This window comes from Aeromonas sp. ASNIH4 (assembly GCF_002934425.1).
Lineage (GTDB): Bacteria > Pseudomonadota > Gammaproteobacteria > Enterobacterales > Aeromonadaceae > Aeromonas > Aeromonas hydrophila.
Map to the genome: position 1 here is coordinate 3,749,447 of NZ_CP026217.1, position 56,795 is coordinate 3,806,241.

The 56,795-nt window shown below is 62.1% G+C and carries 50 protein-coding genes (2 of these 50 running past the window's edge); 17 read left to right on the forward strand and 33 right to left on the reverse strand.

Going from position 1 to position 56,795, the window contains the following annotated elements; all coding sequences use genetic code 11:
* From C2U40_RS17275 to C2U40_RS17285, 3 genes are all read left to right on the forward strand, one after another.
* Positions 1–2,849, forward strand: the 3' portion of a protein-coding gene (locus tag C2U40_RS17275) for an HD domain-containing phosphohydrolase (protein ID WP_103828923.1). The gene continues 124 nt to the left of window position 1, outside the view; 2,849 of the gene's 2,973 nt are visible here — the last part of the coding sequence; its start codon lies off the left edge, out of view; its stop codon occupies positions 2,847–2,849.
* 132 nt (positions 2,850–2,981) lie between these two features.
* A complete protein-coding gene (locus tag C2U40_RS17280; protein WP_043162439.1) occupies positions 2,982–3,332 on the forward strand; it encodes a hypothetical protein in 351 nt (116 codons plus the stop codon).
* A 76-nt stretch (positions 3,333–3,408) separates the two neighbouring features.
* Entirely contained in the window at positions 3,409–3,762 is a 354-nt protein-coding gene (locus C2U40_RS17285; RefSeq protein ID WP_043162438.1) for a hypothetical protein, read from the forward strand.
* Between the two features lie 41 nt (positions 3,763–3,803).
* On the opposite strand, the gene C2U40_RS17290 is transcribed toward C2U40_RS17285, so the two are convergent.
* The 5 genes from C2U40_RS17290 to rplU all read right to left on the reverse strand — a co-directional run bounded on the left by C2U40_RS17290 (position 3,804) and on the right by rplU (position 9,412).
* The gene (locus C2U40_RS17290) at positions 3,804–5,498 is read right to left on the reverse strand and encodes an AMP-binding protein (protein WP_103828924.1); all 1,695 of its coding nucleotides are present in this window, start codon (positions 5,496–5,498) and stop codon (positions 3,804–3,806) included.
* A 170-nt stretch (positions 5,499–5,668) separates the two neighbouring features.
* Entirely contained in the window at positions 5,669–7,039 is a 1,371-nt protein-coding gene (locus C2U40_RS17295; RefSeq protein WP_016349611.1) for a YjiH family protein, read from the reverse strand.
* Between the two features lie 393 nt (positions 7,040–7,432).
* Complete coding sequence (gene cgtA, locus C2U40_RS17300) at positions 7,433–8,635, reverse strand: Obg family GTPase CgtA (protein ID WP_011704870.1); 1,203 nt, start codon at positions 8,633–8,635, stop codon at positions 7,433–7,435.
* Between the two features lie 190 nt (positions 8,636–8,825).
* On the reverse strand, positions 8,826–9,083 hold the full coding sequence (gene rpmA, locus C2U40_RS17305) for a 50S ribosomal protein L27 (RefSeq protein ID WP_005339028.1): 258 nt from the start codon (positions 9,081–9,083) through the stop codon (positions 8,826–8,828).
* A 17-nt stretch (positions 9,084–9,100) separates the two neighbouring features.
* On the reverse strand, positions 9,101–9,412 hold the full coding sequence (gene rplU / locus C2U40_RS17310) for a 50S ribosomal protein L21 (RefSeq protein WP_005304210.1): 312 nt from the start codon (positions 9,410–9,412) through the stop codon (positions 9,101–9,103).
* Positions 9,413–9,654: 242 nt separating this feature from the next.
* On the opposite strand from rplU, the gene ispB reads away from it, so the two are divergent.
* A complete protein-coding gene (gene ispB, locus C2U40_RS17315; RefSeq protein ID WP_024944331.1) occupies positions 9,655–10,626 on the forward strand; it encodes an octaprenyl diphosphate synthase in 972 nt (323 codons plus the stop codon).
* A gap of 87 nt (positions 10,627–10,713) precedes the next feature.
* On the opposite strand, the gene C2U40_RS17320 is transcribed toward ispB, so the two are convergent.
* The 10 genes from C2U40_RS17320 to C2U40_RS17365 all read right to left on the reverse strand — a co-directional run bounded on the left by C2U40_RS17320 (position 10,714) and on the right by C2U40_RS17365 (position 21,475).
* Entirely contained in the window at positions 10,714–10,902 is a 189-nt protein-coding gene (locus C2U40_RS17320; RefSeq protein ID WP_011704868.1) for a DUF2065 domain-containing protein, read from the reverse strand.
* 111 nt (positions 10,903–11,013) lie between these two features.
* Positions 11,014–11,898, reverse strand: a complete 885-nt coding sequence (hflC, locus tag C2U40_RS17325) for a protease modulator HflC (RefSeq protein WP_011704867.1) — start codon at positions 11,896–11,898, stop codon at positions 11,014–11,016.
* Between the two features lie 3 nt (positions 11,899–11,901).
* Positions 11,902–13,053 (reverse strand): FtsH protease activity modulator HflK, encoded by a 1,152-nt coding sequence (gene hflK / locus C2U40_RS17330; RefSeq protein ID WP_005304223.1) that lies wholly within the window; start codon positions 13,051–13,053, stop codon positions 11,902–11,904.
* 91 nt (positions 13,054–13,144) lie between these two features.
* Positions 13,145–14,431: a ribosome rescue GTPase HflX gene (gene hflX, locus C2U40_RS17335; protein ID WP_011704865.1), complete on the reverse strand. Its 1,287-nt coding sequence runs from the start codon at positions 14,429–14,431 to the stop codon at positions 13,145–13,147.
* Between the two features lie 63 nt (positions 14,432–14,494).
* Entirely contained in the window at positions 14,495–14,758 is a 264-nt protein-coding gene (hfq, locus tag C2U40_RS17340) for an RNA chaperone Hfq (RefSeq protein ID WP_011704864.1), read from the reverse strand.
* A gap of 70 nt (positions 14,759–14,828) precedes the next feature.
* Positions 14,829–15,746 (reverse strand): tRNA (adenosine(37)-N6)-dimethylallyltransferase MiaA, encoded by a 918-nt coding sequence (miaA, locus tag C2U40_RS17345; RefSeq protein ID WP_103828932.1) that lies wholly within the window; start codon positions 15,744–15,746, stop codon positions 14,829–14,831.
* A gap of 92 nt (positions 15,747–15,838) precedes the next feature.
* Complete coding sequence (mutL, locus tag C2U40_RS17350) at positions 15,839–17,695, reverse strand: DNA mismatch repair endonuclease MutL (RefSeq protein WP_103828925.1); 1,857 nt, start codon at positions 17,693–17,695, stop codon at positions 15,839–15,841.
* 230 nt (positions 17,696–17,925) lie between these two features.
* Positions 17,926–19,491, reverse strand: coding sequence for an N-acetylmuramoyl-L-alanine amidase (locus C2U40_RS17355; RefSeq protein ID WP_103828926.1), 1,566 nt, complete (start codon positions 19,489–19,491; stop codon positions 17,926–17,928).
* On the reverse strand, positions 19,482–19,955 hold the full coding sequence (tsaE, locus tag C2U40_RS17360) for a tRNA (adenosine(37)-N6)-threonylcarbamoyltransferase complex ATPase subunit type 1 TsaE (protein WP_017410299.1): 474 nt from the start codon (positions 19,953–19,955) through the stop codon (positions 19,482–19,484). Before tsaE ends, C2U40_RS17355 begins: the two co-directional genes overlap by 10 nt.
* An 8-nt stretch (positions 19,956–19,963) precedes the next feature.
* Positions 19,964–21,475, reverse strand: coding sequence for an NAD(P)H-hydrate dehydratase (locus tag C2U40_RS17365; protein ID WP_103828927.1), 1,512 nt, complete (start codon positions 21,473–21,475; stop codon positions 19,964–19,966).
* Between the two features lie 174 nt (positions 21,476–21,649).
* Between C2U40_RS17365 and queG the strand changes: the two genes are divergently transcribed.
* Together queG and ppgK are read left to right on the forward strand one after the other, a co-directional pair.
* Positions 21,650–22,777, forward strand: coding sequence for a tRNA epoxyqueuosine(34) reductase QueG (gene queG / locus C2U40_RS17370; RefSeq protein ID WP_039214857.1), 1,128 nt, complete (start codon positions 21,650–21,652; stop codon positions 22,775–22,777).
* Positions 22,778–22,860: 83 nt separating this feature from the next.
* Entirely contained in the window at positions 22,861–23,619 is a 759-nt protein-coding gene (gene ppgK / locus C2U40_RS17375) for a polyphosphate--glucose phosphotransferase (RefSeq protein ID WP_103828929.1), read from the forward strand.
* A 94-nt stretch (positions 23,620–23,713) separates the two neighbouring features.
* Here ppgK and C2U40_RS26560 read toward each other — a convergent pair whose 3' ends face one another.
* Together C2U40_RS26560 and C2U40_RS26565 are read right to left on the reverse strand one after the other, a co-directional pair.
* Positions 23,714–24,169, reverse strand: coding sequence for a hypothetical protein (locus C2U40_RS26560; protein WP_166463266.1), 456 nt, complete (start codon positions 24,167–24,169; stop codon positions 23,714–23,716).
* Complete coding sequence (locus tag C2U40_RS26565) at positions 24,169–24,408, reverse strand: hypothetical protein (RefSeq protein WP_181014939.1); 240 nt, start codon at positions 24,406–24,408, stop codon at positions 24,169–24,171. The genes C2U40_RS26560 and C2U40_RS26565 overlap by 1 nt, the downstream gene beginning before the upstream one ends.
* A gap of 232 nt (positions 24,409–24,640) precedes the next feature.
* Here C2U40_RS26565 and metN point away from each other — a divergent pair, with 232 nt between their 5' ends.
* The 4 genes from metN (at position 24,641) to rfaH (ending at position 27,741) form a co-directional block, all read left to right on the forward strand.
* The gene (gene metN / locus C2U40_RS17385) at positions 24,641–25,684 is read left to right on the forward strand and encodes a methionine ABC transporter ATP-binding protein MetN (RefSeq protein WP_011704855.1); all 1,044 of its coding nucleotides are present in this window, start codon (positions 24,641–24,643) and stop codon (positions 25,682–25,684) included.
* Positions 25,665–26,318, forward strand: a complete 654-nt coding sequence (locus C2U40_RS17390; RefSeq protein WP_103828931.1) for a methionine ABC transporter permease — start codon at positions 25,665–25,667, stop codon at positions 26,316–26,318. The genes metN and C2U40_RS17390 overlap by 20 nt, the downstream gene beginning before the upstream one ends.
* A 25-nt stretch (positions 26,319–26,343) precedes the next feature.
* Positions 26,344–27,144 (forward strand): methionine ABC transporter substrate-binding lipoprotein MetQ, encoded by an 801-nt coding sequence (gene metQ, locus C2U40_RS17395; RefSeq protein ID WP_011704853.1) that lies wholly within the window; start codon positions 26,344–26,346, stop codon positions 27,142–27,144.
* 96 nt (positions 27,145–27,240) lie between these two features.
* Entirely contained in the window at positions 27,241–27,741 is a 501-nt protein-coding gene (gene rfaH, locus C2U40_RS17400) for a transcription/translation regulatory transformer protein RfaH (RefSeq protein ID WP_016349600.1), read from the forward strand.
* Positions 27,742–27,852: 111 nt separating this feature from the next.
* On the opposite strand, the gene C2U40_RS17405 is transcribed toward rfaH, so the two are convergent.
* The 6 genes from C2U40_RS17405 to arcB all read right to left on the reverse strand — a co-directional run bounded on the left by C2U40_RS17405 (position 27,853) and on the right by arcB (position 39,707).
* Positions 27,853–29,829, reverse strand: coding sequence for a HAMP domain-containing methyl-accepting chemotaxis protein (locus C2U40_RS17405; protein ID WP_104467494.1), 1,977 nt, complete (start codon positions 29,827–29,829; stop codon positions 27,853–27,855).
* A gap of 38 nt (positions 29,830–29,867) precedes the next feature.
* Positions 29,868–31,079 carry an EAL domain-containing response regulator gene (locus C2U40_RS17410; protein WP_181014904.1) on the reverse strand — a complete coding sequence of 404 codons (1,212 nt, stop codon included), beginning with the start codon at positions 31,077–31,079 and terminating at the stop codon, positions 29,868–29,870.
* Positions 31,060–35,337: an ATP-binding protein gene (locus C2U40_RS17415; protein WP_103828609.1), complete on the reverse strand. Its 4,278-nt coding sequence runs from the start codon at positions 35,335–35,337 to the stop codon at positions 31,060–31,062. Before C2U40_RS17415 ends, C2U40_RS17410 begins: the two co-directional genes overlap by 20 nt.
* Before the next feature lie 148 nt (positions 35,338–35,485).
* Entirely contained in the window at positions 35,486–35,689 is a 204-nt protein-coding gene (locus C2U40_RS17420; protein WP_011704847.1) for a hypothetical protein, read from the reverse strand.
* A gap of 321 nt (positions 35,690–36,010) precedes the next feature.
* A complete protein-coding gene (gene dgt, locus C2U40_RS17425; protein WP_103828610.1) occupies positions 36,011–37,366 on the reverse strand; it encodes a dGTPase in 1,356 nt (451 codons plus the stop codon).
* 28 nt (positions 37,367–37,394) lie between these two features.
* Entirely contained in the window at positions 37,395–39,707 is a 2,313-nt protein-coding gene (gene arcB, locus C2U40_RS17430; protein ID WP_016349595.1) for an aerobic respiration two-component sensor histidine kinase ArcB, read from the reverse strand.
* Positions 39,708–39,914: 207 nt separating this feature from the next.
* Here arcB and C2U40_RS17435 point away from each other — a divergent pair, with 207 nt between their 5' ends.
* Positions 39,915–40,913, forward strand: coding sequence for a DUF2860 family protein (locus tag C2U40_RS17435; RefSeq protein ID WP_103828611.1), 999 nt, complete (start codon positions 39,915–39,917; stop codon positions 40,911–40,913).
* 68 nt (positions 40,914–40,981) lie between these two features.
* Here the strand turns inward: C2U40_RS17435 and C2U40_RS17440 are convergent, their stop codons facing one another.
* The 4 genes from C2U40_RS17440 to C2U40_RS17455 all read right to left on the reverse strand — a co-directional run bounded on the left by C2U40_RS17440 (position 40,982) and on the right by C2U40_RS17455 (position 43,902).
* On the reverse strand, positions 40,982–41,680 hold the full coding sequence (locus tag C2U40_RS17440) for a DUF3334 family protein (RefSeq protein ID WP_016349593.1): 699 nt from the start codon (positions 41,678–41,680) through the stop codon (positions 40,982–40,984).
* Between the two features lie 98 nt (positions 41,681–41,778).
* Positions 41,779–42,216, reverse strand: coding sequence for an HIT domain-containing protein (locus tag C2U40_RS17445; protein ID WP_103828612.1), 438 nt, complete (start codon positions 42,214–42,216; stop codon positions 41,779–41,781).
* Between the two features lie 72 nt (positions 42,217–42,288).
* Positions 42,289–42,930 (reverse strand): DUF2057 domain-containing protein, encoded by a 642-nt coding sequence (locus C2U40_RS17450; RefSeq protein WP_181014905.1) that lies wholly within the window; start codon positions 42,928–42,930, stop codon positions 42,289–42,291.
* Positions 42,931–43,002: 72 nt separating this feature from the next.
* Positions 43,003–43,902: a LysR family transcriptional regulator gene (locus tag C2U40_RS17455; RefSeq protein ID WP_103828613.1), complete on the reverse strand. Its 900-nt coding sequence runs from the start codon at positions 43,900–43,902 to the stop codon at positions 43,003–43,005.
* Between the two features lie 98 nt (positions 43,903–44,000).
* Between C2U40_RS17455 and C2U40_RS17460 the strand changes: the two genes are divergently transcribed.
* A complete protein-coding gene (locus tag C2U40_RS17460; RefSeq protein ID WP_103828614.1) occupies positions 44,001–44,603 on the forward strand; it encodes a short chain dehydrogenase in 603 nt (200 codons plus the stop codon).
* Between the two features lie 142 nt (positions 44,604–44,745).
* On the opposite strand, the gene C2U40_RS17465 is transcribed toward C2U40_RS17460, so the two are convergent.
* From C2U40_RS17465 to dapA, 3 genes are all read right to left on the reverse strand, one after another.
* Positions 44,746–45,849 carry a phosphoribosylaminoimidazolesuccinocarboxamide synthase gene (locus C2U40_RS17465; RefSeq protein WP_024944314.1) on the reverse strand — a complete coding sequence of 368 codons (1,104 nt, stop codon included), beginning with the start codon at positions 45,847–45,849 and terminating at the stop codon, positions 44,746–44,748.
* Between the two features lie 65 nt (positions 45,850–45,914).
* The gene (bamC, locus tag C2U40_RS17470; RefSeq protein ID WP_103828615.1) at positions 45,915–47,039 is read right to left on the reverse strand and encodes an outer membrane protein assembly factor BamC; all 1,125 of its coding nucleotides are present in this window, start codon (positions 47,037–47,039) and stop codon (positions 45,915–45,917) included.
* Positions 47,032–47,919, reverse strand: a complete 888-nt coding sequence (gene dapA, locus C2U40_RS17475; RefSeq protein WP_103828616.1) for a 4-hydroxy-tetrahydrodipicolinate synthase — start codon at positions 47,917–47,919, stop codon at positions 47,032–47,034. Before dapA ends, bamC begins: the two co-directional genes overlap by 8 nt.
* 283 nt (positions 47,920–48,202) lie before the next feature.
* Here dapA and C2U40_RS17480 point away from each other — a divergent pair, with 283 nt between their 5' ends.
* From C2U40_RS17480 to C2U40_RS17490, 3 genes are all read left to right on the forward strand, one after another.
* Positions 48,203–48,736 (forward strand): glycine cleavage system protein R, encoded by a 534-nt coding sequence (locus C2U40_RS17480; RefSeq protein WP_146054394.1) that lies wholly within the window; start codon positions 48,203–48,205, stop codon positions 48,734–48,736.
* A 21-nt stretch (positions 48,737–48,757) separates the two neighbouring features.
* Positions 48,758–49,222 (forward strand): thioredoxin-dependent thiol peroxidase, encoded by a 465-nt coding sequence (bcp, locus tag C2U40_RS17485; RefSeq protein WP_103828618.1) that lies wholly within the window; start codon positions 48,758–48,760, stop codon positions 49,220–49,222.
* Positions 49,223–49,630: 408 nt separating this feature from the next.
* On the forward strand, positions 49,631–50,131 hold the full coding sequence (locus tag C2U40_RS17490; RefSeq protein WP_011704833.1) for a YfbU family protein: 501 nt from the start codon (positions 49,631–49,633) through the stop codon (positions 50,129–50,131).
* Between the two features lie 55 nt (positions 50,132–50,186).
* On the opposite strand, the gene yfbV is transcribed toward C2U40_RS17490, so the two are convergent.
* A complete protein-coding gene (gene yfbV / locus C2U40_RS17495; protein ID WP_011704832.1) occupies positions 50,187–50,627 on the reverse strand; it encodes a terminus macrodomain insulation protein YfbV in 441 nt (146 codons plus the stop codon).
* Between the two features lie 302 nt (positions 50,628–50,929).
* Here yfbV and C2U40_RS17500 point away from each other — a divergent pair, with 302 nt between their 5' ends.
* On the forward strand, positions 50,930–52,132 hold the full coding sequence (locus tag C2U40_RS17500) for an acetate kinase (RefSeq protein WP_011704831.1): 1,203 nt from the start codon (positions 50,930–50,932) through the stop codon (positions 52,130–52,132).
* A gap of 51 nt (positions 52,133–52,183) precedes the next feature.
* A complete protein-coding gene (gene pta, locus C2U40_RS17505; RefSeq protein ID WP_017410280.1) occupies positions 52,184–54,355 on the forward strand; it encodes a phosphate acetyltransferase in 2,172 nt (723 codons plus the stop codon).
* 404 nt (positions 54,356–54,759) lie between these two features.
* Here the strand turns inward: pta and ilvN are convergent, their stop codons facing one another.
* Together ilvN and C2U40_RS17520 are read right to left on the reverse strand one after the other, a co-directional pair.
* The gene (gene ilvN / locus C2U40_RS17510; protein ID WP_011704829.1) at positions 54,760–55,254 is read right to left on the reverse strand and encodes an acetolactate synthase small subunit; all 495 of its coding nucleotides are present in this window, start codon (positions 55,252–55,254) and stop codon (positions 54,760–54,762) included.
* 91 nt (positions 55,255–55,345) lie between these two features.
* Positions 55,346–56,795 carry the 3' portion of an acetolactate synthase 3 large subunit gene (locus C2U40_RS17520; RefSeq protein WP_029301736.1) on the reverse strand. The gene runs 269 nt beyond the window's last position, so the window shows 1,450 of its 1,719 coding nt (coding positions 270–1,719); the start codon falls outside the window, past its right edge; it ends in the stop codon at positions 55,346–55,348.

Sequence of the window (56,795 nt, forward strand, 5' to 3'; positions counted from 1 at the left end):
ATATCGCCACCCTCTTCATCCTGCTGTTCACCCTGCTCGGCAGCGCCCTCATCGCCTTGCAGTTCCAGCAAGGGGCGCGCCAGGGACTGGAGCACGAGCGACAGAACTTCCTGCAGTATCGCCAGCAGCTGGCCCTCGCCCTGCAACTGAACGAGCGGCCGGCCCGCATGTCCCTCAGCCTGTTGCGCAGCGGCCAGCTGGCCGCCATGACCACGTTGACCGAACGCCTGGCCTACCTGCCACAACTGGCGGAGGTGCTGGCCAACAGCCCCAGCTATGGGGCCGTCTACGCTGGCTACGAGGATGGCGACTTCTTTCTGGTGCGCAAGCTGACCGAGCGGGCCAGAGCCCAGCTGGGGGGCGTCCCGGCTACCAGTACCCTGCTGGTGCAGAGCCTCAGCCAGGGCAAGGGGGAATTTCTCTATTTCGATCAACGGCTGACCCTGCTCGATCGCCGCCCCATGCCGAACTACCGCTACGATCCCCGCAGCCGCGACTGGTACAAACAGGCCCGCTGGCGCGCGGGGATCGCCACCACCAGTCCCTATCTGTTCTTCACCACCAAGGAGCCGGGCATGACGCTGGCGGTGGAGAGCGACGACCGGCGCGCCGTGATCGGGCTCGACACCAGCGTCGAGGGGCTGTCGGCCCTGATCGGCAAGCTGCAGCTGCCCGCCCAGAGCCAGGTGATCCTGTTCGATGAGTACGCCACCCTGCTGGCCGCCGACCCCAGACACCTGCCCAGCTTCGAGCAGCTGAGCCAGCTGCCCATGCTGGCGACCCTGCCCCACCCGGCCCTGCCGGATCTGCAGCAGCGGATCATCAGCCAGCCCACCCTGCTGAGCGAGCCGGCGGAGCTCAACCTGACCGCCACCGATGGCAGTGACTGGCTGGTCAACCTCGCTCCCCTCGGGACCGACTCCCCCTTCCACATCGCCCTGCTGGTCTCGGCCGACCTGCTCTATCAGCAGGCCCGAGACGAAGCCCTGGTCAACCTGGGCTGGGCACTGGCGGGCCTGCTGTTGCTGCTGCCGGTGATCTGGCTGGTCTCGCGGCGCACCGCCACCCCGCTGCTGGCGCTCACCCAGGAGGCGGAGCGGATCCAGCACTTCGATTTCGGCGAGAGCCGGGTCCCCGAGTCGGCCATCCGCGAGATCGACGATCTGGCCCGCACCATGTCCGGCATGCGGCTGACCCTCGGCAACTTCATGAACATGGGGCGGGCGCTGGCGGCCGAACACCGCTTCGACTCCCTGCTCAGCCGCATTCTGCACGAGACCATCGCCGCGGTGCAGGCCGAAGGAGGCTGCCTCTACCTGGCCCAGGAGCGGGGCATGGTGGCGGTACAGGCGCTGTGGCGCCAAGCGCCGCTGCCGGCCGGACAGATCCGCTGGCAGCAGACCCTGTTTGGCGAGCTGGCCCGGGGCGAGCGGCTCAGCCTCGCCATCGACCAGAGTGGCTGGCAGCAGTATCTGGCCGACTGGGGCCCCTTCCCCGGCCCCTGCCAGCTGGTGGCCGAGCCGCTGCGCAACCATCGCCAGGAGCTGAGCGGCTGCCTGCTGCTGATCCTGCCTGACTGCCCGGCCCGCGAGCTGGCCTCGCGCATCAGCCTGATCGAAGCGCTGGCGGGCACTTCGGCCTCCGCCATCGAGAACCAGCGCCTGCTGGAGGAGCAAAAACAGCTGCTGGAATCCTTCATCGAGCTGATGGCCGGCGCCATCGACGCCAAGAGCCCCTATACCGGCGGCCACTGCCAGCGGGTGCCGGAGCTGACCCGGATGCTGACCGAGGCCGCCTGCGCCCAGCAGCAGGGGCCGTTCGCCGAGTTTCGGCTCAACGAGGAGGAGTGGGAGGCCATCCATATCGCCAGCTGGCTGCACGACTGTGGCAAGGTGACCACCCCCGAGTTCGTGGTGGACAAGGCCACCAAGCTGGAGACCCTCTACGACCGGATCCACGAGATCCGCACCCGCTTCGAGGTGCTCAAGCGCGACGGCTACATCGAAGCGCTGGCGGCCCGTCTGTCGGCATCGGAGCGGGAAGCGGCCAGGAGCGAGGTGGCTCCGCTCTGGAGCACCCTGGATCAGGAGTTCGCCTTCGTCGCCGAGTGCAACCTCGGCGGTGAGTGGATGGCGCCGGAGAAGCTGGCCAGGCTGGATGCCATCGCCAGCCGCACCTGGCTGCGCACCCTGGACGATCGGCTCGGCGTCAGCCGGGAGGAGCTCAAGCTGCGCCAGAACGAGCCGGCCGCGCCGCTGCCCTGCGTCGAACCCCTGCTGGCGGACAAGGCCGCCCACCTCATCCCCCGCCCCGTTCACGATCAGCTGGACGAGCGCAACCCCTGGGGCTTCAAGGTGCGAGTGCCCACTCACCTCTACAACCGCGGCGAGCGTTACAACCTCGCCATCGGCCGCGGCACCCTCACCGAGGAGGAGCGCTACAAGATCAACGAGCACATCATCCAGACCATCCGCATGCTCGAGCGCCTCCCCTTCCCCCGCCATCTGCGCAGCGTGCCCGAGATTGCCGGCGGCCATCACGAGCGGATGGATGGCAAGGGCTACCCACGCCAGCTGCTGGGCAGCCAGATGAGCATCCCCGCCCGCATCATGGCCATCGCCGACATTTTCGAGGCGCTGACCGCCAGCGATCGCCCCTACAAATCGGGCAAAACGGTCTCCCAGTCGCTGGCCATCATGCAGAGCATGGTGCGCGAGCAACACATCGATCCCGCCCTGTTTGCCCTGTTTGTCAGCAGCGGCATCTGGCGCGACTATGCCGAGCGCTTCCTCGCCCCCGAGCAGCTGGATCTGGTGGATGAAACCGCCCTGCTGGCCGCACTGGCCTAGGGCGGGTCATATTTTCTTACATTTGCGGGCTGGCCTGAGCGCCCCCGGCTGGTTATAACGGTGCCCCTATAGCGAAGGGGGAGCAATAGACTCCCCCTCACTCTTTATCACACCACACTGTTCAGGTTATCTATGTCAAAACATCTCATTGTGCTGGGCGCGCTGACGCTGTCCGGCTGCTCCCTGCTGTCTCCCCCCGCCCCCACCGTCACCCCGGTGCACCTGGCCGATGCCAGCCAGCGCGGCTTCTACATCGAGTGCAGCAGCATGACGGCCTGCTTCCAGCAGGCCAACCAGACCTGCCCGCAGGGCTACAAGGAGACCGATCGTCGCCAGCAGACGCTCTACAGCACCCAGTATCTGGGGGGCAGCTACGACGACGACAAGAAGGTCTACAAGGCAGCCAAGCCCTATCGGGTCGCCAACACGGTCCACTCCCTGACCATCCAGTGTCCGGTCGATATGGGCATCACGCCACGCTGATCCGCGCCTCACGGCCGGCACGGGAAACCCGAATCCTGGCCGGCCCTTCTCTTGTCTCACCAAGGACGAGTTTCTTATGTCACCCAGAATATGGCTGCTGGGCAGCATCTTGCTGTCCGGCTGCGCCCTGCTGCCGGCACCCGCCACCGTCAGCGAACTTCCCTCCGCCAATCCCGCCCAGCAACGCTTCCAGATCGAGTGCGGCGCGCCAGAGGAGTACCAGCAACAGGCGCTCTTGAGTTGCCCCCACGGCTATCAGCAAATCGATCGAAGCAAGCGCACCATCACCACTCACCAGATGAGCATGGGGGTCGCCGATCCGGTGACGGGATTTAGCCCAGGCTTCCCCCAGACCAGCACCTTCACCACCCACATTCTGCTGGTACAGTGCCCCCGCACACCAGCACTGCCCCACCCGCTTGGACGCTGACGAAAAAGGGCCCGCAGGCCCTTTTCCATTGTCACCGCCCCTCAGCCCGTCGCCTCGGCGTGCTGGCGGGCCAGCTCGTCACTCATCAGCTCCCGCATCCTGAATTTTTGCAGCTTGCCGGTCACCGTCATGGGGTACTCCTCCACGAACCGGATGTATCTGGGCACCTTGAAATAGGCGATGCGGGCCGCCAGAAACTGTTTCAACTCCTCCTCGCTGGCCTCCTGGCGGGGTCTGAGCTTGACCCAGGCGCACACCTCTTCGCCATAGCGCTCGCTGTCGACCCCGAACACCGCCGCATCCAGCACCGCCGGATGATCGTAAAGACGCTCTTCGATCTCGCGCGGATAGATGTTCTCGCCGCCGCGGATGATCAGCTCCTTGCTGCGTCCGACGATCCGCACATAGCCCTCTTCATCCATGATGCCGATGTCCCCCGAGTGCAGCCACCCCTCCTGGTCGATGGTCTCCGCCGTCTTGACCGGATCCTGCCAGTACCCCTGCATCACCCCGTTGCTGCGACAGCAGATCTCGCCCCGCTCGCCGATGGCGACTATCTCTCCGCTGGGGTCGACCAGCTTGATCTCGGTGTGACCGATGGCGCGGCCCACCGTGGTGACCCGTTTGTCCAGCGGCGCATCGATGGCGGTCATGTGATTGATGGGGCTGCACTCGGTCTGGCCGTAGGCGATGGTCACCTCGGTCATGTGCATCAGGGTCTGCACCTTGCGCATCAAGGGCTCGGGGCAGATGGCACCGGCCATGATGCCGGTGCGCAGGGAGGAGAGATCGAACTGGTCAAACTCCGCCAGCTCCAGCTCGGCGATGAACATGGTCGGCACCCCGTGCAGGGCGGTGCAGCGCTCCTCGCTCACCATCCGCAAGGTGGCCGCCGGATCGAAGGCTTCGGCCGGAAACAGGGCGCAGGCCCCCACGCTGATGCTGGCCAGGTTGCCGAGCACCATGCCGAAACAGTGGTAGAGCGGCACCGGGATGCAGAGCCGGTCCTGCTCGCTGAACGCCATGCCTTGCGCCACCTGGCGGCCGTTGTTGAGGATGTTGCTGTGGCTGAGGGTGGCTCCCTTGGGGTTGCCCGTGGTGCCAGAGGTGAACTGGATGTTGATGGCGTCATCGGGTTTGAGGGTGGCCGCCACCCGGGCCAGCCAGGCCGGGTTCTGCTGGTCGCCCAGTGCCAGCACCTCGGGGAAGTTGAGCATGCCGGCGCTTTGTTCCTCCCCGAGCCGGATCACCATCTCCAGGCTCGGCAGCCGGGATGATACGAGACGGCCTGGTGGGCAGTTCGCCAGCTCGGGGGCCAGTTCGCCCAGCATGGTGAGATAATCGCAGCCCTTGAACGCACTGGCACAGATGAGGGCCCGACAACCCACGTTGTTGATGGCAAAGGCCAGCTCGTAGCTGCGGTAGGCGGGATTGATGCAGACCATGATGGCCCCGATGCGGGCCGTGGCAAATTGCACCAGGCACCACTCGATGTTGTTCGGCGACCAGATACCGACCCGATCCCCCGGCCGGATCCCGAGCGCCAGCAGGCCCAGCGCCAACCTGTCTATCTGGGTCAGGTATTCACGGTAGTTCCAGCGGATCTGCTGGTGGCGCACCACCACTGCGGGCCGGTCGGGGAAACGTCCCGCGATCTGTTGCAGATAGGCGCCTATGGTCTGGTGAAGCAGCGGCTGATCGCAGGGACCGGCCCGGTAGCTGAGCAGTGAGGTCATGGGGTGACTCCTGGCAAGATAGGTTGGAAGTGCCTACTGCTCGGCTGGCATGTTTTTGCAGACTGTTACATTAATGTAAAAACAAGACCTGTAAAAGACTCACTTTGGTCTAATGCCGGCCATAAAAAACGGCCAACCGAAGTTGACCGTGTGACAAGGCGCGAGCCGGATCAGAACAGCAGGTGGGCCACCCCGGCGATGACCGGCAGGGTGATCAGGGTACGCAGCAGGAAGATCACGAACAGCTCCCACAACTTGACCGGGATCTTGCTGCCCAGCAGCAGGGCGCCCACTTCCGACATGTAGATGAGCTGGGTCACCGACATGGCGGCGATCACGAAGCGGGTGATGTCGCTCTCGATGGTGGAAGCCAGCACCGCCGGGATGAACATGTCGGCGAAGCCGACCATGATGGTCTTGGAGGCCGCTTCCGCCTCCGGCAGTTGCAGCAGCTCCAGCAAGGGCACGAAGGGGGCCCCCAGCCAGTTGAAGATAGAGGTGTGCTCCGCCAGCATCAGGGCGCAGGTGCCGATGGCCATCACCACCGGCAGCACGCCGAAGATCATGTCCAGCGCGTTCTTCACCCCTTCCCGTGCCACTGCCCCCATGTCGGTCATGCCCTCGGCCTTGGTCAGGGCCCGCTCATAGCCGTAGCTCAGCACGCTGTGCTGGTGCGGCACCGACTCCTGCTTGCGACACAGGGGAGTACCGTCGCTGTAGACATCCTTCTTCCAGCAAAGTGGCGGCAGGCGCGGCACCACGATGGCAGCCACCACACCGGCCAGGCAGACGGTCAGGTAGAAGGGCACGAACATGTGCTCCAACCGAACCTGGGAGATCACCACCAGGCAGAAGGTGATGGAGACGGCAGAGAAGGTGGTGCCGATGACGGCCGCTTCCCGCTGGGTGTAGAACTTGCCTTCGTACTGTTTGCTGGTCAGCAGGATGCCGACACTGCCATCCCCCAGCCAGGAGGCGAAACAATCCACCGCAGAGCGACCGGGCAGACGGAACACCGGGCGCATGATGCGGGTCATCATGGTGCCGACAAACTCCAGCAGACCGAAATCGAGCAGCAAGGGTAGCAGCAGGCCGGCGAAGATGAAGACGGAGAACAGCACCGGCAGCAGATCATGCAGCACCAGGCCGCCGGTCGCATCGGAGCGCAGGGCCGCCGGGCCCGCCTCGAAGAAGGTCAGCAGCACGAAGATGCCGCCCAGTACCCGTACGCAGGCCCAGAAGGGGGAGACGTTGAACAGGCTGTTGAGGAAGGGGCGTCTGACCAGGATCGCCGGCTTGAACAGCCAGGCTACCAGCGTCATCAGCATGGTGGTGGTGATGATGGCGCTGACCATGGCCACCAGATAATCGGCAAACACCGTCTGTACCAGCTTCGCCAGCACGGCCACGGGGATGGTGACGTTTCCGTCATAGATGACGGGGGTCATGAACAGCAGGATCCCGATGAGTGACGGGACCAGGAACATCAGCACGTTGCGGCGGGTATTGAGCGCAGGTGCTTGCAGAGTCTTTTCCAGCATGGTCTACAGCCTTAATGTTACTTTTCCTTAGCCAGGCAAACCTGCATATCCATGCTCTCGCCCGGCAAAACGGGCGCAAGAATACCCCAATAAAATGCACAAACAAGCTTTTAATGGATCATTTAAAGCATAAATATTTATATAGGTAAACCTTCCATAAGAATGCACGCAAGCAGATACGCATATCAATTCATTGCAATTGGTTAGCATATTGTTTCAGCAAGGTTACATTCAGGTGCGCAGTATAATCAGTTGCGGTTGGCAGGCAATAAGTGACATAAGAAATATATCTATATGGTGATCCGGTCGATCCCCATAAAAAAACCGGAGCCTGGGAAGGCTCCGGTTTCTCAGCACCGGGTGGCGGTATCACGACCGCGCACGGGATCTGGGTCAGTCACGCACGTAGATGACTTCCACGCCATCATCGTCTTCGTCGTCCCACTCGTCGTCGTCCAGCGATTCATCAAACGCCTTGGAGGCGGCCAGCGCATCGGCTTCAGCCTTGGCCAGCTGGTTCTTGTGGTAGTCGTCCCACTTGAACTCCACCTTCTCGATGGCGTCTTTGGCATCTTCCGCCAGCTGACGGGGCATGGTGTCCAGCAGGTCCAGGATGTCGTAGCAGACCTTCTTGGTCCCTTCCTTGCTGATGGCGGTGATGGCGTAGACAGGGCCTTCATGATTGAGGGCGGTCTTGACGCGATCCATCACTTCCTGCGCCTCTTCTTCCAGGATCAGGTCCATCTTGTTGAACACCAGCCAGCGCGGCTTGCTCGCCAGCTCAGGGCTGTATTTTTCCAGCTCCCGGACGATGGTCACCGCATTTTCGGCCGGATCAGAACCATCGACCGGGCAGATGTCCACCAGATGGATCAGCACGCGGCAGCGCTCGAGGTGCTTGAGGAAGCGGATACCGAGGCCAGCGCCTTCGGCGGCACCTTCTATCAGACCGGGAATGTCGGCGATGACGAAGGAGCGGGAGTTCTCCCCACGCACCACGCCCAGGTTCGGTACCAGGGTGGTAAAGGGGTAATCGGCCACTTTCGGACGGGCCGCGGAGACGGCGCGGATGAAGGTGGACTTGCCGGCGTTGGGCAGGCCCAGCATGCCGACGTCGGCCAGCAGCAACAGCTCCAGCTTAAGGGTGCGCACTTCACCCGGGGTACCGTTGCTCTTCTGGCGCGGCGCCCGGTTGACGGAGCTCTTGAAACGGGTGTTGCCCAGACCGTGGAAGCCGCCCTTGGCGACCAGCAGCTTCTGCTCGTGGTGGGTCAGGTCACCCAGCAGTTCGCCGGTGTCTTCATCGCTGGCGCGGGTGCCGACCGGTACGCGCAGGATCCTGTCCTTGCCGCGACGGCCGGTACAGTTGGCGCTCTGGCCATTCTCGCCACGTTCGGCGGCGTGAAAACGCTCGAAACGGTAGTCGATCAGGGTATTCAGGTTTTCATCGGCAACCAGATACACGTCGCCACCGTCACCGCCGTCACCGCCGTCCGGGCCGCCGTTCGGAATGTACTTCTCACGGCGAAAGCTCACACAACCGTTACCACCGTCACCGGCATCGACTCGAATCTGGACTTCATCAACAAACTTCATAGGTAACCGTCACCTTAATTCGAAAAACCGATACGCAATTATAGTGGTACAGACCCCTGCGGGCGATACGCATCTTGCCAAGCATGCCCTTTCAGAGCCAGGGTCAGCTGCGTGCCGTTTTTTCGTAAACTGCTGCAGAAAAACAAAAGCCCCGCCTGTTGGCGGGGCTTCGGATCCTTGCGGTCCGTAATTACTCAGCAACGATGCTAACGTACTTACGGTTCAGCGGACCTTTAACTTCGAACAGGATTTTACCAGTCGCAGTAGCGAACAGGGTGTGATCCTTGCCCAGACCAACGTTGGTACCGGCGTGGAACTTGGTGCCACGCTGACGAACGATGATGCTGCCAGCCAGAACTGTTTCGCCGCCGAAACGCTTCACGCCCAGGCGTTTAGCTTCTGAATCACGGCCGTTGCGGGATGAACCGCCAGCTTTTTTGTGTGCCATCTATCGTACTCCTCTAATTAAGCGCTGATGCCAGTGATTTTGACTTCAGTGAACCACTGACGGTGGCCCGCTTGCTTACGGTGGTGCTTACGACGACGGAACTTGACGATAGTCACTTTCTCGCCACGGCCGTGAGCCACAACTTCAGCTACAACCTTGCCACCTTCAACGAAAGGAGCACCTACTTTAAAAGTGTCGCCTGCAGCAACCATCAGCACTTCGTTGAAGTCGATGGTAGCGCCAGTCTCAACGTTCAGCTTTTCCAGACGAACGATTTGACCTTCGGCCACACGGTGTTGTTTTCCGCCGCTTTGGAATACCGCGTACATTTGATTAACTCCGTAAAGGCGTGTCTTTTGCTCAAGGCCAGACACGCGCAAAAACCTATAACAATGGGCCGGCATTCTACGCAAATCGATTTGCTCAGGCAAGGCCAATTTAGCAAAAAGTTTATTTTGTGCGCATATCTGCCGCCGTGAACAAACGCTTAACTGTAACCCATTGTGAAATCGTGTAGAATCCCCGCCATTGCTAAAATCGCAGTCATCACTGCCGTCACGTTACGAGACTTATGGACCAACAGACTATCCGTGCGCTCTGTGCCGCCGACATGACGGCGGTCAATGAACTGATCCTGGCGAGACTCCAGTCCGATGTCAGCCTGATCAACCAGCTGGGTTTCTATATTGTCAGTGCAGGCGGGAAACGGATGCGTCCCATGCTGACCGTCATGGCCGCCCGCGCACTGGGATACGAAGGTGAAGATCACCTGAAACTGGCTGCCATCATCGAATTCATTCATACCTCCACCCTGCTGCACGACGACGTGGTCGACGAATCCGACCTGCGCCGCGGCCGGGAAACCGCCAATGCCCTGTTCGGCAATGCCGCCAGCGTGCTGGTCGGTGACTATCTCTACAGCCGCTCCTTCCAGATGATGAGCGAGCTCTCCAACCTGCGGGTGATGGAGATCCTCTCCGATGCCACCAACACCATCGCCGAAGGGGAAGTGTTGCAGCTGATGAACTGCAACGACCCGGATACCACCGAAGAGAGCTACATGACGGTCATCTACTGCAAGACCGCCAAGCTGTTCGAGGCGGCCACCCGCCTCGCCGCCGTGCTGACCCATCAGCCCGCCCCCGTCGAGCAGGCGATGACCGACTACGGCAAGTATCTGGGCACCGCCTTCCAGATCATCGACGATGTGATGGACTACTGCTCCCAGAGCGACGAGATGGGCAAGAACGTCGGCGACGATCTGGCCGAAGGCAAACCAACCCTGCCGCTGCTGCGAGCCATGGAAGTGGGTAGCCCGGAAGAGCGCCAGCTGGTGCGCGATGCCATCGAGCACCGCAACGGCATGGAGCACCTCGACCGGATCCTGGCCATTCTCGACCGTACCGGCGCCCTGGAATACTCCCGCATGCGGGCTCGGGAAGAGGCCGACAAGGCCATCGCGGCCCTCGCCATCCTGCCGGACTCCCAGCACAAACAGGCATTGGCAACCTTGGCTCACATGGCAGTGCAGCGCAGCGCCTGATGCCAGTCGCCGGACAATAAAAAAGAGGCCAAAGGGCCTCTTTTTTATTGTCCGGCAAACACAGTCTGGCTCACTCAGTGCCATTCTCTAACGCGCCAGCGCCCACAGAATGACGGCCCCGGCCACCACCAGACAGCCGCCGATGCGGCGCAGCTGCTCGGTGGGTTGCTCGCTCAGCAGCCGCAGCATCTGTTGCCAGGCGCGCGGCATCAGCAGCGGTCCCAGCCCCTCGAACAGCAACAGCAAGCCCAGCCCCATCAAGATGGATGTCAGCATCACCTCTCCTTTCAACCACTACGTCCACAAGCTGCCGGGACACTGGCAAGCCCCTGACCGCCAAACAAAAGGGCCTGAATAATCAGGCCCTTGGGTATCATTGCGACTCACTTACTGCTTGCTGCCGTGCGGCGACTTGAGGTAGCGGAAGAACTCGCTGTCCGGCTTGAGGACCATCAGGTCATTGCCACCGGCGAAGCTCTTGCGATAGGCCTCCATACTGCGCACGAAGCTGAAAAACTCGGGGTCTTTCTTGTAGCTGTCGGCATAGATCTTGGCGGCCTCGGCATCCCCTTCACCACGCAGCTGACGGGCGTTACTCTCGGCGTCGGCGATCATCACGGTCACCTTGCGGTCGATGTCGGCACGCAGGATCTCGGCCTGCTCGCGGCCCTGGGAGCGATGCTCACGGGCTACCGCAGTCCGCTCGGCACGCATCCGCTGATAGATGGAGCTGGAGACTTCCACCGGCAGGTTGATCTGCTTGATGCGCACATCCACCACCTTGATGCCGAGCTCGGAGGAGCGCGCCATCTTCATCAGGGCATCTTCCATCACGGTACTGCGCTCACCGGAGACGATGTCCTTGATGGTGCGGTTACCGATCTCGGAACGCAGACCGTTGTTGATCTTGCGCTTGAGCAGGTCTTCGGCCTGGATCTTGTTGCCACCACCGGTCGCCAGGTAGTACTTGGAGAAGTCCTCGATCTTCCACTTCACGTAGGAGTCGATGATGAGGTCCTTCTTCTCGGATGTAACGAAGCGATCCGCCTGGCCTTCAAGGGTCTGGATGCGGGCATCCATCTTGCGAACCTGGTCGATGAGCGGCACCTTGAAGTGCAGGCCCGGCTCGTACAGGCGCGGTTCACCGGAGTCGACCCGCTTCACCTTGCCGAACTGCACGACGATGCCCTTCTGACCTTCATCGACGATGAAGACCGACGAGAAGCAGACCATGGCGGCCACAGCGATGACACCAATAGCTATCTTTTTCATCTATTAGTTTCTCCCTGAGCTGAAACGGTCGCCGCTACGCAGCGGAGTCGGAGTGGAGTTGGCCCCTTCGTTGGACGGCGGGGTCTGTTCCACCACCGGCGCACCTGCCGGACGGGCGGGTTGCACTGCGTTCGCCTTGCCGGAAAGCTTGTCGAGCGGCAGATAGATCATGCTGTTGTTGCCAGCCGGCATGTCGACCACCACCTTGTTGGCCTGCTGATACAGCTCTTCCATGGTCTCCAGGTAGATACGATCGCGGGTCAGCTCGGGCGCAGCCTGATACTGGGGCAGCAACTCGTTGAAGCGAGCGACTTCACCCTTGGCCTTCAGCACGATCTGGGACTTGTAGGCTTCGGCCTCCTGCTCCAGACGCTTGACCTGGCCACGGGCCTTCGGTTCCACTTCACGGGCATAGGCTTCGGCTTCACGAATGAAGCGCTGTTCATCTTCCTGAGCGGAGATGGCGTCATCGAAGGCGTCTTTCACCTCTTCCGGCGGACGTGCCGGCAGGAAGTTGACGTCGACGATCTGCAGACCCATGTGATAAGGCTCGATGATGCTGTCGATCACCTGCCAGGTCTCCTGGCGCACCTTCTCACGACCTGTGGTCAGCACGTCATCCATCCGGGTGTGGCCCACCACGTAACGCAGGGCGCTGTCGGTGGCCTGGCTCAAGCTCTCGTCGGCGTTGGTGACGCTGAACAGATACTGCTCCGGGTCGACCACGCGATACTGCACGTCCATCTCGACCCGCACCACGTTCTCGTCCTGGGTCAGCATGAAGCCGGAAGCCGGCAGGGAGCGGACCGATTCCACGTCCACCGGGATCACCCGGTCGATGAAGGTCGGCTTCCAGCGCAGGCCGGGATCCACGTTGTGGGAGTATTCGCCAAAGCGCAGCACCACGCCCCGCTCGGCTTCACGAATGGTATAGAAGCCGCTGACGACCCACACCACTACCGCCACCACCAGGGCGATGGAGAGGCCAAACTTGCCTACATCGCCACCACCAGACTTGCCGCCACCGAGCAGACCACCAAAACGGCGGCTCACCTTGCGCAGCATCTCGTCCAAATCAGGGGGTCCCTGATTCTTGCCGTTGTTCCCCCAGGGGTCACGGTCTTTGCCGTTGTTACCAGGCTCATTCCAAGCCATCAGCGTCTCCATTAATACATGCGGATGGATATCATCTCTATCGGGCCATCAACCGTTGATGAAGCCAGCAAACATTCATCTCATCGACGAATCAATGCCTGATAAAGCGTTGTAAACTCTCACCTTCTTGTTTCATGAGGCGGTTCCAGTCAGCCAGTTGCAGGCGGACTTCCAACACAAAATCCCCCTCCTCGCTGAAACCTTCCTGCTCGATGCCCTTGAGGCGATAGAGCGCACTGCGCAATCTGGCGGCCGAAGGCGGCAACTGCAGGGTGTGGTGCACCATGGATCCGGCCAGCAATTCAGTCAGGGCCGTAAACAGGTCTGCACACCCTTCCCCGGTCTGGGCTGACAGCCAGACCCGCACCGGGCGCCCCTCTTCGTCACGCTCCAGCCCGACCGGATGTTCACCCAGCTTGTCGATCTTGTTGCAGATCATCAGCTGGGGTCGGTCATCGGCTTCGATCTCGGCCAGCACCTGCTGCACCGACTCGATATTTTCCTGCATCTGCTCATCGGCACAGTCCACCACGTGCAGCAGCAAGTCCGCTTCGCGGGTCTCCTGCAGCGTCGCCTTGAAGGCCGCGACCAGATCATGGGGCAAGTGTCGAATAAATCCAACTGTATCCGCCAGAATTACATCACCCACATCCTGGATCACCAATTTGCGCAGGGTCGGATCCAAGGTTGCGAACAATTGGTCGGCAGCATACACGCTGGCAGCTGTAAGTTGGTTGAACAAAGTGGACTTTCCGGCGTTGGTGTAACCCACCAGGGAAACGGTCGGCACCTCGTTGCGGTTGCGGGCACGACGCCCCTGCTCCCGCTGTTTGGCCACCTTGTCGAGCCGACGCAAAATCGCCTTGATGCGCTCACGCAACAGACGACGGTCGGTTTCCAGCTGAGTTTCACCCGGGCCGCGCAGGCCGATCCCGCCCTTCTGACGTTCAAGGTGGGTCCAGCCTCGCACCAGGCGAGTAGAAAGATGGCGTAACTGGGCCAGTTCGACCTGCAACTTGCCTTCGTGGGTACGGGCGCGCTGGGCAAAGATATCGAGGATCAGGCCGGTCCTGTCCACTACCCGGCACTGGAACAGACGCTCCAGGTTGCGCTCCTGGGCAGGGGTCAGGGCATGGTTGAAGATGACGACGTCGGCATCCAGCATCTGGACCTGGGACGCTATCTCTTCAGCCTTGCCGCTGCCGACAAAAAATTTGGCGCTGGGCGCACTGCGGCTGGTGGTGATCACCCCCAGCGCATTGACCCCGGCCGAGCTCACCAGCATCTTGAGCTCTTCCAGATCCTCCCGCTCACCCTCATCACTGAAGTTGACATGTACCAGAACGGCCTGTTCGCCGGCTTCATAACGGTCAAACAAGCGCTTGCTCCTTGACAGGAATCATGATGAATCTGGGTTGACGAGTCGCCTCGTCCCGGGATATCACGCCTCGGCTTCACCCTGCTCTTCGCCAGCTGCGCCCGGCGCATGCTGGTGGTGGTTGACGGCACGGGCCGGCACCACGGTGGAGATGGCGTGCTTGTAGACCATCTGGCTCACGGTGTTCTTCAGCAAAATGACAAACTGGTCAAACGATTCGATCTGACCCTGCAGTTTGATGCCGTTCACCAAATAGATAGAAACAGGAATCCGCTCACGGCGCAGCGCATTCAAAAACGGGTCTTGGAGAGATTGCCCCTTAGCCATCTTCTTTTCCTTATAGTTTGTTGTTTTTAAACACCGGATATCAATATAACAACCTGATTATACAGGAGTGTCAAGCCACTCCGGCACGGGCGACGACCCTTGCCAAATTGCCAGACTCACCAGATTCCAACCAGGTCACATCAGACCAACCGCGCAACCAGGTCATTTGACGCTTGGCCAACTGGCGGGTGGCAACAATTCCGCGATAGCGCATCTCATCATACTCCACTTCCCCCGCCAGGTAGTCCCACATTTGGCGGTATCCCACGCAGCGGATGGAAGGAAGATCCGGGGTGAGATCGCCCCGTTGGTAGAGCGCCCTGACTTCCTGTTCAAAGCCGCCCTGCAGCATCTTGTCAAAGCGCAGCTCGATGCGCTGGTGCAACACGGCGCGATCGCTTGGTGCGATGGCAAACTGCAACACCCGATAGGGCAACCCCTCCCCCTGCACCTGGATCAGCTCGGTGAGCGTCTTGCCGCTGATGCGGTAGACCTCGAGCGCCCGGCTGAGCCGCTGTGGATCATTGGGATGGATGCGGGCACCAGCCACCGGGTCGATGCGCACCAGTTCATCGTGCAGTGCCTGCCAGCCAAGACGGGCCGCCTCTTCCTCGATGCCGGCCCGAATGACGGGGTCGGCGGAAGGCAGCGGAGAGAGCCCCTCCAGCAGCGCCTTGAAATAGAGCATGGTGCCGCCCACCAGCAGCGGAATGCGGCCGCGCTCAGCAATCTCTTTCATCTCCCGCAGCGCATCGCGGCAAAAATCGGCCGCCGAATAGCTCACGGCGGGATCCAGGATGTCGATCAGCCGGTGCGGTGCCAGCGCCAGCTCAGCAGCACTCGGTTTGGCGGTGCCGATATCCATGCCGCGATAGATGAGCGCGGAATCCACGCTGATGATGTCGCAGGGCAGCGCCTGGCACAGTTCGATGGCGAGATCCGTCTTGCCGGAGGCCGTCGGCCCCATCAGAAAAATTGCAGTCGGCAAGTCAGCCACGTGAAAAACTCCCCTTGCATGGTCGCCAGCCGTGCGGCGCACCTGCAAAAAACTGGTTTATGGGTTCAAGAGGGGCATTCCCCTCAATGGCCATCGGCGAACTCGGCCAGCACGCTCGCCAGCGCCAGCGGGCGCACCATGCGAACGTCTGCCAGTTGGTCACTGAAATCGGCAACAAGTTCCGTCAGCAGGCGGTTGGCCGTGGCAAAATCGTATACTTTTTCGCGACTTATCCCCTGCTCCACCAGCCATTGGCATAGTACTTCAGCCTGCTGGCCGGCATCACTGTCAGATCCGCTCTCGATCAGTTGCAGCAATTCGGGTAATAAGCGCACCAGATCGGTCTGGCGCAGCAACGCCGGCACCCGAGTCAGGATCATGGTGTCGCGCCCGCCGCTTTTCAACTCCAGCCCCATCCGTTTGAGCAAACGATCCTGCTGCTCGACCAGCGCGACCAGGTTTTTCGGCAGCTTGAAGGAGACCGGCAACAGCAGCGGCTGGGCCGCCAGCCCCTGACCCCAGGTTTCCAGCAGCCAGTGGCGCAGCAGCAGGCGCTCAGCCCGCACCAGCGACAGCAGGGCCAGCCGGTTGTCTCGCTCCAGCAGCAGATAGGCCTGTTCCACCAGGGTCAATGCCCGCCACGTTCCCGCTTTGGCGGGCACGGCAGCGGCAACAGGCGCGGTTTCAGCCTCTGCCTGCACCGCCGGCAGGGTAGTGAGCAGCGATCCCATGCCGCGCATCGCCTCCCGGCTGGGGGGCTCGGGCGGCTGGTAGTTGCCGGCCCGCCCGGTACTACTGCCTTCCCGCACTTCCCTAGCCAGCGCCCGGTAGTTGTGCTCGGCGCCATACCACTCGGCTCTGGGAGCCTGACCCGGATACTCGATGGGGGCACTGACCGGCAGCTCGACCAGGGTCTCGGCCAGGGGCTCGTCGCTGGCCGCTCCTTGCTGGCGCAGGGCAGTAAACAGCGCCTGGAAGATGAAGTCGTGAATGAGGCGGGCCTGATGAAAGCGCACCTCGTGCTTGGCCGGATGAACGTTGACGTCCACCTGGCGCGGATCCAGCTCGATGTAGAGCACGTAGGCCGCGAACCGGTCGGCGGGCAGCAGCTCGTCATAGGCCTGGCGAATGGCATGATTGATGAGCTTGTCGCGCATCATGCGGCCGTTGACATAGGTGTATTGCAGATCGTTCTGCGGCCTGGCGCCCTCGGGGGTCGCCAGCCAGCCCCACAGCCGCACGTCGCTGTGCTCGCTCTCCACCGCCAGCGCATGGTGCATGAAGGGAGAGCCGCACACCGCGGCGAGCCGGCGCTCCTGCTCCGTCACCGTATTGGCGGCCTTGTACTGGCGCACCACCTTGCCGTTGTGGCGCAGGATCAGGGTGACGTCGAAGCGGGAGAGCGCGATGCGGCGCACCAGCTCGTCGATGTGGGCGAACTCGGTCTTTTCGCTGCGCATGAACTTGCGCCGCGCCGGGGTGTTGAAGAAGAGGTCCACCACCTCCACCGTGGTACCCACCGGGTGGGCCGCCGGCTTGACGGTGACGCTCATCTCGCGTCCTTCGGCCTGCGCCTGCCAGGCTTCGGACTGCTCCGCCGTGCGGGAGGTGAAGGTCAGCCGGGAGACCGAACTGATGGAGGCAAGCGCCTCGCCGCGAAAGCCCAGGCTGTTAATCCCTTCCAGATCGTCGAGGGTCGCTACCTTGGAGGTGGCGTGGCGCGACAGTGCCAGCACCAGCTCATCCTTGGCAACGCCACCGCCATTGTCGCGTATGCGAATGAGCTTGGCACCGCCCTTGTCGATGTCGATCTCGACCCGGTCGGCGCCCGCGTCCAGGCTGTTTTCCACCAGCTCCTTGACCACGGAGGAGGGCCGCTCCACCACCTCACCGGCAGCAATCTGGTTGGCCAGAATCGGCGGCAATATACGGATTGGCATCGCTTACTCCTGCTGGTTGAATGGGGTGGTGGTGGCCACCACCCCGGATGAGAGCCACGCCGCCGTATCACAGCCCACGCTCGCCTGGTTGGCCAGAACAGGGGACAAGATACGGATCGGCATCACTGACTCCTGATGATTAAAGGCGCGGGTAATCGGCGGGATTCGATGACGGCTCACCGGACCCGTCCCTGTCAGTGGCAGGGACGGGTCCTGCGGCTCATCCTGCGCTATTTTTGCGGAATATAGAGCACCTGCCCTATCTGGATGTCCCGCGACTTGAGCTTGTTGAGCTCCACCAACCGCGCCTGGCTGACCCCGTATTTCTCGGCGAGCCGGGAGAGGCTTTGACCGCGGGTGACCACATGACGGAGCATGTTGGCCTTGTCGTTGCTCTGCACGCTGGCGACCGGGGCACTGGGCTCCTTGGCCGCCACCACGTAGGGCTTGATCACCCCGGCGCCGGACGAGGATCCGCCGACGCTGCTGACCGGTGCCCCGCCATCACTGCTACGATTCGGCTCGGTGGCCGGCATCCGGTTGGTCACCACCTGCTGCACCGGTTGCGCCGCCGGCTTGCTGACGGCGACCGGCTTGCTGGCGGGGGCGGGTCGGCTGACCGCCGCCTGCTTGTTGCTGCCCTGCCCCTTGCCGGTGAGCATGGCCCCCTTGGTCGGATGGGCACGGTAGTAGTTGCGGATGCCTTCGAAGATGGCGCGGGCCAGCTGATCCTGATAGCTGGCGGTGGCCAGCAGCTGCTCTTCGGCGTGGTTGGAGATAAAGCCCGTCTCCACCAGCACGGAGGGGATATCCGGCGCCTTCAGCACCGCCAGACTGGCGTGCTCCGGTGCCTTCTTGTGCAACCTGGCCACCCGGCCCAGCGAGCGCAGGATCTGGCGGCTGACGTCATAGCCTTCGGCACGGGACTTGTCCATGGAGAGGTCGAGGAAGGTCTGCGCCAGATAGGGGTTCGGGTCCGATTCGGCCAACACCTTGCCGACGCCCCCCAGCAGCTCGCCCTGCTTCTCCTGTTTCTCCAGCCAGCTGCCCATCTCGCGGTTGGCGCGATTGGTCGACAGTACCCAGACGGAGGCGCCGCGCGGGGTCGAATTGTGGAAGCTGTCGGCGTGCACCGACACCAGCAGATCGGCCTTGGCCTTGCGGGCAATCTCGGAGCGCTTGTTCAGATCGACGAAATAGTCGCCGCGCCGGGTCAACACGGCACGCATGCCGGGTTCGCGGTCGATGAGGGCGGCCAGTTTCTGGGAGACCGCCAGGGTCACCCGCTTCTCGTAGGTGCGACGCGGGCCGATGGAGCCAGGGTCCTCGCCGCCGTGGCCCGGGTCGATGGCGATCACCACCCCCTTGCCCTTGCCACCCACCGGCGTGGCTTGCACCGCGGCGGAGGCCTTCTCTTCGTACGGCAGGTCGATCACCAGGCGGTGGCCGTAGGGCCCCGCCGGCGCCAGCGGGAACACCACCGGCTTGATGGTGGAGCTGAGATCCAGCACCAGCCGCAGACCGCCCTTCTCCAGCGGCGAGCTCTCGCGGATCTTGCGCACCAGCTCGCTCTTGTTCTCGATGCGGGCCAGATTGGTGACGTTGCTCGCCCCTTTCAGGTCGATCACCAGCCGGTCGGGGCCGGTCAGAGTGAAGTAGTTGTAATTGGGGGCACTGCTCATGTCGAGCACCACCCGGGTGTTGTCCGGCGACGGCCACACCCGCACGCTCTTGAGCTGATTCGCCCAGGAGGGTAAGGCCAGCAGGGAGAGGGCAATAACAAGGATCAAGCGCACGTAGATGACAACCGTTCCAGAATGGCTTCGCCAATAGCAGTGCGGGCCTCTATCAGGACCTCGCGCTGCTCGTTTGCATAACTCAGGGTAATGTCGAGATCGGGGGCTGGCAGCCAGCCATCGCCCTTCTCCGGCCACTCCACCAGACAGAGGGTATTGGCGCCAAAGTAGTCACGGATCCCCATGAACTCCAACTCCTCCGGGTCGGCCAATCGATAGAGATCGAAGTGGTAGAGCTGCCAGTCGGCCAGCTCATAGGGCTCGACCAGGGTATAAGTCGGGCTCTTGACCTTGCCCTCATGCCCCAGCCCCTGTACCCAGCCCCGAGTCAGGGTGGTTTTGCCGGCCCCGAGAGAGCCGTGCAAGAACACCGTGGTTGCCTGCTGGCAGGCGTGGGCCAGTCGGCCACCCAGTGCCACTGTTGCTGCCTCGTCCGGCAGTGTCATCATCAACTGTTTTGCCATGTTCTTCTTTAGCTTGTTACGGTGTCGGGATTTACCAGTCGACGGATAAAGGGCAGCAGGTCCGATGCCAGCATGCCCCGCTCTCCGTCTGCAGCGGCCAGATCGGCCGCTTCCCCGTGGATCACGGCGCCCAGTCGGGTTGCCTCGGCGGCAGACCAGCCCTGGGCCAAAAGGGCGGCGATTATACCAGATAACAGGTCGCCCATGCCGCCACTGGCCATGCCGGGATTGCCCTCGTCGCAGAGCGCCATCCCCTTGCCATCGTGGATCAGCGTCCCCGCCCCCTTGAGCAGCACCACACCGCCGAAACGCTGCTGCAGACGCTGCACCGCGGCAAAACGATCCGCGGCAATCTCGGCAATGGTGCAGCCCAGCAGGCGGGCTGCCTCGCCCGGATGGGGCGTGAGCACCCAATTATCCTGATGACGAGGACATTGCGCCAGCCAATTCAATCCATCGGCATCCAATACCAGTGGCACCTGCTCGTTAACAAATGACTCAAAATGGCGCCGACCCCACTCATCCTGCCCCAGACCGGGTCCCACCACCCGCACCGAAGCCCAGCGCTCCTCGTCTCCGTCCTGACTGCCCATCAATTCGGCCTGGTAGAAGCTGGCGGGCAGCTGGTCAGGATGCTGGCACACCCGCACCAGACCGGCACCAGCCCGCAGGCAGGCACGAGCAGCCAATACGATGGCCCCCTGCATCCCCGCATTGCCCCCCACCAGCAGCACCTTGCCGTGGGAGCCCTTGTGGGACGAGCGCTGGCGTGGGGTCAGTCGGGGGTGCAGGGAGGGATAATCGATGCGCTCAGCAGCAGCCTGCCACCCGGGCGGGACGCTGACGCCGAGGGGGTCGCAGTCGAGCCGACCGACGCAGTCCACCCCGTCGGCGGTGAGCAGGCCCTGCTTGATACCGATGAAGGTGAGAGTGCGGCTGGCACGCACCACGGCTCCCATGGCGCAGCCGGTGTCGGCATTGAGGCCGGAGGGGAGATCCACCGATAGCACAGGCACCTGCAAGCCATTGATTGTTGCGACGATCTTTGTCATAAGCGGTGACAGCCGGGTATGGACACCGGTGCCGAGCAGTGCGTCGACCACCAGGTCCGGCGCCGGCAGCTGGTCGAGCTCGCCCGCTTCGGCCGCCACCACTGTGCCCCCCGTCGCCAGCCACTCGTCGGCGGCCCGCCTGGCGTCTCCCGTCAGCTCGGCGGGCTCCCTCAGCGCTATCACCTGGGGCTCCAGCCCCAACTGCCTCGCAAGGCGAGCCAATACATAGCCGTCGCCGCCGTTGTTGCCGGGGCCGGTGAAGATCCACCAGCATCGGCTGTGCGGCCAATGGTGGGTGGCGTAGGTGCGCAGTGCCGCCCCGGCCCGCTCCATCAGGGTGTAGAGTGCCAGCCCCTCGCGCTCGGCCCACTCCCGCTCCAGGGCACGGATCTGTTCAGCCCGCCACAGTGATTGTGGTAAACTGCGCACCTCTTTCCCGCTGATAGCATCCCCGATGATCTGTACCATGACGGCTCCTGACTCTCATCCATTCATCCGGGCCAGCTGGCACCGGGCACATGATGCAGTATGACGGCAACCGCCATGCCCGTCGGTCAACCTTGGCAACAAGACCCCAGAGATGCGATACAGCATGACAGTACACCTCCATCCCGGTCAGCACCCGGGCAGGCAGACGGCCCCATGACCACCACCGAACTCCATCAACTGGCCCAAGATATCAAGCTCTGGGCGAGCGAGCTAGGATTCGACCAGGCCGGTATCACCGACACGGATCTCACCCTTGAGGAGCCCAGACTGCAGGCCTGGCTCGATGCGGGCCATCACGGCAGCATGGATTACATGGCGCGCCACGGCATGATGCGGGCCCGCCCCCACGAACTGCTGCCAGGCACCTTGCGGGTGCTGTCGGTGCGGATGAACTATCTGCCGTTCGAGGCGGGCTTCGCAGCCACCCTGCGCGACCCCACCCTTGGCTACATCAGCCGCTATGCCCTCGGTCGCGACTACCACAAGCTGCTGCGCAACCGGCTCAAGCAGCTGGGGGAGCGCATCGAGCAGCGCTGCGAGGCGCTGGGCTGGCGCCCCTTCGTCGACTCGGCCCCCATTCTGGAGCGGCCGCTGGCGGCCAAGGCGGGCCTCGGCTGGGTAGGCAAGCACTCGCTGCTGCTCAACGAGTCGGCGGGCTCCTTCTTTTTTCTGGGGGAGCTGCTGCTCAGCCTGCCGCTGCCACTGGATGCCCCGGTGGAGAAAGAACAGTGCGGCAAGTGCGTGGCCTGCATCAACATCTGCCCCACCGGCGCCATCATCGCCCCCTACGTGGTGGACGGCCGCCGCTGCATCTCCTATCTCACCATCGAGAACGACGGCCCCATTCCCGAAGAATTTCGGCCGCTGATGGGCAATCGCATCTATGGCTGTGACGACTGCCAGCTCATCTGCCCCTGGAACCGCTATGCCAACGCCAGCCCGGAGCCCGACTTCAGCCCGCGCCCCAATCTGCATCGCCCGCCGCTGTTGACCTTGTGGGGCTGGAGCGAGAGCGAGTTTCTCAAGCACACCGAAGGCAGCCCCATCCGCCGCATCGGCTATCAGCGCTGGCGCCGCAACCTGGCGGTGGCCCTTGGCAACGGCCCGGCCAGCCCGCAGGTCATGGCGGCCCTGCAGCAGGCGCTGGCAGCAGCCGAACCCATGGTGGCCGAGCATATCGAATGGGCGCTGGCAACGCTGGCCAAACGCCAGCAGGATGACAACAAAAAGACGCGCTTGCTGATCCGCTGCATCGAAAAAGGTCTGCCGGATCACGCATAGACGATCTGCCCCTTGCCGGATCGAAGTCATTTTTTCATGCTCTGCCGACGGTCGATCGTCGGCACTATAAAAGGAACAAGCTGATGCAGATGTTGGGAGTGGATATCGGTGGCTCGGGGATCAAGGGATGCCTGGTCGACACCGCAACGGGCGAGCTGATTGGTGAACGTCACCGACTGGTGACGCCGCAACCGGCCACCCCGGCCGCCGTGGCTCATACCCTCAAGGCGCTGGTGGAACACTTCGACTGGAAAGGCCCGGTGGGCTGCGGCTTTCCCGCCACCATCCACAACGGCATCGCCAAGAGCGCGGCCAACATCGACAAGAGCTGGATTGAGACCGACGTCGCTCACCTGTTCGCCGACGTGACCGGCCAGCCCTGCCACGTGCTCAACGACGCCGATGCGGCCGGCCTGGCCGAGATGCGCTTCGGGACCGGCAAGGATCGCAGCAAGGGTGTCATCATCCTCGTCACGGTCGGCACCGGCATCGGCACCGCCGTGTTCGTCAACGGTCAGCTGCTGCCCAACACCGAGCTGGGTCATCTGATGCTGGAAGGGATGGTGGCGGAGCACTACTGCTCGGACGCGGTGCGCAAACGCGAGGATCTCTCCTGGAGCCGCTGGGGCAAGCGCTTCAACAAGTACCTGGCCCGCCTCGAGTTTCTGTTCTCCCCCGACCTCTTCATCCTGGGTGGCGGCAGCGCCGCCAAGCTCGACAAGTTCATCGACAAGATTGAGACCCGGGCCCCGCTGGTGGCGGCCGCCAACCTCAATCAGGCCGGCATCATAGGCGCAGCCCTGCACGCTGCCGAGCTCACCGCCGCCCGCCAGTCGGCATGACGCCGTCGTGAACAAACAGCAGAGGCCCGGCATTGCCGGGCCTCTTGTTTTCACCACCCATTTTCACCCTACTTGTCGCCCGGCCGGCTATTTCCTATAAGTCGTCGAGGCGATGGGCGCCGTGCACCAGCCGGGTCAGGCGGGTCTGTTCCTGCTCGGCCAGGCCGCCGAGCAGCCGCACCGTCTCCTCGGTCGGACACTCCCGGGCCAGATGGCTGAGCTCGCCGATGAGCTTCTCCTCCTGGCGGCACACCAGCTGCACTATGTCCTGGGTCTGGGCCGTGGCGGGCAGGCTCAGGCGCCGGATCCCGGGCAGCAGATCCTCGCTGAAGCCTCGTTCCAGCCAGGTCTCCTTCACCCCTTCGCCAAGTTCATTCAGGTAGTCATCCAGCTGGCTCTTTGCCGCCTCCTCGCGCTGCTGCAGATAGGCCAGCAGCAGCCGGCTGCGCTCGCCATCCACCTGTGCCATGAGGCGCCCGTAACCGAGCCCAAGCTGGTGATGTACCTGCTCCAGATAGAGCAGCAAGTCTTTGATTTGTTGAAATCGCATCAGGTTGCCCTCCTGTATATCGTGCCCTTTAAGTATAAAAAACAGGCAATTGCAATCCAAGCCAAAGCGCGGCCCTTGTTGTGCTGCATCAAGCCAGTGGCCAAGAAAGCAGCGATCGATACAAAGTGGAATGATTTGTGCCGGCCCGGAGGCAATAAAAGGATGAGCAGGTGAATCCGGTTGACGGCTAATAAAGGAGGTTGTAAGCGGATATTTACCATGTGATATTCGGCAATCATGCCATACCACCAAATACAATATTGATGTGAGCGAGATCACCGTCGGCGTTAGTCGGCAGGCGGGAATCCTTAGCACTTTTTTAGACGTCTAGATGTATAAACACGCGTTGACACGGCCATCCAGACATCTTAGCATCATCCTCCATGATGGCAGAGCAACCCAGTGAAACCTCTGCCCAATTCACCCGCCTGTAGCGCCCTGTGCTTTAAGGCTGTTAGCACGGAAGAATCCATGATTAAGTTGATCGGTCTCAACAAAGTCTACGGTAAAGGCAGTGATGCCGTGCACGCCCTGCGTGACGTGAGCCTGCATGTGCCACAAGGCAAAATTTTCGGGGTGATCGGCGCCTCCGGTGCCGGCAAGAGCACCCTCATCCGCTGCGTCAACCTGCTGGAGCGCCCGACGGAAGGTCAAGTCATCGTCGACGGCCAGGATCTGGTCGCCCTGAGCGAGCGTGACCTGACCCAGGCACGCCGCCAGATCGGGATGATTTTCCAGCACTTCAACCTGCTCGCCTCCCGCACTGTGTCCGCCAACATCGCCTTCCCGCTGGAGCTGGCGGGCTGGAGCAAAGAGAGGATCCAGCAACGGGTCGAAGAGCTGCTGGCACTGGTCGGGCTGGAAGCCCGCGCCCACGCCTATCCGTCCGAGCTCTCCGGCGGCCAGAAACAGCGGGTCGCCATCGCCCGGGCGCTGGCGCCGGCCCCCAAGGTACTGCTGTGCGACGAGGCCACCTCGGCCCTCGACCCGCAGACCACCCGCTCGATCCTGACCCTGCTCAAGGAGATCAACGTCAAGCTGGGGCTCACCATCCTGCTCATCACCCACGAGATGGACGTGGTGAAGGGGATCTGTGACGAAGTGGCCATCATCAGCGACGGCCGGCTGATCGAACAGGGCGAAGTGGCCTGGTTCTTCAGCAATGCCAAGACCCAGCTGGCGCGGGATTTCATCCACTCCACCATCCACCTGGAAGTGCCTCAGGAATATCAGGATCGGATGAGTGCGGAGCGGGTACCCGGCAGCTATCCGCTGGTGAAGCTCGGCTTTACCGGCAGCACGGTCGACACGCCGCTCATCTCCGAGGCGAGCCGCCGTTTCAACATCGACATCAGCATCCTGAGCGCCGACATCGAATACGCCGGGGGCGTCAAGTTCGGTTTCCTGCTGGCCGAGCTGTTCGGGGATGAAGCCCAGTGCGAGGCGACCCAGCAGTTCCTCATCGACAACCATATTCAGCTGGAGGTAATGGGTTATGTCCGAAGCCATGATTAATCTGCTGTTCACGGCCCTGGGCGACACCCTCATCATGGTGTTTGCCTCCGCCCTGTTCGGTTATTTACTCGGTCTGCCACTCGGAATTGCACTTTATGTGACCAAAGCGGGACAGACCTTGGCTAGCCCACGACTCAACAACACACTAGGGTTCATAGTCAACATGGGACGCTCAGCTCCCTTTATCATCCTGCTGGTAGCAATCACTCCGCTGACCAGATTAATTACTGGCACCAGTATCGGTACCATCGCCGTAATCGTACCGCTAACTATCGGCGCAGTTCCCTTTATCGCCCGCCTGGTGGAAGGAGCCCTGATAGAGGTCCCGGATGGCCTGCTGGAAGCAGCCAAAGCGATGGGCGCCAAGCCCCTGCAAATTACAACCAAGGTACTGCTGCCCGAGGCCCTGCCCGGCATCCTCAACAGCGTCACCATCACCCTTGTAACCTTGGTAAACTTCTCCGCTATGGCCGGTGTCATTGGTGGGGGCGGGTTAGGAGATGTTGCAATTCGCTATGGTTATCAACGTTATGATCCCGTCATCATGTGGGTTACCGTAGCTATTCTGGTCGTACTGGTTCAACTCATCCAGAGCGCGGGTGAGCGCCTGGTCAACAAATGTGATCATCGTTAATCGTCGATTTCTGACAGGAGGTTTTATGAAATTTGGCATCAAATCCGTTGCGGCAGCCCTGCTGGCCACTCTGGTACTGGCCGGTTGCGGTCAAAAAGAAGAGAACAAGACCCTGAAAGTAGGCGCCATCGCCGGCCCCGAGACCGAACTGGTTGAAGTGGCCGCCAAAGTGGCCAAGGAGAAATACGGCCTGACCGTCGAGGTGGTCAACTTCTCCGACTACGTCACCCCGAACGTGGCGCTGAACGATGGCAGCATCGACGTCAACGCCTTCCAGCACAAGCCCTATCTGGATGCCCAGATCCGTGATCGCGGCTTCAAGCTGGTGCCGGTCGGCAACACCTTCGTCTACCCGATCGCCGGTTACTCCAAGAAGATCAAGGCGCTGAGCGAGCTGAAAGATGGCGCCCAGATCGCGGTGCCGAACGATCCGACCAACCTGGGCCGCTCCCTGATCCTGCTGGAGAAGCAAGGCCTGCTGAAGCTCAAAGAGGGTGCCGGTCTGGAAGCGACCGTACTGGACATCGCCAGCAACCCGCGCAACTTCAAGATCGTCGAGCTGGAAGCTGCCCAGCTGCCGCGCTCGCTGGAAGACGTGGACTTGGCCATCATCAACAACACCTTCGCCGGTCAGATTGGCCTGACCCCGACCGAGAACGGTCTGTTTGTTGAGGATAAAGAGTCCCCCTACGTCAACCTGATCGTCGCCCGCGACAACAACAAGGACGACGAGAAGGTCAAACAGTTCGTACAGGCTTTCCAGACCGACGACGTCTACAAGAAAGGGCTGGAACTGTTCAAGGGCGGCCTGGTGAAAGGTTGGTAATCACTCACTCGGCAAAAAAGGCCACGCAATGCGTGGCCTTTTTTTTTGCTGCCGTTATCATATCGGCGAGCACGGCAACACGAACATATTCAGCACATGAAAAAATGGTATCTGGCCTACTGCAAGCCAAAAGAAGAGGCCCGCGCCCGCGCCCATCTCGAAGCCCAGGGGATCGAGTCCTACTACCCCATGGTGGAAATTGAAAAACTGCGGCGGGGCAAGCGTGTCCCGGTGCGGGAGCCCATGTTCCCCAACTACCTGTTCATCTATGTGGATCTGGAAGAGGTCACCCCGGTCACCCTGAAGTCGACCCGCGGCATCAGCCGCATCATCCACTTCGGTCGGGAGTGGACCTCCATCAGCAGCCAGCTGGTCTATCAGCTGATGAGTCGGGACGACAGCGACGAGGCGCGCGCCAGCTACGCCAGCCTGCCGACCCAGGGCGACAAGGTGCTGATAGAATCCGGTCCGCTGGCCGGCTTCGAGGCCATCTATCTGGAGCCGGACGGCGACAAGCGGGCGATCCTGCTGGTGAGCCTGCTCAACCAGGAGACCAGCAGCAGCTTCGACAATCAGTCCTTCCGCCGACTGGACTGACCCGGTCATAAACCACGGCAGCCCAAAGCAACCATCTCTTGCGCCAGCGAGGCAAAAAAAAAACGGGGCAGGCCCAAGCGGCCTGCCCCGTTTTCATGGCCCTTGTCCGCCTCAGGCATCCAGCTCGAAGCGGCTGATCACCGCCGTCAAGCGGCCGGTATCCTGCGCCAGCCGGGCCACTATCTCCTCCCCCTGCTGGCTGCGCTGGCTCGACTGCCGGCTCAGCCCGGCGATCTCCTCCACCGTTCCCGCCACCTCCTGGGCCACCCGTGACTGCTGTTCGGTCGCGGTGGCGATGGTCCCCAGCTGGCCCGACAGATCCTGCACCAGCTGCAACATGGCATTCAGGGTGCCAGTCACCGAGTCGACGGCGCCGCGCCCCTCCTCCACCAAGCGGGTGCCGCTACCGACCGTGTTGACGGTCTGGCGGGTCTGCTGCTGGATGCTGGCGATGGTCTGGCTGATCTCCTCGGTGGACTGGCTGGTGCGGCTCGCCAGCAGCCGCACTTCGTCGGCCACCACGGCAAATCCGCGCCCCTGCTCGCCAGCCCGTGCCGCCTCGATGGCAGCATTGAGCGCCAGCAGATTGGTCTGCTCGGCGATGGTGGCGATCACCTCGGTGACGCGTCCCACCTGCTCGCTCTGGCTGCTGAGCTGGCCCATCGCCTCGTTCGCCTCGGCAATCATGGCGGCGATCTGCTGCATGGTGGCAGTCATGCGGGCCAGCTCGTGGCCGCCCTGGCGAGTCTGCTGCTCGGCCTGCTGAGCGGCCCGCGCCGCTTCGGCAATATTGCCCGCCACATCCCGGGTACTGACCGACATCTGCTCGATGGCCGCCGCCACCGTATCGACCCGCTGATTCTGGCTGGCCAGATCGGTGACGATGGCGCGGGTGGTGCTGCCCACCTCGCCACAGGCCCCGTCCACCTGCCCCACCGCCCCCTGGATCTCCCCCACCAGCTGACGCAGTTGGCCGGACATCTGGTTGATGGAGCCCGTCAGCCCACCCAGCTCGTCCTGGCTCTGTACCGGCAGGGGGCGGGCCGGCAGCCGGCCGTTGGCCACCAGATCGGCCCGCAGCACCAGGCTGGCAATGTCCCGGGTCAAACGGCGACTGAACAGCAGTGCCACCAGGGTGCCCAGCACGATCACGGTCAGGGTGGCCAGCAGCAGGGTGCGATTGATGGCCTGACCGGCGCTGGTCATCTTCTGACCCATGCTTTCAACCTCGGCGCGGGTCTGGGTCACCTGGCCGGCCAGCTGGGTCGCCAGCTGGCCGAGAGCCGGTTCAATCTCGGTCGCCATCAGATGGTTGGCCTGATCCCAGTCGGGTGCCTGCCGTTTGCTGATCACCTGCCCTACCAGTTCAGCGAAGGGAGCCGACATCTCCTCAAACAGCAACCAGATCCCCTTCTGTGCCTCGGTAAAATTGGCCTCCTGCTGCTTCAGCTCGGCCACCCGTTGCTGGTGGAACTGGTAATAATCCTGGTATTTGGTGCGATAGTCCGGATCGCCGGAGATGAGGAAGTCGCGCAGGGCGGAGAGCGCATTGGAGAGACCGTTGTAAGCATCCCCCACCTGCTTGAGCAGCAGGCGGCGATCGCCGGGCAGCTGATCCTGCGGGGTGGCCACCTCTTCGTTGGCAAAGGACTGCAGTTGATCGAGGGCCGACTCCGCCAGCGGCCCGGCCTCCTGCAGCATCAGGGTATGAGCGGGCAGGTTCTCGTCGGTATGGGCGATGTCCCACACCTTCTGCTGGCTGGTCTTGAAGGCCTTGAGCGAGCGGGCCAGCTCGTCGGTGAACTGCTGATGCTCGATCACCTGCCAGGCCCCCTCCCACTCCTGTTTGAGGCGGGCAGCCTGCGCCGGATCCTTGCCCAGGATGAGATAGGCCCGCAGGGAGGAGATGGTCGCCACCAGCGCCTTCTGGCTGGCCTCATCCCGTTGCAGAGCGGGTAGAGCCTGCTCCAGCAGGGCGCTGCCGGCCTGTCCGATGCGACCGAGCTGGTGGTAGACAAGGCTGGAAGAGAGGATCACCAGCAGATTGATAAAACAGAAGCTGAGCAGCAACTTGCTTGAAATTTTCATGAACATCCTTGTTTCGTTGCGGGCATCCTGCCCGACATTCACTCCCCGAGCAGCGCCGGTAGCCGTTCACGCCAGGAGTCATGCCATCCCAGCAACTCCTCGCGCGGCATGGGCCGGGCCGAGAAGAAGCCCTGGCACACGTCGCACCCCAGCCGCGCCAGCAGCCGCCAGGTGAGTTCATCCTCCACCCCTTCGGCGACGGACTTGAGCCCCAGTTTGCGGGCCAGCTCGATGCTTGACTCTATTATGGCCAAGCGGGAGGGGTCCTCAAAGCAGCGATCGACGAAAGAGCGATCCAGCTTGAGCTCGGTGAAGGGCAGCAGGGCCAGCTGCTGCATGGAGGAGTAGCCGGTACCGAAGTCGTCGATGGAGAGGCCGAAGCCGTGCATGCGCAGGCGGGTCAGCACCTCCAGCGACTTGCCCAGATCCTTCACGAACGAGCTCTCGGTCACCTCCAGGGTGATGAGCTCGGGGTTGATGCTCCAGCGCTGGCACTGGTTGATCAGGGTATTGCACAGATCCCCCTCGATGAGGGAGGTGGTCGAGAGGTTCATCGACAGATTGAGGGAGAGCCCGGTCTGCTCCCACAGATGGCCATCGCGCAGCGACTTGCTGATGATCACCTCGGTCAGCTGATCGATGAGACCGTTGTGTTCCGCCAGCGGAATGAAGCGGGCCGGCGAGATGAGACCGTACTCCGGGTGCTGCCAGCGCGCCAGCGCCTCCATGCCGACCCACTGGCCGGAGCCGAAGTTCACCTTGGGCTGATACCAGGGCAGCAGCTGATCCTGCTCCAGCGCCAGGCTCAGCTCGTCCAGGGTCAGGCGGTGGCCGTCCTCCTCCTGAGTTCGCTCCTGCTGCGGGCGCCAGGCGCCGATGAGCTGGCTGATCTGCTGCTGGCTGGAAGGCTTCTCGATGCGCCCCAGCACCTGCAGACCATAGGCGGCACTCATGCGCAGCACGGCCTCGACCACGTCATCCTCCAGCGCGCTGGAGAGGATGATGCCGCCGCGAAAACCGCCCAGCGAGAGGCGACGCAGCAGCGCCATGCCATCCATGCCCGGCATGCGCAGATCGCAAAACAGGATGTCGACCTGATGACGCTGACACATGGCCAGCGCCTCCACCCCGTCCTGCGCCTCCAGCAGAGAGCCGTAACCGAGCCCGCGGATCTGGTGCATCAACGCCTTGCGCTGGAACGCGTGGTCTTCCACCACCATGATCACCAACTCATGCTGTGTCTTGTTCATCGAGCCATAATCCAATTTCGCATGTAATAGAGTTCATCAGCGCCAGTACCGTCTGACTCAACTCGGTAAGTTCGTCCAGCTGCTTGAGGCGGGCCGCCGCTTCGAGCCGGGCCGCCTCCTCCGCCAGAGCCTGCTGCCCCACCATGCGGGCAGCCCCCTTGATGCGGTGCGCCGTCTCCACCAGGGCATAGGTGTCCTGCCTGGCCAGTGCCTGCATCATGTCATCGCCGTCCTGACGATTGGAATCGAGATACTCCCGCGCCATGCTGCGCGCCACCGCCTCATCGCCAAACAGCGAGATCCAGCACTCTCCCTGCTCGCTGGCTGGCGGAGCGGGCTGGTCCGGCTCCTGGGTCTGAGGGCTCACCGGCAACCAGCGCATCAGCATCTGATGCAGCGTCTCCAGGGTATAGGGTTTGAACAGCATGTCGTTCATGCCGGCTTCCTGCATCTGCAGGCTGGCCTCTTCGGATGTATCGGCCGTCACCCCGATGACGGGAGCCGACTCCCCCTGTGCCCGCAGGGCCCGGGTCAGACTGTAGCCATCCATCACCGGCATGTGGCAGTCGGTCAGCAGCAGGGCGAATGCCTGCCCCTGCCAGGTACGCAAGGCCTTGTCACCGTCATCCACCACCTCGGCATCCACCCCGAGGATCGCCAGCTGGCGAGCCAGCAGCGCACGGTTGATGGGGTGATCGTCGGCCACCAGCACCCGTCCCTGCAATTTGGGGGCATTGGCTTCGACCGGGCTGGTCGCCGCCTCTCCCAGCAGCTGGTGACAGGTCTCCAGCAGCAGATCAGGATAGAGCGGCGACTGCCCCAGCCGCCACCAGGCACCCGACCCCATGCGGCCGCGCAGGGCCTCCTGCGGGGAGAGCACTATGCCCTTGAGGGCCGAGCGCTGCAAATGTGTCAGCCACTCGCTGCCAAGGGCCTGCTCGAGCCAGCTCTCCTCTGCTAATAACAAACCACTCACCGGCTGCTGCCACTGCTGTGGATCCAGACGATGCAGCCTGGCTCCCAGCCGCTGCATCGCGCTCTGCAGGGCCGCATCCTCGCCAAACAGCCACCAATCGTGGCCTGCCAGCGGCGGGGCATCCCACTGACACGCCGCCAGCGGGAAGTCGAAGGTGAGCCGGGTACCGTGTCCCGGCTTGCTCTCGAGCACCAGCGAGCCCCCCATTTTCTGGGCCAGCTGGTGGCAGATGGCAAGGCCGAGCCCGGTGCCACCGAAGCGTCGGGTTATGTCGGACTCCACCTGCTCGAACGGGGTAAACAGGCGATCCTGCTTGTCCTCGGCAATGCCGATGCCGGTGTCGCTGACCGCGATGGAGAGCCGCTCCTTCTCAAAGCTGACCTGGATACGGATCTCGCCCCGCTCGGTAAACTTGACCGCATTGTTGAGCAGGTTGGAGAGCACCTGCCCCACCCGCACCGCATCGATGCGGGCCTGATCCGGCACCTCCGGCGCCCACCCCAGCGTCACCTTGAGCCCCTTGCCATGGGCCAGGGTAGCGTGACCGCGGATCACGTCGCAGATCACGGAGGCGAGGCGGCAATCCTGATAGTGCAACTGCAGCTGACCCGCCTCTATCTTGGAGAAATCGAGCACGTCGTTGACCAGATAGAGCAGGTTGTTGGTGGAGGTCACCACGTTGCGCAGCAGGTAGCGCTGGTCGTCGTTCAGCTCGCTCATCTGCAGCAGCTCCAGCATGCCGTGCATGCCGGAGATGGGGGTCCTCAGCTCATGGCTCATGGTGGCCAGGAAGCGGCTGCGCACCTGCATCGCCTGCTCGGCATAGGCGCGCGCCTCCCTCAGGTCGTGCTCCTGGTGCTTGAGGGCCGTGATGTCCTGGATCACCCCGTTGAGGATCAGGTGCCCCTCCTCCTGCGGCACGAAACTGCCGCGCACCTGCAGATAGCGGGCCCCCTCTGGCCGCTCCACCCGCACTTCCAGATCGAGCGGGGCCAGGGTCTCGGCATGATTGGCCACCTTGCTGACGAAATCCTGCAATGCCTCTTCGGTAAAGCCGAACACCTCGCCGCCCGACTCGGCCGACAATATCTCCTGCCGGCTGGCGCCCAGGATCTCGCTCGCCCCCTGCGAGGCATAGAGGAAGCGCCCCTTGCCGGGGCCGAGCCAGAGGTACTGATAGACGATGCCCGGCATACTGTCGGTGATCTGGGTGAGCCGGGTCTCCGCCTTGCGGGCCCGCGCCTCGGCCTCCTTGATGCGGGTCACGTCGGTCAGCACCGTCAGTACCCCCAGCATGTCGCCCTTTGGCGAGCGATAGGGACGCTTGGTGTAGATGACGTGGAACATGGCGTCATCCTGACGGCGGCTGTTGCCCGCCCCTTCCAGCTGCTCACCGCTTTGCCATACCCCCAACTCTTCGCGCAGCACCCGCTCCCGCTCTCTGGCTGGCATGCGGTCCAGATCGTCACCATCATCCTGGGTCAGATTACCGATGAAGGCATCCCGATAGGCCTGGTTGCAGAGGGTTATACGCTGCTCGCGATCCCGCAGCACCACCATGTTGGGCAGCGAGTTGAGCAGGGTCTGCACGAAGGTCAGCTGCTCGCTTAACTTGTGCTCGGCCAGCTTGCGCTGCACTATCTGGCGGCGCAGGGTCCGGTTCCAGCCCATGAACAGCAGCACGCAGAGCAGGAAAGCGCCCACGCCGACCGCGGACCAGAGCGCCACTGTGGCAGGGTTGATGCCGGTCTGGATGGTCAGAGCCAGCCACTTGTGCTCCAGCTTGGTCATCTCCTCCGGGCGGATGGAGAGCAGCACCTTGGTGAGGATCTGCTGCAGCATGGGGTCCTGCTGGTGCACCGCCATGGCGACCGGCACCCGCAGCTCGTTGCCGGAGAACACCACCTGATAGCGATTGTTGAACCCCTTTTGCAGCGCCTGCTCCAGGGTGGTCATGCTCATCAGCACGTAGTCGACCTGGTGCCCGTCCAGCAGCGGCAACAGCTTGGTATCGCTGCTCACCGTCACCGGATGGGCCCCCACCTCGTTGAGTACCAGCTCCTCCACCGAGCCGCCGACGATCCCCACCCGTCGCCCCTTGAGCTCGTTGAGGTTGTCCAGCTCCTCGCTCCCCTGTCTGGCGGCGATCACCCGGTGGATGAAGGCGTAGTCGGGAGTAAACAGGGAGTATTGTCGCCGCTCCGCGGTCGGGGTGATGGCCGGGATGAAGTCCAGCTTGCGCGCCTGGAACAGCGCCTGGGTCTCGGCCCAGCTGCTGGTGGGCACCAGGGTAAACTGCAAGCCGGAGCGCAGGCTCACCAGCTTGAGCATGTCGGCGATGAACCCCTTGAGCTGGCCATTGCCGTCGATCTCGCTCACCGCCGGCCAGTCCGGCGCCACCCCGAAACGCAGGGTCGGATGCAGGGCCAACCAGTCGAGTTCGCTCTGGTTGAACACGATCTGGCGGGGACCGTTGGCCAGCTCGTAGTCAACTATTCCGCCAGTCTCCAGAATGCGGCGCCGCTCATCCAGCGGAATGTCGTTGAGGGCCAGCTCCAGCAAACCGAGCAGCCCCTGGTTGTCGGGCCCCACTGCCATGGCCAGCGAGGTGTCCGTCACCCACTCCGGGGTGATCACCTTGAGCCCGGCCTGCTGCTGCAGGCGCTGCAGGCGAACCAGAGAGGGCAGATCGGAGAGATAGGCATCCGCCATCCCCTTCTTCACCATGAAAACCGCTTCGTCACTGCTGTCCGCCTCGGTGAGCTGGGTCATGCCGAGCTCCGCCAGCTCTTCACAGGAGCTGAAGCCATGTTCACACACCCAGCGCAGTTGGCGCGCCGTCGCCAGAGTCGGCTCCCCTTCCTCTCGCGCCAACAGTACGCCGCGCGGCAGGGTCATCAGATCCGAGGTAAAGCGCATCTTCTGCTGACGCAACTGGCTCGGCGTCACCCCGATCAGCATGTCCACCTCGCCATCGAGCAAAGCCTGCTGGGCGCCGGCATAGTAGGGGTAAGTCTTGTAGCGCACGGTCAGCCCCAGCCGGCCAGCAATCAGGGTGGCAAAATCGTCGAGGGGGCCGCTGAAGCCACCCCGGCTATTGGCATAGATGTAGGGCGGCCAGGCCACCGACGGCATGCCGACCACCAGGTCGCTGCGCGAGGCGAGCCAGAGCCGCTCCGCCAGCCCCAGCTGATCCTTGTCCAGGGAGGTTGCTGCCGCAGCCACCAGGCTCCAGCAGGTAAACCAGCACAACAAAATGGCGCGATAGCAGAGGCGCAGCATGGGTAACTCCTGGGCGGCTTGGAGAGCGATCATAGGGATTTTGGCAAAATGTGCGAATAAAAATTCGTAACAGAACTCGTCCGGATACGAAAAACGGCAGGCTCACGCCTGCCGTTTTCTAGCAAGAAGGGGGCCAAGCCCCACATCATCAGGTTATTCGGTTCCCGAGCCGGAAGCCGGTTTGATATTCCCGCTCACGGATGTGGGCGATCTGCACATTTTGCCCTTCCAGACCGATGTCCTTGAGCAGAGCAGGCGACAGATGCAGGTAGCTGACACGACGCTCCAGCCGGGTAATCCGTTTCTGGACCAGGGTTTCGACGGTGCGCAGCAGGGTCAGTTCGATAGACATGACATTCTCCAGTTGAACGTGCGGTTCCCCCGGAGAGAAGAGATCACCCTGCGGGACAACCGCGGGTGATGAAAAAGCAGGTGTTACCTGTTTCCTCCACGCGGTAGAAAAAGAGCACGAGTCTTCGCGCTGCTGATGCAGCGGTCGAACGCAACGTTTAGCATTGAATGTTGCATATCCGTCTCCTTACCGAGTGAAAGTTGAACAAGTTGCCACAGTCTAAAAAAAGACCGAATTTTATACAAGAACCTCCCCCCCATATGGGGAGGTGAGTCATCTATCAATACTCATCCGGCACAGGCAAACCCATGCCGCTCCGGCTCAGATCCCGGACAACAGCCGGAACTCCTCCAGCGCATAGGTATCCGTCATGCCGCTCACGTAGTCGAGCAGCAGTCGCACCCGGAAGTACCACTCCTGCTCCGCCCCGTCGCTGAAGCGCGGGTCCCTACTAGCCACCGCCAACCGGTATGCCTTGAGATGACGGGCCGACAATCGATGAAACAGCCGGCGGGCAAAGAACAGCTCGCTGCCCCCCTGCCCGGCCAGCAGCCGCTCGAACTGCGCGGCCGGCAGCGCCAACAGGCAGGCATAGGTGGAGAGCACGCCGCGCAAGGCGGCATAACCCTCCAGCTCCAGCGCCTCCACTTCGGGGCGCATGAACACCAGCTCGCGAGCTACTTGTTTGAGGGTATCGAGCACCCGCGCCGCCGGTGCCTGACCGTGCAGCAGGGCCTGGGGATAGGCGCCGCTCAGGATCTGCGGGTGCTCGCTCACATAGGTGTGAGCGGCCAGTTCCACCAGATCCCGGGTCAGCTGCTGGCGAAAGTGGGGGAAGAAGCCCCTGCCCGAGGCGGCCGCCTCCGCCAGCAAGCCGGCCATGTAGGCGCCGCCATCGGCCAGCCGCAGCGCCTGTTGCAGCTCGCTCAGGCTGAGGATGCGCCGGTCCACCGCATCTTCGAGATCGGCGATGCAGTAGGAGATGTCGTCGGCTGCCTCCATGATGTAGACCAGCGGATGACGGCAGCCAGGTGCCAACCCCAGGCTCTGACCGAGGGCGCGGTAGAGGGGTTGTTCGCTGAAGAAGATGCCGCGCTTTCTGGCCCAGCCGTGATGTTGACCGCCGTGCAGGGGCTGCTGCGGGTACTTGCACAGCGCCGCCAGCTGTCCCAGGGTCAGGTTCAGCTCGTGCAGGCTGTGCACCAGCCGCAGACTCTGGGCATTGCCGTCAAACACCAGCAGATCCTGGCGCAGCGTTGCCCACTGCGGGCTGGGTGCGCTGCCAAGGGCCTCGGCAAACAACCCATCCAGCGCCTGCGCCAGCCACTGGCTCATCACCTGCTCGCCAAAGTGGCCAAACGGCGGGTTGCCGACGTCGTGCAACAGGCAGGACATCTCCACCAGATTGATGAAGGCCCCCTCGCACACCGACCCCGCCGGCAGGGTCGCCAGAATGCGGCGGCTGATCTGGCGGCCGGTCTCCTGCACCTCCAGCGAATGGGTGAGACGGCTGCGTACCGAGGCCTTCACGTCGAGCGGAAAGACCTGGGTCTTCTGCTGCAGCCGACGCACCGGCGCCGCCTGCACGATGCGGGCGCGATCCTGTTCGGTCGCCTCCAGCAGATCTTCGTCACCCCAGCGATGGATGCGCTCGGGGGTAATCAAACGGCTATACATGTTGCGGCTCCTTGCCTGCGGCTCGCATCTACGAGAGCAGCCAGCGCTTCAAGCGGGCGATGTCACCCGGACATTCGCGGCGCAGCGACTCAATCCAGTCTTCCACGTTCTCCCACCAGGCGGGATGATCCGGGCTCTGGATCAGCTGAGCCAGCTGCTGCAGCCGGCGCAGACCGATGGAGCCGGCGGCCCCTTTTATCTTGTGCGCCTCCTCCACCACGCCGGCTTGATCCCGGGCAATCATGTTGGAGTCGAGCACCGCCATGTAGTCGGGCATCATCTTCTCGAACAACTCGACGCTGGAGATCAGCACCTGCTTGCCCACGGTATCGGCATAATCGGTGAGGAAAGGCAGATCCAGCAGCGCATCCTGACTGTCCGCATCCGCCTGTTCGTCCGCCTCATCTTCGGCCAAATCGGCAAACAGGTGGCCAATCACCTCCCGCACCGCTTTCGAGCCGAGCGGCTTGTTGATCACATCCTGCATGCCGTGATCCCGGTAGTACTGGCGATCGCCGGTGGCGTTGGCGGTGAGTGCCACCATGGGCGGCAGGCTGTCGCCATAGCGGGCAAGCAGTTGCTCCGCCACATCGAAGCCGGTCATGTCCGGCAGCTGGATATCCAGCAGGATCAGATCAAAATCGTCGGGATTGGCCATGGCCAGCGCCTGGGCGCCATCCCGCGCCACCTTGACCTCATGACCCAGCTTGTTGAGCAGGGCGCAGGCCACGGTCACGTTGAGCTCGACGTCCTCCACCAGCAGGATATCGAGGCAGGGCATCTCGGGTTCGGCCGCGGGCGTCTGGGCGGCGACGCAGTCCACCTCCAGCTCGGCGGTGAAGCAGGCGCCCTCGCCCGGGTCGCTGTCCACGTAGAGCTGGCCGCCCATCGCCTGCACCAGCTGGCGGGAGACCGCCAGCCCGATGCCGGTACCGGTGGCGTGCTTCTTGCCCTGCACCTGATAGTACATGGCGAAGATCTTCTCCTGCTGGGCGCGGGGAATGCCAACCCCGGTATCTTCCACCTCGAAGTGCAGCGCCAGCTTGCCCGGTGTGTCGGCCGGGTGGGTGAGGCAGCGCACCGTCACCCCCCCCTCGTCGGTGAACTTGACCGCATTGCCCACCAGATTCCACAACACCTGGCGCAACCGGGTCCCGTCCGCCATCACGAACTGCGGCACGTCGCCATCCCGGTCGAAATGCAGATAGAGCCCCTTCTGCTCCGCCTGGATGCGCGACAGCGTCTCCAGCTCGTCGAGGAAGGCAGGCAGGTCGATGGGGGTCGGGGCAATTTCCAGCCGGCGTCGGTCCAGCTTGTCGAGATCGATGATGTCATTGAAGATGTTGCCGAGCGTCACCGCGCTCAGGTGAATGGTCTTGAGCTGCTGGTGCTGCTTGGGATCGAGCGGCGTATCCATCAGCATCCGGCTCAAGCCGACGATGCCGTTGAGCGGGGTACGCAGTTCGTGGCTGATGGTGGAGATGAAGGTGGTCTTGTCGCGGCTCGCCTTCTCCAGCTTGTCCTGATACTGCTTGCGCTCGGTGATGTCGCGGCCAAAACCGAGCAGGCCGAGCCGCTTGCCGAAGCGATCGAAGAAGGGCACCTTGCGCAGCTCGAAGTAGGCCTTGCGACCGTCGGGGTACTCCAGCCACTGCTCATAGGTGAGCGGCTCGTTCTGGGCGAAGACCTGCTTGTCGGTCTCCACCACCTTGCTGGCGATGTCATGCTTGTAGACATCGAACGGGGTCAAGCCGATGAGCTCCGCCTCCACCTTGCCGGTGAGCTCCTCCATGGCGCGATTGCAGCCGGAGAACTGCTCGTCTTCGTTGCGGTAGTAGACCAGATCGGGGGAGCAGTCGATGAAGGAACGCAGCAGGGCGGTGCGCTCCCCCAGATGCAGTTGGGCCTTCTCGCGCTGGAATACCTCGTTCTCCAGATCCTCGATGGCCTGCTGGCGCAGGGTCTCGGCCCGGTTGGTCTCGGCGATCTGGGCGTTGAGGCGGCTGATGTTCTCCTGCAGCTGGCTGTTGAGCTCGAGATCCCGCTCGCGCATGTCCTGCAGCTTGCGCACCATGCGAGTCAGCCGCTGGCGGGAGTCCTCCAGCTGATCCACCACGATGGAGAGAAAATAGACGGCCCAGGGAGTGACCAGCAGGCCGAAGAAGACCGAGCGCACCAGGTCGACGATGTCCACGGTGCCGCGCAGAAACAGGGTGACCCCCATCTGGATCGAAACGGCCAGCACTATGATGCCGGTGGCCAGGAACATGCTGAAGCGCACCAGTCCCAGCTTGGTCATCAGGTCGACGTAATATTGCGCCCAGGATTTGATTTGTTTCATCTTATTGTTTTCTCCCCGATATTCGCCGAACAGAATACCAGCACGGCGCGCCGAACTCTTGTACCGTCGCACGATAAATTATCGGTTAACCTCCTCCGCCCGCTGGGGTAGCATGCCGGAGTCAATTCGGTCAGCCCGGGTTAAGCCTGGCTGGCTATAATGTTCGGCCGTTCAATTCAACCAACTGATATTTCAGGAGTCTCATCGATGCGTAATCTCACCCTGCTGAGTCTTGGCCTGCTGGCAGCCAATGCCGCCCACGCCGATCTGGGCGAGATCCCCAAGCAGTCCGGCTGGTCCGGTTTCCTGCTGGGCGGGGTCAACGCCGTCAGCTACAAGTCCAACTTCTATGCCGGCGATGACAACCACAGTCGCATCAATGACCTCGGTTCACCCGACAGCGAGAGCGGCCTGACGCCGCTGCTCAACGCAGATATCCGCTACACCTTTGCCGATACCCGTACCCAGATCTTCCTCGGCAACCTGATCCAGGACGCGGTGCGCTTCGACTTCACCCAGCAGCTCGGCCTGCGCCAGGAGATGGGTGACAAGGGCATAGTCGCCACCTCGCTGGTGTTCAACGTCATGCCGGTCGAGCTGTGGAGCGATCCCTTCGCCACCGGGGTGGATCGCAGCTCCACCGATGTGAAATCAAAAGGGGCGCGTTTTGCCTGGGACAAGATCTGGGGCAGCAACTTCTACGGCAACCTGACCACCCGGGAGGTGGACATGGATGAGGAGCGCAGCGGCCAGCAGTATGACCAGAGCCACGGCACCCACTACGCCGACATGCTGGATCGCAACGGCAAGATGCACGACATGGAGCTCTCCTACCAGTGGCACTTTGGCGGCAACCAGCTGCTGGAGCCGGCCATCGTCTACAAGCAGGCCCGCCTTGACGGCAGTGCCGAGAGTTTCAAGAACACCGGGCTGAAGCTGACCTATGCCAAGCGCGGCCCCCAGTGGTCCTTCGTCAGCAACCTCTATACCGGCAAGCGCAAGTATGACGAGGCGAACCCCATCTTCGGCCAGCGTGCCGATGCCGACGAATTCGCCATCAACGGCACCTTCTTCTGGCACAACCTGTTTGGCGTCAACGCCCTCGCCGCCACCGTCACCGCCGCCTATGCCAGCGCCGACTCGGACATCAACTTCTACGACAGCCAGTCCACCCGTTTCAGCACGGGTCTGCTCTACAACTTCTAAACCCGACCCGCATCAACAAACGAGGCCACCCCATGGGTGGCCTCGCCATTTGCAATGGCCTGCGGCCATCAGATCCCGAGCGAATCGAGCAGATCGTCGTGATCGTTGGCTACCGGAGCGGCGGCCGGAGCCGGCTGGGCAGCCTCGCGCTTGGTCTGGGCGATCAGGGCATCCGGATCCAGCTCCTCCTGATCCATGCCGTCGTTGTGGATGCGGATGAACTCGGTCTTGTCCATCGCCAGCTCCAGATAGAAGATGTTGTTGCGGGCAGTGAAGAAGGTGACCCGGCGCGACTCCGGACTGTCGAGGTTGGTATCGACGCTCAGCATCACCTGCTTGTTGAGGGCCAGCATCTTCGGCTGGTTCTGGGTGATGTGGGTCTGCAGATCGCGGCCGACCTTGACGGTGAAGCTGCCGACGATCTGGTTCATCAGCTCGCCCATGACGTTGCTCACCTCGTCCGAGGTGTGGGAGATGGCGAGATCTTCCTTGGAGAGCCCCATGCTGAGCATGTAGCTCTCGTACAGCTCCATGGCGGCGGAGGCGGAGAAGTTGATCACCACCAGGCCGGAGAAGCCGCCGTCAAACAGCACGAAGCAGCCGATATCCGGCTTGAGGCAGGTCTTGCTGATCCGCTGCACCATGCCGGAGAAACGCACCTGACTCTGGGTTGCCGCACTCAATACATCCGTGACCGAATGGCACAGGCTCAGCAACACGTCCTCTGTGGTCAATACGGTATCGTTGTCGGCTCTTGTCACTATCATGGGACCTTCCTGAACATCGAAAATGGGCTTATCTATACCATAACTCTAACAGATAGCGCGGCTTGGGCTTCGAAATAGCGAGCCGCCTCTCAGTTGATTCAATTGTCAGTGCCAAGCGGGCTGAATCCGGCCAGATTGGCCAGCTTGAGGCGCCAGCTGGCCGCCTCTACCAGCAATGCAGCTTCCTCATAGGGCACGGAGGGGTGAGCCCCCCAGATGGGACCGGGCCAGGCCTTGTCGGTACTGAAACGGGCGACATGATGCAGATGCAGCTGGGGTACCAGATTGCCGAGCGCCGCCACATTGATCTTGTCCGGCCGCAGCGCCTGCTCCATCAGGGTGGCGACCGCGCAGGACTCCTCCATCAGCTGCCGTTGCTGCGCCGGTGCCAGGTGGTGAATTTCCCGCAGATTGGCCACTCTCGGCACCAGGATGAGCCAGGGATACTGGCTGTCCTTGGCCAGCAGGACGCGGCAAAGGGGCAGATCGCCGAGCAGGCGGGTATCTGCCTGCAGGCGGCTGTGCAGTTCAAACATGAAGACCTCGTTGACGTAAGGTGGGCGCGATGCACGATGAGAGCACCCACGTTACTGCAACGGGCCGCAAACTTAAAGTCGCGGCACGGCCCAGCTGACAAAGCGCTTGCGAAGCGCGGGGTCGGCTTTGAGGAAGAGTTGCTGCAACTGCCCCTCCAACGCGCTGGCCGCCACCGGTTCAACCACACCGGCGGTTGCGGTGACAGGCACGACCGTGCTCAATGCCGCCTTGCCGCCGCTCTGGTTGTATTCGCCCAGCTTGGCCCGCCAGTCCATCCCTATCAGCATGCCGCTGGTGATCAGCGCATCCTGCTGGCTGGCAATGCTCTGGCCACCGGCCTGCAGCCCCATGACGGGAGACTCGGCATACTGCGCCATGCCCTGTTCATCGCTCGGCAAGTTGGCGACCAGTCGTACCTGCTGCTGACTGGCTTGATAACGCAACACCTGCGGCACAGAGCGCAGCTGGCGGTCATTCTCGCTGCTGCTGCGACTCGGGATAACCCCTTCATAACGCACCAGCAACTGCTGATCCCCATCCGGCAGGGTGGCATGCTGCTCGTCGTGCAGCGTGCCCGCACTCACCGCCAGGATCTGGAAATCCGCCGGCACCGTCACCTCGACGGCCGCCCAAGCCGCACTGCCCAGCACCATCTTCATGCCCAGCGCTGCCCACAGCAGCGATACCCCACGCCCGTACCGATAACCCTTCATATTTGCTCATCTTCCTGTTCGCGTTGATGGGCGCAGGCTAGCAGCCGAAGATGACAGAAAAATAACGAGGGCTCAGAGCAGGTAATGAGGTCGCTCGGCAAACCACTGGGCCAACACCTGCTTGAACAGCCGGATCTTGCGCGGCACCCGCCGCTGCTGGGCGTGCAGGACGTGCAGCGGGTGCAACCCGGTCTGCCACTCCGCCAGCACGGTGACCAGCTCCCCCTGCGCCAGCCAGGGTTCCACCAGCATCAGCGGACACTTGGCGTACCCCATGCCGGCCCGAGCCAGCTGCAGCACGGTACTGTAGTGGTTGGCCCGCACCTTGCCCTGCACCAGGATGTGCGCCTCCTCCTCTCCCTTGCGAAAGTGCCACTGCTCCCAGGCCGGGTTGTGGCCCTGCAGCAGACAGGGCCGTCCGCCCAGCTCATAAGGGGTGGCGGGGATCCCCTCCCGCGCCAGCAGAACCGGGCTGGTCACCACCACGTCCTTGAGTCTGCCGAGCGGCAGGGCCACCAGGTTGTCGGGAATGCTGCTCATGGCGCGCAGGGCGATGTCGTGCTCCCCCTGGCTCATGTCGATCATGGCGTTGGTGAAGTTGAGTTCGACCTGAACGCCGGGGCAGAGCTCGGCAAAGCGGGCCAGCAGATCGTTCACCATGCGATCGCCGGTACTGACCGGGCAGGTGAAGCGCAGCCGGCCGCCATCCTCCTCGGTCAGCGCCTGGATATCCTGCTCCGCCTGGCGCGCCAGCGCGAAGATCTCGCCAGCTTGCTGATAGAGGGTCCGGCCCGCCTCCGTGAGGCTGAGTCGGCGAGTGGTACGCTGCAGCAGCTGGGCATTGAGGGTCGATTCCAGCGCGCTGACGTGACGGCTCAGCATCCCCTTGCTCACCCCCAGGCTGTCGGCCGCGGCCGAGAAACTGCCCTTTTGCACCACCTCGTAAAAACTGGCCAAGTGAGAGATATCCATTCATTAGCTCCAATATGAAAACAATGCGTTTATTTTACGCGCTTTTTCTCCCTTTTCATCGCGCTAGAATCAACACATCCCAACCAGGAGTGAAACAGATGAAGATTGTGATTGTGGGTGCCTCCGGCACCGTCGGCTCCGCCGTCAGCGAGTTGCTTGCCAAAGACCACCAGGTGATCCGGGTCGGTCACAGCCAGGGGGACGCTACGGTCGACATGCGCGATCCCGCCTCCATCAAGGCGCTGTTCGCCAAGCTGGGCCAGTTCGATGCGCTGGTGGTGGCCAGTGGCAGCGTGGCCTTCAACGCCCTCACCGAGATGACCGACGAGCAGTGGCAAGTGGGGCTTCAGAGCAAGCTGATGGGCCAGATCAACCTGACCCGGGCCGCCATCCCCCACCTGAACGACAAGGGCTCCATCACCCTGATCAGCGGCATCCTGAGCGAGGAGCCCATCAACTGGGGGGTGAGCGCGACCACCATCAACGGCGCCATCGATCACTTCGTCAAGGCGGCGGCCTGCGAGCTGCCGCGGGGTCTGCGCATCAATGTGGTGAGCCCGACCGTGCTGACGGAGTCGATGGATAAATACGCCAGCTTCTTCCCGGGCTTCGTTCCCGTACCCGCCGCCAGGGTGGCGCAGGCCTACCAGAAGTCGGTACTGGGGGTGCAGACCGGCCAGGTGTTCAGGGTCAACGGCTGATCGCCGCCCTGCTGCCGCCCTGCCGGCACGGCAACAAAAACGGGCCCCGTGATGGGGCCCGTTCCATTGCTGCCAGCATGCCGACTTGCTGTTGGCTGATGGCAAACGTTTGTTTTTACGGCAACAAAAAAGGCGGTGTGCCTCAGTCGATGAGTCCGTACTGCGCGCGCAGCACTTCGATGATCTCCTGCTTCGGATTGGCGCTGCGTACCAGCGGCTGACCGATGATCTTCTCGGCAATCCCCACATAGGTGTTGGAGATGTCCATCATCACTTCGGTCGGCAACTTGTTGTCGCGGGCCAGGGCGAAGCGCTCGGGCATGCGGTGCTTGTTGAGCAGGATGTCCGGATCCGGGAAGTGATTGAGCAGCCATTGGCGGAAACCCTCTTTCGACTTCTCGACGATCTGGCCGTCGCGCAGGGCGGCGCCATCCCAGATGCGGGAGCTGTCGGGGGTGCCCACTTCATCCATGTAGATCAGCTTCTCGTTGCCAGCGGCGTCATTGACGTAGCCAAACTCGAACTTGGTGTCGACGAAGATCTGATCCAGCTCGGCCAGCGCGTCACTGATGACGTTGAAGCCTTCCTTGAGCAGCACTTCGTAGCGGTCGATGTCGGCCGGCTTGCTGAAGTTGAAGCCCCGGTAGTGGCGTTCGATGTCGGCACGGGAGACGTTCACGTCGTCGGCTTCCGGCACGCCGTCCAGCCCGGTCAGCACACCCTTGGTGGAGGGGGTGATGAGGATCTCGGGCAGCTTTTGATCCTTCTTCAGTCCTTCCGGCAGGGTGATGCCGCAGAACTCGCGCTCGCCATCCTTGTAGGCACGCCACATGGAGCCGGTGATGTACTGGCGGGCAATCGCCTCGATCATCACGGGGCGGGCTTTTTGCACGATCCAGACGAAGGGATGGGGGATGTCCAGGATATGGCTGTCGGCCAGCCCCTTCTCCTTGAACAGCTTGAACCAGTGGCTGGAGATGGCGTTGAGCGCAGCCCCTTTGCCCGGCACACCGTTGAGCCCGTCCACGCCCTGCCAGATGCAGTCGAAGGCCGAGATCCGGTCACTGATCACCATGATGGCGAGCGGCGCATCTGCCGGCACGTCGTAACCCTTCTCGCGGATGAGGCGGGCACTGTCTGCGGCGGTCAGCCAGTAGACGCTGCGCACCTTGCCGGAATGGACGGGTTTATCGGTACGGATCGGCAAATCGTCGTTCACCGCCAATACTTGATCTGCAAGACTCATGGTAAGTAACACTTCCTGTTTGTGGGGGGTTTACATAACAAAACAGGGGCACAAGGCCCCTGTTTCTATTCTGTTTTTGCAGCTTGGTCAGCCAGACCCTTGGCGAATGCCTCGGACAGACTGATGTACATCTGGGAGATGACACCGGACGACACGGGCTTCTTGTCCTTGTCGAACAGGGTGATGGAGGTCTTGCCCCCCGCCATCTCGCCAAGCTGGAAGCGATACTTGTCTTCGTCCAGCTTGAACGGCTCGCTGCCCTTGGCCTTCCAGAATTCGCTGCTCGGCTCGTCGTACTCGACGTCGATCCAGCCCAGCGACTGCTGGGTATCCTTGATGGTGAAACCGTAGGCCGGCAGCACCTGATTGAGACGACGCCACACCTGGTCGAACGAACCATCGACGATCCAGGCGCTCAGCTCGTTGTTGTCCAGACCCAGTTCCAGCCCCATGCCATCGTTGGCCTTGTGCTGTTCGCGGGACTTGAGCTGCTTGTCGTAGTAGAGCGAGAACTGGTTGAGGGCCCGAGTCGCGTAACGCTGAGCATCCGCCGGGGTCAGCTCCTTGCTGGTCTCGCCATCGACGGTCTCTTCATGATCCAGCACCCGTACCGACATGTTGACGGCGTGGCGCTGAGGATCGTTGCGCAGGGTGAACTGGTAGCGCTGGCGAATGACGAAGTCATCGTCCTCTTCACTCCAGCCGTCGAGCGCCTTGGTGTTGTCAAACCAGCCGGTCTGCAGCACGCCGGCCTGCTGGTCCAGCTTCTCGGTGGTCACCTTGTACTGAGCGAGGAAGTTCATCAGGAAGGCCCAGGTATCGCGCTCCACACTCTGGGAGGTGCTGAGGGCGTAGAAGGCCATGGTGGGTTCGCCAGCATTGGCCACCACCTGGCTGCCCGGTACCACGGTCAGCAGCTGGGCGGGTGGACGCACGTCAACCTTGGCACCCAACGCACCGTCACGGCTGCTCTCGGGCAGGGCCGGAATGTCGAAACTGCTGTTAAAGGCGGGGGTATTCAACCCGGCCGGCACCAGAAACGCACGGCCTTCAAGGCGGGCATCCTCGTACTCGAAACCACGGTTGGCCATCTTGCGTTCCTGGGGTGAGCTACAGGCTGCCAGCACGGCAACGGTCGCCACACTCAGCACCAGGCGCACTGCATTTCCCTTTCCATTTGCTTTAAACACTCGCCATCAACTCCGCAGTCGTCAGTGCTCGCGCCATCGCCTGTTCGCCCTCGGGGGTGAGGTCGGTGAGCGGCAGACGCAAGGTGGCCGTCGCAATCAATCCCAGCTGGGCACAGGCCCACTTCACCGGGATAGGACTCGGTTCGCAGAACAGAGTCTGATGCAACGGCATCAATCGATTGTTGATATCGTGCGCTCGTCCGGCATCACCGGCCAGCGCAGCACGACACATGTCGGCCATCTGGGCCGCTGCAATATTGGTGGTGACCGAAATGACTCCGTCCCCACCTTGCAGCATGAAATCACATCCACTGGCATCATCGCCACTATAAAGCGCGAATTGTGCGCCGCACAGCTCGCGCAGCAGCGGTGTACGGCTCAGATCCCCGGTCGCCTCTTTCAGGCCTATGATGCCGGGCACCTTGGCCAGTCGGGCTACCGTCTCCGGTTTGAGATCGCAACCGGTACGACCGGGCACATTATAAAGAATTTGGGGCAGACCACTAGCCTCGGCGATCGCACAATAGTGACGATAGAGGCCTTCCTGGGTGGGTTTGTTGTAATAGGGGGTGACCGAGAGACCCGCCACCACGCCGGTTTCGGCGAAGCGCCTGGCCAGGGCGATGGCATGGGCGGTATTGTTGGAGCCGCAGCCGGCGATGACCGGAATGCGTCCGGCAGCCAACGCCACGGTTTTCTCCACGACGGCGATGTGCTCCTGCTCGCTCAGGGTCACCGACTCCCCCGTGGTCCCGACCGCCACGATGGCGCTGGTCCCGGCGCTGACATGATAGTCGACCAGAGTGGCCAGACTGGCCCAATCGACTTCGCCTGAAGCCAGCATGGGGGTAACGAGGGCAACAATACTACCGCGCAACATGGATATTTCTCCCGATTTTCAGGGGCGTTATGGTAAAGCTGCCCCCTTGGAAAAACAAGGGAGGCCAGGGGCAAGCCGTGTTACCATCCGGCAAAAACCGCACTGCGCGAGCCGTGGTAGAACACGCCGGACTTTGGTCGTGACACCCCGATACCGTGCTCGTTGCAACGAGATTCTCAACAAGGTTGCCATGCAGGATCGCTGGCAGTGGCCCATGGCCAGCCCGTTCGGGCCATGCCACTGCATCCACATTCGCAACCCGCTAATGGACGAGAGAAGATTTATGACTCATTACCTGGTCGTAACGGCCATCGGCACGGACAGGCCTGGCATCGTCAATGAGGTCACCCGCCACGTCAGTGGGTGTGGCTGCAACATTGTCGACAGCCGTCTTGGCATCTTCGGCAATGAATTCACCTTCATCATGCTGCTGTCCGGTGACTGGAACAGCCTGATGCAACTCGAGATAAGCCTGCCCCTGCGCAGCCAGGAGTGGGACCTCATCACCATGATGAAGCGCACCGAACGCCACCAGTCGCTGCAATACGACATCAGCGCCAACGCCGAGATCCTGATCCGGGACCAGCCGGGCATCGTAAGCCAGTGCACCCAGTTCTTCAGCGATCACGGCTGGGACATCCAGGCCATGCAGACCGTCACCCTGGAACAGCAGCCGTTCAACCTGCTCAAAGCCAGCTTTCAGCTCAATCTGGCCAAGCAGGGAGAGGCGGCCGGCTCGCAGACGGCCTTCGCCGGATTCTGTCGTGAACTGGGCGCAGAATCGTTCGAATTCATCGTCAATCACAAACACGCCTGACGGCTCATCCAAGGAGATCCCATGCAACCTTTATCCGCTGGCAGCCTGGCCCCCGATTTTTCCCTGTCCGATCAAGACGGTAACCAGGTACGCCTTGCCGACCTGCGCGGCAAGAAAGTGCTCGTCTACTTCTATCCCAAGGCGATGACCCCGGGCTGCACCACCCAGGCCTGCGGCCTGCGCGACGTCAACGCCGAGCTGGCCGCCCTCAATGTGGTGGTGCTTGGCATCAGCCCGGATCCGGCCAAACGGCTGAAAAAATTCGAGGAGCGCGACAACCTGAACTTCCGCCTGCTGGCCGATGAAGAGCATGCGGTGGCCGATGCATTTGGCGTCTGGGGCCCGAAGAAGTTCATGGGCAAGGAGTATGACGGTATCCACCGGCTGAGCTTCCTCATCGACGAAGAGGGCAAGATTAGCCATCGCTTCGACAAGTTCAAGACCAGCGATCACCATCAGGTGGTGCTCGACCTGCTCAAGGGCTGAACCCCAGATACCGGTACTGCCGATATGGAAAGGGCCTGCAAGTGCAGGCCCTTTTTTATTCGCATGTCGTTGCCTGCCTCGCGTTGCGGGTGGCACGATGCCCGGTCCTTCGGCTCGCCTGCCAGGCAAGTGACTGGCGGCGACGTTCTCGTTTGTCATGAAGGCGCCGGCTTGCATCCACGATGGGATGCCTTGGTGACGGGTCTTTCGGCACAGGCCAAATGACGCCCTTATTGTTGCGCCAGTAGGCCAGAAAGCAAGCCGCCAGCCGTTACATTTAATTAACCAGCCGGGGCCGACGTTGATTTCCCGCCCCGCTATCTCGCCAACCTCCCCTGCCAGATCAAAAAATTCATCTTATATATGGGTTAACGTGGCCCCAGTTTCATTTTCCAGTGAGAAAAGCCCATGAACATGAGCCACACCGAACGTCTGATCCTGAGCAACCAGTACGAGATCCTGGCCAAACTCAATCCGGAGAAGGCGGCGTTTTACCAACGGGCCAGCACCATCATCGAGCGCGGCTACTGCCTGCAGATCCTCGAACTGGAGAAGAGCTTCGGCCATCTGGATCTGGCCACCTGCCAGGAGGTGATCGACACCCTGGAACTGCACCACGCGCTGGCCATCTCCTGGGGCAACCTGGAAGCGGCCGATCAGGGCGAAATCAATGCCAGCCGGCTGGAGTTCAACGGCTACAGCCGCAGCCAGGAGCGGGAGCTGGCCGACTATGTCTGCTTCCTGCTGGAGGTGGACAAGCGCTTCCCCGAGCTCAAATGCCCGTGCGACGAGCTCTCCAGCGACATCGCCATGCGCGACAAGTACCAGCGCATGCTGACGGTCTGGCGCCAGTGCCCGCGTCAGTACAAGCTCTCCATTCAGGAGATCCGCAAGGTTCTGGCGGCCTGATAGGCATGAAAAAGGCGCCGCGAGGCGCCTTGGTCCGAGTCATGGGCTACAGGCCTCACTCGTAGAGGAAGGATTTGTCCAGCTGCTTGAAGGCGGCGTTGAGGGTATCGGCCAGCTCTTCGTATCTGGGCTGGGCCACCAGTTGGCGGCGACCGCCCTGCTCGTTCATCTTGCCGTTGATCTCGCGATACCAGCTGGCAAGGGAGGGCGGCAGCCGGGTATCGGCGCGCTGACCGAGCCAGTAGTAGCCCTGCAGCGGCAGGCTGAGCAGAAACAGCACCGAGGTCATGACCGAAGGCCAGTAGTGCAGCTCGCCGAACTGGAACTGCAGCATGACGCTGAGCACCGCCAGCGCCGGGATGACCTTGAGGGCGAACTCGGTGGCCTTGATCACCCGATTCTCCGGGAACATGGAATTAAGCTCGGGACGGCGGGGCCAAAGGGTCATATAATGACGGCCTTGCTGTAACTTAGTTCCAAAAATGTTCATGCTCATGCTACCTCCGAGCTCTTTTTGAACGTATTAACGGCAAAACCACGACAATATTTGATGCGCAATAACAAAGGTTGAGGATGACTTTGTTATTTTTCAACAATCGGGTTATCCTTTGTACGCCCAATTTTTGCGCCAACGGTCTGCCGTTACGCTGTCAGGGACGTCTGGATTTCGGGTCTTGTATCACTATACAAGGGGCAAGCAACAGATTGCCAACCCTCATAAGGATAAGTTGAAAGTTTTTGGACACGGCTCGTCCAACGCATCCTCCTACACAACCCAATCTGCGATAGGATTTATTCATGAGTAAGCTGGTTCTTGTTCTTAACTGTGGCAGCTCGTCCCTGAAGTTTGCTGTCATTGACGCAACCACCGGTGATGACCTGCTGTCCGGCCTGGCCGAGTGCTTCAACCTCGACGACGCCCGCATCAAGTGGAAACTGAACGGTGAGAAAGGCAGTGCCGATCTGGGCGCCGGTGCCGCTCACCAGGAAGCGCTGGACTACATCGTCAACAAGATCCTGCCGCTCAACCCGGAGCTGTCCAAGAACCTGATCGCCATCGGCCACCGTGTGGTACACGGCGGTGAGCGCTTCACCTCTTCCGTGCGCATCTGCGACGACGTCATCGCCGGCATCGAAGCCGCCGTACCGTACGCGCCGCTGCACAACCCGGCTCACCTGATCGGTATCCGTGAAGCCCGTCGCGTGTTCCCGGCGCTGGCCGAGAAGAACGTTGCCGTGTTCGACACCGCATTCCACCAGAGCATGCCGGAAGAAGCTTTCCTGTACGCCCTGCCGTACAAGCTCTACAAAGAGAACGGCATCCGTCGCTACGGCGCCCACGGCACCAGCCACTACTACATCAGCCTGGAAGCCGCCAAGCAGCTGAACAAGCCGGTGGAAGAACTGAACATCATCAACTGCCACCTGGGCAACGGCGGTTCCGTCTGCGCCATCAAGAACGGCAAATCCGTCGACACCTCCATGGGCCTGACCCCGCTGGAAGGCTTGGTGATGGGTACCCGTTCCGGTGACATCGATCCGGCCATCATCTTCTTCCTGCACGACAAGCTGGGCATGAGCGTGGCCGACATCAACACCATGCTGACCAAAGAGTCCGGCCTGCAGGGTCTGACCGAAGTGACTTCCGACTGCCGTTTCGTTGAAGACAACTACGACAGCAAAGAAGAAGCCAAGCGTGCCATGGACGTTTACTGCTATCGCCTGGCCAAGTACATCGGCGCCTACGCCGCCGCCATGGACGGTCGTCTGGACGCAGTGGTCTTCACCGGTGGTATCGGTGAAAACTCCGCCCCGATCCGTGAAATCACCCTGAACAAGCTGGGTCTGCTGGGCTTCGACGTCGATCACGACGCCAACCTGAAGGCTCGTTTCGGCAAGGGTGGCGAGATCACCAAGGCTGGTTCCACCAAAGCCCTGGTTATCCCGACCAATGAAGAGTGGGTCATCGCCCACGACGCGCTGGAACTGGTTGGCGCATAATTTCGCTGTAGAGCAAGGCCGCCCAAGGGCGGCCTTTTCCTGATCCCAAAAATGAACAAGGGGTATAAAGTGGCACGCACTATTATGCTTATCCCGGTCGGCACTGGTGTCGGCGTAACTTCCGTGAGCCTTGGCGTTGTTCGCGCCATGGAGCGTCACGGTGTCAATGTCAGCTTCTTCAAACCGGTCGCCCAGCCGCGTCCGGGTGAAACCGGTACCGAGCGCTCCACCGCCGTGATCCGCGCCGCTGCCAACATCAACCCGCCCGAGCCGTTCGCCCTCTCCTACGCCGAGAACATGATCACCTCCAGCAACACCGATATCCTGCTGGAAGAGATCGTGGCCCGCTTCGAAGAGCACGTGAAGGCCAGCGGTGCCGAAGTGCTGGTCATCGAAGGCATGGTGCCGACCGACAAGCAGCCGTTTGCCAACAAGCTGAACTACGACGTCGCCAAGGCGCTGGACGCCGACATGGTGTTCGTGACCCATCCGGGCAACGACTCCAGCCAGAAGCTGAAAGAGCGTATCGAGCTGGCCTGCTCCAACTTCGGTGGCGTCAACAACCCCCGTATCGTTGGTTGCGTCATCAACAAGGTGGGTGCACCGGTTGACGAGCATGGAGTGACCCGCCCCGACCTGACCGAGATGTTCGAGGCCCACCACCACACCTCCGATGCCGCCCATAACCTGGAAGTGCTGCAGGTATTCGGCAAGAGCCCGCTGCGCATCCTCGGCTGCATCCCCTGGAATACCCAGCTGATCGCCCCGCGCGCCAAGGATCTCGCCAAGCATCTGGCCGCCAAGATCCTGCACAAGGGTGAGCTGGACAGCCGTCGCCTGCAGACCGTGACCTTCTGTGCCCGCTCCATTCACAACATGATCGAGCACTTCCGTCCGGGCAGCCTGCTGGTGACTTCCGGCGACCGCTCCGACGTCATCGTCTCCGCCTGCCTGTCCGCCATGAACGGCGTCAAGCTGGGTGCCCTGCTGCTGACCGGCAACTACCACCCGGAACCGCAGGTGATGGCGCTGTGCCAACAGGCCATGGCCACCGGCCTGCCGATCATGATCACCGGCACCAACACCTGGCAGACTGCCGTCAGCCTGCAGAACTTCAACGTCGACATTCCGGAAGACGACCGCGAGCGGATCGAGCTGGTGCAGGACTATGTGGCCGGCCACATCGACAAGCACTGGATCGAGTCTCTCTCCGCCAAGTCCACCCGTTCCCGTCGCCTGAGCCCGCCGGCTTTCCGCTACCAGCTGACCGAACTGGCCCGTCAGGCCAACAAGCGCGTCGTGCTGCCGGAAGGGGAAGAGCCGCGGACCATCAAGGCTGCCGCCATCTGTGCCGAGCGTGGCATCGCCCGTCCGGTCCTGCTGGGCAACCCGGAAGAGATCCGTCGCGTTGCCGAACAGCAGGGCGTGGTACTGACCGACCGCGTCGAGATCATCGATCCGGTTGCCGTGCGCGAGCGCTATGTGGCCCGTCTGGTCGAGCTGCGCAAGAACAAGGGCATGACCGAAGTGGTTGCCCGCGAGCAGCTGGAAGACAACGTGGTACTGGGTACCATGATGCTGGAGCGCAATGAAGTTGACGGCCTGGTATCCGGCGCGGTGCACACCACTGCCAACACCATCCGTCCGCCGATGCAGATCATCAAGACCGCCCCGGGCTCTTCCCTGATCTCCTCCATCTTCTTCATGCTGCTGCCGGACCAGGTACTGGTCTACGGTGACTGCGCGATCAACCCGGATCCCACTGCCGAGCAGCTGGCCGAGATCGCCATCCAGTCTGCCGACTCCGCTGCCGCCTTCGGCATCGAGCCGCGCGTCGCCATGATCTCCTACTCCACCGGCACCTCCGGCGCCGGCGCCGATGTAGAGAAAGTGCGTGAAGCGACCGAGCTGGCCAAGGCCAAGCGCCCCGACCTCATCATCGATGGCCCGCTGCAGTACGATGCGGCCATCATGGAGAACGTGGCCAAGTCCAAGGCACCGAACTCACCGGTTGCAGGTAAAGCCACCGTGTTCGTGTTCCCGGACCTGAACACCGGCAACACCACCTACAAGGCGGTACAGCGCTCCGCGGATCTGGTCTCCATCGGCCCGATGCTGCAAGGCATGCGCAAGCCGGTCAACGACCTGTCCCGTGGCGCCCTGGTGGACGACATCGTCTACACCATCGCCCTGACCGGTATCCAGGCAGCCCAGGCCGAGTAATCGACCGGGCTTATCCCTGCTGAAAAACCCGCCGCAAGGCGGGTTTTTTTATGGCTGACGGGCAGATGTTGATCCGCGAGATCAAATCAGGATCCAGTCCGGATCCCGCATTCTCGCTCAGAGGCCAGCCCGGCAAGGGCGGCGGGATAAGCAAGCGCTCACACCCGCCAGAGGCGATTGCACAATTGCGCCCCAGCCGAGATCAGATCCAAATACTTCTTTAAGATCAGCACAATAACGTCAGACACACCGCTAATCTACAGACTTTTCCACAGCTTTTGTGGATAGTTTACCGATCATTTGAAAGAAAATGACAGACTCGTCCACACCCCTGCACCGCCTTGCGCCCATGAAAAAGGGGCTCCGAAGAGCCCCTTTGGACAACAAATCTACCAGCCACCGGCTCAGGGGCGCAGCGCCTTGTCGGCACGGGAGATACCGCAGACACCGGAGCGCACCACTTCGATGATCTCGTTGGTCTGGGCCGCCGTCTTAATGAAGGCGTCCAGCTTGTCACTGGTACCCACCAGCTGCACCGTGTAGAGCTCGGGGGTGACGTCGACGATCTGGCCTCGGAAGATATCCGCCAGCCGTTTCAGCTCGTCACGGCCACCACCGGCGGCGCGCGCCTTGACCAGCGCGATCTCCCGCTCGATGTGTTCACCCTCGCTCAAATCGCACACCTTGAGCACGTCCACCAGCTTGTGCAACTGCTTCTGGATCTGCTCCAGCACCCGCTCGTCACCCATGGTGACGATGGTCATGCGCGACAGGGTGGGATCCTCGGTGGGGGCCACCGTCAGGGTCTCGATGTTGTAGCCGCGCTGGGAGAAGAGGCCCACCACCCGGCTCAGAGCGCCGGATTCGTTTTCCAGCAGTACTGAAATGATGTGTCTCATGATGTTTCCCCCGCCTTGCTCAGCCACATCTCGTCCTTGATGGAACCAAACTTGAGTTCCTTGAGCACGACCGAAATAATATGTTCCATCGTCAGGTTCTCTCCGTCTTGCTCAGCCACATCTCGTCCATGGCACCGAACTTTATCTGCATCGGATAGACGTGCTCATCCGGGTCGACCGAGATGTCCATGAACACCAGCCGATCCTTCATGGCGAAGGCCTTCTCCATAGCGCTCTCCAGCTCGGCCGGATCGCTCACCGCGATGCCGACGTGGCCATAGGCTTCCGCCAGCTTGACGAAGTCAGGCAGCGACTCCATGTAGGAGTGGCTGTGGCGGCCACCGTAGAACATCTTCTGCCACTGCTTGACCATGCCCAGCGCACGGTTGTTGATGGAGATGATCTTGATGGGCACCCCGTACTGCATGCAGGTGGAGAGCTCCTGGATGTTCATCTGCACCGAGCCGTCGCCGGTGACGCAGCAGACCACGGCTTCCGGGTTGGCAAACTGGGCCCCCATGGCGGCGGGAATGCCAAAGCCCATGGTGCCGAGACCGCCGGAGTTGATCCACTGGCGCGGTTTGGCAAACGGGTAGTAGAGGGCGGCAAACATCTGGTGCTGGCCCACGTCGGAGGCGACGAAGGCCTCCCCCTTGGTCACCTTGTAGAGAGTCTCGATGACCTGCTGCGGCTTGATCAGTGTGGGATGGGTCTCGTAAGCCAGGCAGTTGCGCGAGCGCCACTGGCCGATCTGGCTCCACCAGTCCGCCAGTACCTGCTTGTCGTTGTCGAAACCACACTCGCGGATCACTTCCAGCATCTGCTCCAGCACGGTTTCCACCGAGCCGACGATGGGCACGTGGGCCTGCACCGTCTTGGAGATGGAGGTGGGATCGATGTCGATGTGAACTATGGTGGCGTTGGGGCAGAACTTGGCCACGTTGTTGGTGACACGGTCATCGAAGCGGGCACCCACGGCGAAGATCAGATCCGCGTTGTGCATGGTCTTGTTCGCTTCGAAGGTGCCGTGCATGCCCAGCATGCCGATAAATTGCGGATGGGTGCCGGAGAAGGCTCCCAGCCCCATCAGGGTGGTGGTCACCGGCAGGTTCAACAGCTCCGCCAGCTTGGTCACCAGGTGATCCGCATTGGCATTGATGGCGCCGCCGCCGACGTACATTACCGGGCGCTCGGCCTCCACCAGCAGCTTGGCGGCCCGCTTGATCTGCCCCTTGTGGCCCGACTTGGTCGGATTGTAGGAGCGCAGGGACACCGTCTCGGGATACTGATAGGGAAACTTCTCTTTCGGGTTCTGCACGTCTTTGGGCAGATCCACCACCACCGGCCCCGGGCGGCCGCTGGCAGCAATGTAATAGGCCTTCTTGATGGCGTCGGGAATGTCGCTGGCCTTCTTGCACAGGAAGCTGTGCTTCACCACCGGGCGGGAGATGCCGATCATGTCGGTCTCCTGGAATGCATCCTCCCCGATCATGCTGGTCGGCACCTGGCCGGACAGGATCACCAGGGGAATGGAGTCCATG

What these genes read in the sequence shown, in the direction of transcription:
- C2U40_RS17280 (WP_043162439.1), top strand. Translation starts at nt 2,982, where the DNA reads ATGTCAAAACATCTCATTGTGCTGGGCGCGCTGACGCTGTCCGGCTGC.
- C2U40_RS17285 (WP_043162438.1), top strand. Translation starts at nt 3,409, where the DNA reads ATGTCACCCAGAATATGGCTGCTGGGCAGCATCTTGCTGTCCGGCTGC.
- C2U40_RS17290 (WP_103828924.1), bottom strand. Translation starts at nt 5,498, where the DNA reads ATGACCTCACTGCTCAGCTACCGGGCCGGTCCCTGCGATCAGCCGCTG.
- C2U40_RS17295 (WP_016349611.1), bottom strand. Translation starts at nt 7,039, where the DNA reads ATGCTGGAAAAGACTCTGCAAGCACCTGCGCTCAATACCCGCCGCAAC.
- cgtA (WP_011704870.1), bottom strand. Translation starts at nt 8,635, where the DNA reads ATGAAGTTTGTTGATGAAGTCCAGATTCGAGTCGATGCCGGTGACGGT.
- rpmA (WP_005339028.1), bottom strand. Translation starts at nt 9,083, where the DNA reads ATGGCACACAAAAAAGCTGGCGGTTCATCCCGCAACGGCCGTGATTCA.
- rplU (WP_005304210.1), bottom strand. Translation starts at nt 9,412, where the DNA reads ATGTACGCGGTATTCCAAAGCGGCGGAAAACAACACCGTGTGGCCGAA.
- ispB (WP_024944331.1), top strand. Translation starts at nt 9,655, where the DNA reads ATGGACCAACAGACTATCCGTGCGCTCTGTGCCGCCGACATGACGGCG.
- C2U40_RS17320 (WP_011704868.1), bottom strand. Translation starts at nt 10,902, where the DNA reads ATGCTGACATCCATCTTGATGGGGCTGGGCTTGCTGTTGCTGTTCGAG.
- hflC (WP_011704867.1), bottom strand. Translation starts at nt 11,898, where the DNA reads ATGAAAAAGATAGCTATTGGTGTCATCGCTGTGGCCGCCATGGTCTGC.
- hflK (WP_005304223.1), bottom strand. Translation starts at nt 13,053, where the DNA reads ATGGCTTGGAATGAGCCTGGTAACAACGGCAAAGACCGTGACCCCTGG.
- hfq (WP_011704864.1), bottom strand. Translation starts at nt 14,758, where the DNA reads ATGGCTAAGGGGCAATCTCTCCAAGACCCGTTTTTGAATGCGCTGCGC.
- mutL (WP_103828925.1), bottom strand. Translation starts at nt 17,695, where the DNA reads ATGCCAATCCGTATATTGCCGCCGATTCTGGCCAACCAGATTGCTGCC.
- tsaE (WP_017410299.1), bottom strand. Translation starts at nt 19,955, where the DNA reads ATGGCAAAACAGTTGATGATGACACTGCCGGACGAGGCAGCAACAGTG.
- C2U40_RS17365 (WP_103828927.1), bottom strand. Translation starts at nt 21,475, where the DNA reads ATGGTACAGATCATCGGGGATGCTATCAGCGGGAAAGAGGTGCGCAGT.
- queG (WP_039214857.1), top strand. Translation starts at nt 21,650, where the DNA reads ATGACCACCACCGAACTCCATCAACTGGCCCAAGATATCAAGCTCTGG.
- ppgK (WP_103828929.1), top strand. Translation starts at nt 22,861, where the DNA reads ATGCAGATGTTGGGAGTGGATATCGGTGGCTCGGGGATCAAGGGATGC.
- C2U40_RS26560 (WP_166463266.1), bottom strand. Translation starts at nt 24,169, where the DNA reads ATGCGATTTCAACAAATCAAAGACTTGCTGCTCTATCTGGAGCAGGTA.
- C2U40_RS26565 (WP_181014939.1), bottom strand. Translation starts at nt 24,408, where the DNA reads ATGATTGCCGAATATCACATGGTAAATATCCGCTTACAACCTCCTTTA.
- metN (WP_011704855.1), top strand. Translation starts at nt 24,641, where the DNA reads ATGATTAAGTTGATCGGTCTCAACAAAGTCTACGGTAAAGGCAGTGAT.
- C2U40_RS17390 (WP_103828931.1), top strand. Translation starts at nt 25,665, where the DNA reads ATGTCCGAAGCCATGATTAATCTGCTGTTCACGGCCCTGGGCGACACC.
- metQ (WP_011704853.1), top strand. Translation starts at nt 26,344, where the DNA reads ATGAAATTTGGCATCAAATCCGTTGCGGCAGCCCTGCTGGCCACTCTG.
- rfaH (WP_016349600.1), top strand. Translation starts at nt 27,241, where the DNA reads ATGAAAAAATGGTATCTGGCCTACTGCAAGCCAAAAGAAGAGGCCCGC.
- C2U40_RS17405 (WP_104467494.1), bottom strand. Translation starts at nt 29,829, where the DNA reads ATGAAAATTTCAAGCAAGTTGCTGCTCAGCTTCTGTTTTATCAATCTG.
- C2U40_RS17410 (WP_181014904.1), bottom strand. Translation starts at nt 31,079, where the DNA reads ATGAACAAGACACAGCATGAGTTGGTGATCATGGTGGTGGAAGACCAC.
- C2U40_RS17415 (WP_103828609.1), bottom strand. Translation starts at nt 35,337, where the DNA reads ATGCTGCGCCTCTGCTATCGCGCCATTTTGTTGTGCTGGTTTACCTGC.
- C2U40_RS17420 (WP_011704847.1), bottom strand. Translation starts at nt 35,689, where the DNA reads ATGTCTATCGAACTGACCCTGCTGCGCACCGTCGAAACCCTGGTCCAG.
- dgt (WP_103828610.1), bottom strand. Translation starts at nt 37,366, where the DNA reads ATGTATAGCCGTTTGATTACCCCCGAGCGCATCCATCGCTGGGGTGAC.
- arcB (WP_016349595.1), bottom strand. Translation starts at nt 39,707, where the DNA reads ATGAAACAAATCAAATCCTGGGCGCAATATTACGTCGACCTGATGACC.
- C2U40_RS17435 (WP_103828611.1), top strand. Translation starts at nt 39,915, where the DNA reads ATGCGTAATCTCACCCTGCTGAGTCTTGGCCTGCTGGCAGCCAATGCC.
- C2U40_RS17440 (WP_016349593.1), bottom strand. Translation starts at nt 41,680, where the DNA reads ATGATAGTGACAAGAGCCGACAACGATACCGTATTGACCACAGAGGAC.
- C2U40_RS17445 (WP_103828612.1), bottom strand. Translation starts at nt 42,216, where the DNA reads ATGTTTGAACTGCACAGCCGCCTGCAGGCAGATACCCGCCTGCTCGGC.
- C2U40_RS17450 (WP_181014905.1), bottom strand. Translation starts at nt 42,930, where the DNA reads ATGAAGGGTTATCGGTACGGGCGTGGGGTATCGCTGCTGTGGGCAGCG.
- C2U40_RS17455 (WP_103828613.1), bottom strand. Translation starts at nt 43,902, where the DNA reads ATGGATATCTCTCACTTGGCCAGTTTTTACGAGGTGGTGCAAAAGGGC.
- C2U40_RS17460 (WP_103828614.1), top strand. Translation starts at nt 44,001, where the DNA reads ATGAAGATTGTGATTGTGGGTGCCTCCGGCACCGTCGGCTCCGCCGTC.
- C2U40_RS17465 (WP_024944314.1), bottom strand. Translation starts at nt 45,849, where the DNA reads ATGAGTCTTGCAGATCAAGTATTGGCGGTGAACGACGATTTGCCGATC.
- dapA (WP_103828616.1), bottom strand. Translation starts at nt 47,919, where the DNA reads ATGTTGCGCGGTAGTATTGTTGCCCTCGTTACCCCCATGCTGGCTTCA.
- C2U40_RS17480 (WP_146054394.1), top strand. Translation starts at nt 48,203, where the DNA reads ATGACTCATTACCTGGTCGTAACGGCCATCGGCACGGACAGGCCTGGC.
- bcp (WP_103828618.1), top strand. Translation starts at nt 48,758, where the DNA reads ATGCAACCTTTATCCGCTGGCAGCCTGGCCCCCGATTTTTCCCTGTCC.
- C2U40_RS17490 (WP_011704833.1), top strand. Translation starts at nt 49,631, where the DNA reads ATGAACATGAGCCACACCGAACGTCTGATCCTGAGCAACCAGTACGAG.
- yfbV (WP_011704832.1), bottom strand. Translation starts at nt 50,627, where the DNA reads ATGAGCATGAACATTTTTGGAACTAAGTTACAGCAAGGCCGTCATTAT.
- C2U40_RS17500 (WP_011704831.1), top strand. Translation starts at nt 50,930, where the DNA reads ATGAGTAAGCTGGTTCTTGTTCTTAACTGTGGCAGCTCGTCCCTGAAG.
- pta (WP_017410280.1), top strand. Translation starts at nt 52,184, where the DNA reads ATGAACAAGGGGTATAAAGTGGCACGCACTATTATGCTTATCCCGGTC.
- ilvN (WP_011704829.1), bottom strand. Translation starts at nt 55,254, where the DNA reads ATGAGACACATCATTTCAGTACTGCTGGAAAACGAATCCGGCGCTCTG.